We start from the raw sequence: 57671 nt of genomic DNA on the forward strand, positions 1-57671 counted from the left end.
GTCCGTGCCACCTCCCTGGAGCCGTACTCCGCCATGGACCGTCCGTCGAGGACGACCCTTCCGGCGCTGGGCTTCAGCAGCCGGGAAACGGCGCGCAACAGGGTCGACTTCCCGCAGGCGTTGGGGCCGATGACGACGGTGAACGACCGGTCCGGGATGCGCACGTCCAGGTGCTCCGAGATGGGCCGCCGGCCGTAGCCGATGGACGCGTCGAGCACCTCCAGCCGTGCCGGGACGGGGGTCGGGACGCGCTGGGTGGTGATGGTCACGGGTACTCCTCGCGGACGGGCGGCGGGGCGGCCGGAGCGGTGGGGGCGACGGGGCGGGGCCGGGGCGGCGGGGCCGGTGCGGTCATGCGCGCCGCCCCGTGTACCGGCGGGCGAGCAGCCAGGCCAGATAGGCCCCGCCGACGCACACCGTGACGACCCCCACGGGCAGGTCGACGCGCTGGGCGACGAAGTCGGCACCGACGAGGATCACGGCGCCGGTCAGCGCCGCCGGGACGATCCGCACCGTGGTGGAGGCGCGCGTCAGGCGCTGGGCGATCTGTGGTGCGGCGAGCGCGATGAACGAGATCGGGCCGACGGCCGCGGTCACCAGCGCGGTGAGCGCCACCCCGACGAGCGTGGCCGCGAGCCGTGCGCGCTGCGCGCGGATCCCGAGGGCCACGGCCGCGTCGTCGCCCAGCTCCAGATGGACCAGGGGCCGCACCACGGCCGCCGAGCAGATCAGCAGGACGACGAAGGCGACCGCCGTCGCCCGCAGTTGCTCGAAGCCGAGTCCGCTGAGGGAACCCGCTCCCCAGGTCGCCGCCAGCATCGCCTGCTGCGGGCTGACGGACAGGAGCATCATCGAGGTGAGGGAGCTGAGGAACGCGCCGACGGCGATCCCGACGATGATGAGGCGGAAGGGGGCCAGCCCGTTGCGGTAGGCCAGCAGATACACCAGGAACGCGGTGAGCGCCCCGCCGATCAGCGAACCCGAGGCGACCGCCAGGTAGTCGGCGGTGCCGAGCAGAAGCATCACGACGCTCGCGCCCGCGTACGAACCGGAGGCGAAGCCGATCACGTCGGGCGAACCCAGCGGGTTCTTGGTGAGCGACTGGAAGAGCGCGCCGCTGATGGCGAGCGCCGCTCCGCAGACGATCGCGAACAGCAGCCGGGGCAGCCGCCAGTTCACGACCACCAGCCGCGCCCGGGAGTCGGCGTCCGGGTCGAACAGGGCGGACAGCACCTGCGCCGGGGTGAACGAGAGGGATCCGGTGCCGAGGGTGAGGACGGCGAGGGCGGCCAGGACGACGGCCAGGGCGGCGCAGACGAGGACGGAGCGGCGGTCGACGCGCAGGGCCGTTCCGGCCCGCCGCCAGGTCCAGACGGTCCGGCCGAAGTCGACCCGGTCCGGCGCGGGCAGAAGCGTTGTTCGGCTGGTCACAGGGTGCTCACCTTCCGGCGCCGGCCGAGCGCGACGAGGACGGGCGCGCCGACGAGCGCGGTGACGAGCCCGACCCGCATCTCGCCGGAGGGCAGGACCACGCGTCCGATGATGTCGGCGGCCAGCAGGAAGGCGGGCGCGGCGATGATCGTGACGGGCAGGATCCAGCGCTGGTCGGGTCCCACGAACCAGCGCACGATGTGCGGCACCATCAGCCCGACGAACGCGATCGGACCGGCGACGGCGACGGAGGTCCCGGCCAGCAGGGTGACGGCGAGGACCAGGACCACCCGGGTCAGGGCGAGACGGGTGCCCAGGGACCGCGCGAGGTCGTCGCCCAGCGCCAGGGCGTTGAGCGAACCGGCGCTGCACAGCCCGAGCAGGAGTCCGGCGCCGATCAGGGGCAGGGCGACGGGAAGGATGTCGAGCGACCGTCCGCCGATGGAGCCGACGCCCCAGAACCGCATGACGTCGAACGTCGTCGTGTTCTTGAGCGCCATGGCGGAGGTGAACCCGCCGCACACGGCGGTGAACGCGACGCCCGCGAGGGTGAGTTTCGCCGGGCTGCCCCGGTCGGCGCCGACCGAGCCGAGCGTGTAGACGAGCACGGTGAGCCCGAAGGCCCCCGCCAGCGCGAACCAGATGAACTGGCCGGCGCCGGTGTACCCGAGTACGGCGACGGCGAACGTCACCGCGAGGCTCGCGCCCGCGTTCACACCGAGGATGCCGGGATCGGCCAGGGGGTTACGGGTGAAGGCCTGGATCAGCGCGCCGCTGAGGCCGAGGGCCGCGCCGACGAGCAGCCCGATCACGGTGCGCGGTACGCGCAGTTCGCGCACCATCACGTGTTCGTCGGAGCTGTCGAAGCGGAACAGCGCGTCCCACACCGTGCCGGGAGCGATGGGACGGGCGCCGACCATCACGCTGAGGACGGCGAGGACGAGCAGCAGCCCGGTCGCGGTCAGCAGGATCAGCAGGCGGGTCCGGGTGCGCCGGGCCGGGCCCGCGCCGCGGCGCGGGCCCGGTACATCGCGCGCCGTACCGGTGGTGAGGTCACCCGTGGGTGAGGCGGTGGTCATGGTTGTCCTAGGCAGGAGGTGTCACCTGTGGGGGCGGCGGACGGCGGTCAGGAGTCCGCGCCGATGCGGTCGCCCTTGCCCGCGACGGCGTCGGCGAGCATCGGGACGTAGCGCTCCAGCGCCCACGGGATGGAGAGCACCGACGGTCCGCTGGTGGCCATGCCCAGCGTCGCGTCCTGCACGAACGCGTAGTTCTTGCCCGCGATCGGCTTCCAGCGGGTGAACAGCGGGTCCTTGAGGGTGTAGGGGACCTCGTCGGCGCCGTTGGCCCAGCCGACGAAGACGTCGGCCTCGATCGTGTCGAGCTTCTCCAGGCTGATTCCGCCGTACCAGTTGGTGCCCTTCGCCGTGGACGCGATCGACTCCATCGAGGGGGTGTTCTTGAAGCCCATCTCGGTCAGCAGCCGGACGCGGGCGTCGTAGTTGAGGTACAGACCGACCTCCGTGGACCCCGGGGTGAGGGCGAGCCCGTAGGCGAAGGTCTTGTCCTTGAACTCCGGATGCTCCGCGGTCACCGCGGTCAGCCGGCCCTGGACGTCGGTGACGAGGCTCTCGGCCTTCTTCGTCTCGCCCATCGCCTTGCCGATCGTGCGGGTCATCTCCTGCCAGGTCCCGCCGTCCCAGGGCTTGTTCAGGTACGGGACGGTGGGAGCGATCTCGGAAAGGCGCTTGTAGTCGACATCGGTGATGCCGGAGTACAGGCCGACGATGAGGTCCGGCTCCAGCGAGAGGATCTGCTCGAAGTCGATCTCGCCCGCGTCCCCGTAGTTCAGGATCTCGGGCAGCGGCCCGCCGAGCTTCTCGACCGTGCCGCGGAACCACGGGGTGTAGCCCTGCTCGTCGCCGCCCCACTGCTCGTCGACGCCGACCGGAACCGTGCCCAGCGCCGCGACCACGTCCAGCGACATCCAGCTGACCGCCACGACGCGCTTCGGCTTCTCCTTGATCGTCGTGGTCCCGTGGCCGTGCTTGATGCTCACGGGGAATCCGCCCGAGGCGGCACCGGTCTTCGCCTTGGCCGTGTCCGGCTCGGCCCCGCCGCTGCCGCAGCCGGCCAGCACGACGACGGCCGCGAACACCAGCGCCATGAGGCGCACCACAGCGCCCGGCCCGCGTCCGGCCGGGATGGATATGGACATGCTTCTCCTCGGTTCTGCGCACGCCGCGGTGGTGCGACGGCGGATCGGGGGACGGTGACCTCGGCGGGGAGACGCGTATGCGATCGAACCCACGCCCTACTTAGGTAACCCTCACCTAAATGAACGCTAGAGGGCCGGGTCGTCGACGGGGGACGCGGACTGGCCACGATGTGTCGAGAATCGGCCATGTCCCGAATCGGCGGTGGTACCCGGGGTGAGGCGGTTCCGGTACGTGAAGGGCCCCGCTCAGTGGTCGGCTTGCGCCGGTACCGCCTGCTCGCGCAGATACTCGGTCGGGCTGACGCCCGTCACCCGGCGGAAGGCGGCGGAGAACGCGCTCGTCGTGGAGTAGCCGCAGCGGTGTGCGACCAGGTTGACCGGACGGCCCTCGGCCAGCAGCGTCGTCGCCGCGGACATCCGGACCAGCGAACGCCACCGTGCGAAGGACATGCCGACGTCGTGGCTGAACGCCCGGGTGACGGTACGTACGCTCAGCGCGTGCCGTGCCGCCCACGCCTCCAGCGAGAGGTCGCTCTCCGGATCGCGCATCACGTCGTAGGCCAGGGCGCGGATCCGCCCGTCCTCGGGGACGGGGACGTCGATGGCCGGATGCGGGTCCTCCTCCAGCAGGTCGATGACGACGCGCTGGGTCCGCAGCCGGAGGTCGTCCGGCATCGAGGTGGCGTCGAGGTGGAGCAGCATCTCCTGGAGGGCGCGCCGCACGCGCAGCGGGCGCGGAGTGAGCCAGTGCGGCGGGATCGCCGCCCGGGTCACGTACGTGTAGCAGCTCACGCTGCCCGCGTCGGTCGAGGCGTCGTGCGGGGTGCCGGGCGGCAGCCAGAACCCCTGGCCGGGTACGAGCCGGCGCACCGTGTTGCGGGTGTGCAGCGTCAGTGAACCGTGGTGCGGCCAGACCAGCAGACCGTCGGCGTGGGTGTGCACACCGGTGGTGACCGGTACCGCCGGCGGGGAGCCGTCGAAGACGGCGGTGGTGAGCAGGTAGGGGGCGGACACTTCGATGCCGCCCGCCGACGGCTCGGCCCATCGGAGCGCGACCGCCGGGGGCGCCTTGCCGCGCTCGCGGACCGGGACTGTAGCCAGCATGAACTTAGGCTACCCTAACTTATCGCTCGTCCCGGGCCCGGCACAGAGGCCCGGACGGCGCGGCATCCGTCGAGGGTCGGTTCCGGCGGCTCCGGCCGTCGCCATCGCGCCACCATCTGCTCGCGGGCCCCTGTGCGCGCCCGGGACCTGCCTCCACCGCCCTGGCGCGTGCGTACGAGAGGCAGGGGAGGTACGTCAGCGTGCGCGGCGCCTGGCTCCGGGCCCGCGCGCGCTCCGGGCGGAGTCCGGCCCGAAGCGCCGGGAGCGTCGCCGATGCCGCGCGGCGGATCGGTGCCCACGTCAGCCGGCCACCGCGTGCGACCCGGTGTGTCCCCGTGCCGGGCTTCAGCGCCGCGCCAGCGCCAGCACGCTCAGCCCGAACATCAGTACGCCCAGCGGGATATGGACCGACGGCACGTGCGCGATGCCGAGCACGACCTGGACCGAGGCGAGGACGAGGAAGCCGGACGCGTGCCAGACGGGCCGGGGCGAGCCGCCGCCCGGCTTCCACGCCAGTACCGCCGCCAGCACGTACAGCATCGACGCCCCGTACATCACACGGGCTCCGACACCGTGCAACGTCTCTCCGTAGGACGCGGTCAGCAGCAGTCCGGCGGATATCGCCTGAAGGAAGATGGTCAAGGTCTGCAAGGCGATCGCGATCCGCAGAAACGAGAAATCGCGCCGCGCCGTCACCTGGGTGGCCATGCCGGGTCCCCTTTCCCGCCCGGGGGCGGTGATGGATAAGGTCTCACCGGTCCGACGACGCGGGCCCGCGGAAGGTAAGGCGAGAAGGCGGGGCGGGAGCATGGGGGCGGCGGGGGCGGGCACCGAGGGGGAAGCCGGTGACAGGCGCCAACTGATCAACGTCGCCTACCGGTTGCTGGGCTCACTGGCCGAGGCCGAGGACGCCGTACAGGAGGCGTACGCGCGCTGGTACGCGCTGCCGCGACGGCGGCGCGAGGAGATCGTGTCCCGGGGAGCCTGGCTGACGACGGTGACCGGCCGCGTCTGCCTGGACGTGCTCGGCTCGGCGCGGGCCCGGCGTGAACGCTATGTCGGCGCGTGGCTGCCCGAGCCGCTGCCCGACCGCGCCGAGTGGGACCACGGCCATGGCGCCGACCCCGCCGACCGGATCGTCCTGGACGAATCGGTGACCATGGCCTTCCTCGTCGTCCTGGAGTCGATGACACCCGCCGAGCGGGTGGCGTTCGTCCTGCACGACGTCTTCCGGTACCCCTTCGCCGAGATCTCCGGTGTCCTCGGCCGGACCCCCGGGGCCTGCAAGCAGTTGGCGGCCTCCGCCCGACGGCGGGCGGAGGGGGCGCGTACCCCGGTGGCGGCGGACGGGCACGCCGACGTGGTGCGGCGGGTCAGAGCGGCGTGGGAGACCAAGGACATCGCGGCCCTCGTCGACCTCCTCGACCCGGCCGCCGTGATGACCGCGGACGGCGGCGGCGTGGCCGGGGCCGCCCCGCACCCGGTCGAGGGCGCCGCGCGCATCGCCCGGTACATGGTCGCCGTCGCCGACCAGGCTCCGGGGCTCGAACTCCTGGAGCGGTCGGTCAACGGTGTGCCTGGCCTGGTCGCCCGGCGTGCCGGCGTCGTCATGACCGTCGCCTCGTTCGATGTCGTCCACGGCCACGTCACCCGGATCTGGGTGGTCCGCAATCCGGACAAGCTGCGGCCGTGGGCACGGGACGGCCAGGGCTCCCGCGGCGGCGAGGAGTCCTGACCTCCATGTCCCGTCCGGGACGCCTGGGCCGCTCGCAGCGAGCGGTACGTGCTCGCGGCCGACGGCGGGGCCCTCGGTGCGAGACCGGCCGGGGAGAGACAGGGTGGGCCCAGGCCTCGCCCGCCGCCCCGACCGCTCAGAGGCCGGGTGCGAGCAGGGTGAGGCGCAGCAGGGCGGCGACGGCGAAGGCGACGGGGAGGGCGTACCACCACCTCCGAAGCCATTCGGCCCTGACGAAGAGCCACGTCAGCAGCGCCGTCACGGCGGACAGTGCCAGGCCGACGCCACCCGCGACACCGGAGTTGGTGACGGCCTGCGTGTCCCACGGACCATCGGGCTCGACCATGTAGGCGGTGAGCACGACATAGCCCGTCGCCAGTGCTCCCAGGGACAGAACGACGGCGCACACACCGGTGCCCAGCCGTCCCGGAGCCTGGGACCGGTGCTCGCGCGTCCTCGTGGACGAACCGGTGCCCGGGTTCACCTCAGCGCCTCCGTCGCGTCGTCGAGTTTCCGGTCGAAGCCCCGGCCGTACGCCTGTGCGTTCGGGTCCTCGTAGTAGGGGCCGCCGTTGTAGCGGGCGGCCAGTTCCTGCATCTGGGCGCGCGTCATCTGCTCCGGAGGTATGTCGGCGAACCCGCTCTCCGCCTTGAGCTGGGCGAGGTACTCCGAGGCGATGAAGATGTTCTGGGCCGGGTCCTTGACCGCGTCCACCACCACGCTTCGCTGCATGTCGGTGAGATGGTCCGGGTCGTAGCCGAGGACCTCGGCCGCGCGGCGGACCTGGATGGCCATGGGGCCCATGGACGTGCGGTCGGGATCCTCGGTGCCGGGAAGGATCTTCCGCCCCTCGTACGCCGCGTCGTCGAGCCACCCGGGGTCGCCCTCGACCTCCTGCCACGCGATGCCGGCGACCATCTCGGGCGGTAGCCCGGCATCGTGGGCGGCGGCCTTGATGAGTGCGCTGTTGCCGGAGATGTACTCCCGGCGGCCCTCGTCCGAGTTGGACCAGAGCCAGTAGTTGTTCCCCTGTCCCTCCGGCAGGCCGTCGACGCGGGTCCGGATCCGCATCAGCGTCTCGTTGACCACGACGGACCCGCCCGTGCTGGGGATGGAGTCGACTTTCGGGCCCGCGCCCGGCAACTGGGCGTAGGGGTTGTCGGCCGCCTGCCGGGCCTCTGCCCGCAGCGGTCCCAGGCTCCGCAGGAGCTGTCCGGCGTCCGCGACGGGGCTGTTGAACTCGGGGACGGAGCGACGGGCCGCGTCGAGTGCGGCGGTGCACGTCTCGCGTGCCTCGGACTCCACCCTCCGGGCGTCGCCGTAGTGACCCTTGGTCTGGTCGTAGTAGCGCTCGGCCTCCTCGCGGATCGCGTCGACGTCGACGGTCAGTTCCGCGAACCAGTCCAGGACACCCGTGGTGCCCCGCAGGTCCTCCCACTGCCTCAGCGGTTCCGCCGCGCGCGCGGTCGGGGTGACGGCGGTGGCTTCCCGGGCCATGACCGCGGCGAGGCCGCTCTCCGACGTCTTCCCGCTCGCGTAGTGGTTCTTGGCGGTGGTGACCGCCTCGGCGTAGGTCGTCAAGGCCTCCCCGGCTCTGCGGAAGGCGCTCGAAAGGGCGTCGGTGAGCGCCTTGGCCTCACGAAGACGCCTGACGTAGAGCACGCGTGCCTCGCTCTGCCAGTCCACCCCGACCGCCTTGCGGAAGGCGTCGTCGGTGGTCTCGATCAACTTGTGCAGCCGTGTGAACTCCGCCGCTCCGCGCTCGATGAGCACCGGGTTGGCGGACTCCAGGAACTCGACGTCCTTCCGGTAGGCCACGGCGCCTCACCCGCCCCGGGGTGCGACGTACTGACCGCAGACCAGCACGGCGTCCAGTTCCCGGCGAGCCCCGTCGTCGTAGTCCGCGTACGTGTTGTTCGCGGACGTCAGCTTGCTGGAGAGCGCCGCCAGCAGGACGACGGCGTCGGTGTACTGGTCCTTGGCGTGGCGGGCGAACGAGTCCACGGCGTCGGCCACGTCGGGATGCGACCGGGGTGCCCGTCCCGTGGTCGCGTTCTCCCCGTCCATCCGCCCCTCGTACAGGACACCCGCGATCTCGATCAGCAGATGTGAACTCCCGTCGATGGAATCCGCGTTGACCCGGACCTGGTCACCCGGACCGCCGGACCCGCCTGGGTCAGCGGGCAGTTGGTTCAACCGCATCTGCGTCGACTGCTGCTGCCGCGCGAGGGCGTCAGCTTTGAGCTGGGCCCATTCCTCTTCCCATGAGACCATTTCCAAGCCCCGTTCGGATACGTTCGGTAAGTGTGTGAACACCCTTGGTGTGCAAGGTGAGTCTGACACGGGGGAACCGGAAGCGACCGGACGCGGCCCAGGCAGGGGGATCGCGTCCGCGAACGGCACGGCCACCCCTCGGACCTTCCGCTGTTCTGAGCACCCCGGTCGGCCGGGGATTCCGCCTTGCTGTCTCCGACCGCCCCTGCCCGGGGGCCGGGAGGGAAGCGGTGGCCCGCGTCCGCGACGGCTCCCACGGGAACGGCCGGGCCACTGCGCGCGGAGTGCGGCTCCGTCAGGGCCATACCCCCTCCTCCCAGCCGTGAACCCCGGCCGGGGCCCCCGCCCGTCCCGCGACGAGCCGATCGGCACGCACGCGCTGCGGGACGGGCCTGCGAGGCGCACCCTCAAGCCCGCGGTGGCCGTGCGCACGCGGCGGACGCCTCGGTGACCGGCCGGTGTACGCGGGCACCGGCCGGGCTCGTCCGTACGGGTTCCTTTGGCCCACTCCTTCGGCACAGTCACACGCCATCCGGCCGTGAAGGCGGAGAAGGTGGGACCGCCGGAAGAAGACCGAGGTCGTTGCTGCGCGGTACGGCGGAGGGCCGAAGCTACAGCGGAGGGCGGGACTCCCATGCCGGGACCGAGACGACGGCGGCGTGTTCCCCCGAGCCCGGGCGGGCGGTCCGCGACGACGGACCAACTGCTGCGGACGCTGCTGCGGCGCCGGAAGAAGGCCCTGGCCGCCGAGGACGTGACGGTCACCGATCCGCCGAAGGTGCGCCGCGCCGTGACGGCGGCGGCGCTCGGCAACATGATGGAATGGTTCGACTTCGGTGTCTACGCCTACCTGGCCGGGACGCTCGGCAAGGTCTTCTTCCCGTCCAGCTCACCGGGCACGCAGGTCGTCTCGACCTTCGCGACCTTCGCCGCCGCCTTCCTCGTGCGGCCGCTCGGCGGGCTGGTCTTCGGACCGCTGGGGGACCGCGTGGGCCGCCAGAAGGTCCTGGCGGTCACCATGATCATGATGGCGGCGAGCACCTTCGCCGTCGGCTTCCTCCCCACGTACGCGACGATCGGCTTCGCCGCTCCTCTCCTGCTCCTGGTCTGCCGTCTCGTCCAGGGCTTCTCGACCGGCGGCGAGTACGCGGGCGCCACGACGTACATCGCGGAGTACGCGCCGGACAAGCGGCGCGGCTTCCTCGGCAGTTGGCTGGACTTCGGGACCTTCGTCGGCTATTCGCTGGGTTCCGGCCTGGTGACCGTCCTGACCGCGACGCTCGGTACGGACGGGCTGACGGACTGGGGGTGGCGCATCCCGTTCTTCGTGGCGGGGCCGCTCGGCCTCATCGGCCTGTACATGCGGCTGAAGCTGGAGGAGACCCCCGCCTTCCAGCGCGAGGAGGAGGCGCAGGCGGAGGCCCTGGCCGAGGGGGACCCCGTCGAAGAGGCACGCCAGTCCGGCAAGGGCCGGCTCAAGGAGATCTTCACGGGGCACTGGGAGGCCGTGCTCATCTGCATGGGCCTGGTGCTGCTCTACAACGTCACCAACTACATGGTGACCTCCTACCTGCCGACCTACATGTCCGAGACGCTCGGCGAGCCGGAGACGAGATCCCAGCTCCTGATCCTCGGCACGATGCTGCTCGTGGTGCTGACCATCACGGTGGTCGGCAGATCCTCGGACCGCTGGGGCCGCCGCCCGGTCTTCATGGCCGGGAGCGTGGCGCTCATCGTCCTCGCGATCCCGGCCTTCCTCCTCATCCGGCAAGGCGGCATCCTGATGCCGGCGGTCGGCTGCGCGGTCCTCGGGCTGTTGCTGGTCTGCTTCGCGGGTACCTCCGCCTCGACGCTTCCGGCGCTGTTCCCGACACGCATCCGCTACGGCGCCCTGTCGATCGCCTTCAACATCTCCGTGTCGCTGTTCGGCGGGACCACGCCACTGGTCGCCTCCGCCCTCGTGGAGGCCACGGGGAACGACATGGTCCCCGCCTACTACCTGATGGTGGCGGGTGCCATCGGGCTTGTCGCGACCTTCTTCCTGCACGAGACGGCGGGCAAGCCGCTGAAGGGCTCCGGGCCCATGGTGGAGAACCAGGAACAGGCGCGCACCCTCGTCGCGCGCAGCAGGACCCGCGCGGGCCGGCAGGCGCGCGACGTCTGGATCCGGCTGCGACATCCCGGAGGCGGGGGCCGGCCGAAGGGCTGAGAGCGGTTCAGCGTCCGGCGCCGGGATCACCGGGCTTGTCACCGGGCTGGAGGTTCGCGCTCCACTTCTCCTCGATACGGCCGAACCTCCACACGGCGAACGCGGCGATCCAGGTGGCGACGAACAGGCCGACGACGAGGTAGCCGATGATGTTCAGGTCGAGGCCCCCGACCCAGTCCCAGAACGGGCCGTGCAGGTCCAGCTTCTCGCCGACCAGCCCCAGCAGTTCGACCGTGCCGATGATGAGGGCCACGGCGACGGACAGCCCGGTGATGGTGAGGTTGTAGTACACCTTGCGGACCGGCCTGGAGAACGCCCAGCCGTAGGCGAAGTTCATGAACGAGCCGTCGATGGTGTCCAGCAGGGACATCCCGGCCGCGAAGAGGACCGGCAGGCAGAGGATCGCGTACCAGGGGAGCCCGGAGGCCGCTCCCGTACCGGCGAGCACGAGCAGGGCGATCTCCGTGGCCGTGTCGAAACCGAGCCCGAAGAGCAGGCCGAGCGGATACATCTGCCACGGTTTGGTGATGGACTTCATCAGCCGGCCCAGGATCCGGTTCATGAAGCCGCGGTTGTCGAGCTGCTCCTCCAGGGCGGCCTCGTCGAAGTCCCCGGAGCGCATGCGGCGGAACACCTTCCAGATCCCGGCCAGGATCAGCGAGTTGATGATCGCGATGGCGTAGAGGAAGACGCCGGAGACGGTGGTGCCGATCCAGCCGGTGATGTTGTGGAGCTGGGAGCCGCCGTGCCGGACCGGACCGGAGACCGCCCTGATGCCGAGGGAGAGCAGGACGGCGAGGGCGAAGACGATGGTGGAGTGGCCCAGCGAGAACCAGAAGCCGACCGACAGGGGGCGCCGGCCCTCGTGCATGAGCTTGCGGGTGGTGTTGTCGATGGCGGCGATGTGGTCGGCGTCGAAGGCGTGCCGCAGGCCGAGAGTGTACGCGGTGACGCCGATCCCGATGCCGAAGGTCTTCTCGCCCAGGCTGTAGTGCTCGGGCGTGACGATCGCGACCAGCGTGAACCAGCCGACCACGTGCAGGGCCACGATGAACGCGGCCATCCCCGCCACCCGCCGCCACTCCGAGCGGGTCATGGACCCGATGACGCGCTGCCGGCGGGAGAGGGAGCCCGGTCGTGGGGCGGGGGCCGAGGCGGGCATGGGCGTCTTCCTTCGTCGCGTGATGCGCACGATTCGTTCTTGCAATCTAAGGGCAAGAAGCCTCGGCGGTGACCTTCCGCGCCTCGTGGGGAGCGCGTGGCGCCCGCTCACGTCCCGGCCGGACGGTCATGTGGCCGCGCCCGCCAGGGACGCCGCCGGGTGCAGCGCGGCGTACTCCAGAGGGGCCGACGGGTCGATCGACAGGTCCAGCGGGGCGGGTGCGGCTCCGGCGCGTACGAGGAGGTCGCCGACGGCGGCGATCATCGCGCCGTTGTCCGTGCACAGCCCCGGCGGCGGCACCCGCAGGGCGATCCCGGCGGCCCGGCACCGCTCCTCGGCCAGCGCCCGCACCCGAGAGTTGGCGGCGACGCCGCCGACCACGATCAGGGTGCCGACTCCGTGCTCGACGCAGGCGGCCACCGCCTTGCGGGTCAGTACGTCGGCCACGGCCTCCTGGAGCGAGGCCGCACCGTCGGCCACCGGCAGGTCGCGGCCGGTGTGGCCTTCCGCCCAGCGCGCGGCGGCCGTCTTCAGGCCGGAGAAGGAGAAGTCGTACGAGCCGGGCAGCGGGCGCGGGAAGGCGACGGCGCGGGGGTTCCCCGTGCGGGCCGCCCGCTGGATCGCCGGGCCGCCCGGATACGGCAGCCCGAAGACCCGCGCCACCTTGTCGAAGCACTCCCCGGCGGCGTCGTCGAGGGTGTCCCCGAGGTGCGTGATCGGATCCCGGGCCAGATCGCGTACGAGGAGGAGGGAGGTGTGGCCGCCGGAGACGATCAGCACCATGCAGGGGTCCGGCAGCGGGCCGTGCTCCAGGGTGTCCGCGGCGACGTGCCCCGCCAGGTGGTGGACGCCGTGGAGCGGGACGCCGAGCGCGTACGCGACCGCCTTCGCCCCGGCCACGCCCACCTGGAGGGCCCCTGACAGGCCCGGTCCCGTGGTCACCGCGACGGCGCCGATGTCGGACATCCGCAGCCCGGCCGTGTCCAGCGCCCGCTGGATCACCGGGCGCAGGGCGTGCACATGCGCGCGGGCGGCGATCTCGGGGACGACGCCGCCGAAGCGGGCGTGCTCGTCCATGCTGGACGCCAGCCCGTGGCCGAGCAGCCGCCCGTCCCGGACCAGCCCCGCGCCGGTCTCGTCGCAGGACGACTCGATGCCCAGCACGATCCGCGAACCCATACCTCACCCATTTCTGCGATGTCTACGCTGTTGCGCACAGTGTGCAATAGGAGATGCGCTGATGCGTAGCCGGGCGCGGGGACTGCCGGAGAGCGGAGGTACCGGAGGGCCGGAGGTCCGCGCTCGTCCTGGCCCGGTCCGTCGTACCCGGGGGTCTACGGGCCGGAAGCGTGCCGTGGCACGCCCCTTCCCGGGGGGCGATTCCGCCGGGCGCCGAATGGCGACGGTCCGGCGGGGCACCCGATGATCCCAGTAGACCCCACACCGCTGGTCATCCTTGGAGGCAGCTTCATGAGTCTTCTCCGTATCCTCGGCCGCCCGATGCTCGCCTCGATGTTCGTCGCGGGAGGCCTGAGCTCCGTGCGCAGTCCCCATGCCGTGGCCCCGGTCGCCGAACCCGTCGTCCGGCCCGTGGCCGACCGTGTCTCCGTGCTGCCGGACCGCACCGAGCAACTCGTCCGGCTCAACGGGGCCGTGCAGGTGGCGGGCGGCGTCCTGCTCGGACTCGGCCGCTGCCCGCGGCTGTCCGCGCTGGCCCTCGCCGCGACGCTGGTCCCCACCACCCTGGCGGCACACCGCTTCTGGGAGGCGGGGGAGTCCTCCGACCGGGCCCAGCAGCGCATCCACTTCCTCAAGAACCTGTCCATGCTGGGCGGCCTGCTGATCACGGCCGACGACACCGGTGGCGCCCCGTCGCTCCTGTGGCGAAGCCGTCACGCCGCCCAAGGCCTGCGGCACGACGCGCACATGGTGCGCCGCTCGGTCCGGGCCACGGCAGGTCCCGCCGCGGCGGTCGGCGGCGCCCGGGCCAAGCTGGGCCTGTGAGCGGCCAAGCCGTTACCGGGGCCGGGGGGGGGCGCCGAGGTGGTCCGCCGGGCGACTAGGGGCCGCACCGACCGGACCGTCGCGCGACGCGGGGTGGCGCCGGGTGTGGGCGTACGGGGGCGGTATGCCGTCCGGCTCAGACCGTCATGTTTCAGACAATCCGGTAAGGGAAACCCAGTCCAGCATGATGCAGAACCTTGTGCGTGGTGGCATCGCGGGTGCCGCCGGAACGACCGTACTGAACACCGTGACCTACGCCGACATGGCGTGGCGGGGAAGGGGCTCCAGCGACGCCCCCGCCCAGGTCGTGGACAGGCTCGCCCGCGCCGTGGGGCACCCGGTCCCGGGCTCGGGTGACACCCGGGACAACCGGCTCACCGGCCTCGGCGCCCTGTCCGGCCTCGGCGTCGGCTGCGGCACCGGGGTGGCCGTCTCCGCGCTGCGTCGCGCGGGCGTCCGCATGCCCTGGTGGCTGGGCGGTGTGGTCACCGGCGCCCTGGCCATGGCCGCCACCGACCTCCCCATGGCGGGACTGCGGGTGAGCGACCCGAGGACCTGGGCGGCCAAGGACTGGGTGGCGGACGCCGTACCGCATCTCGCCTACGGTCTCGTCACCTACGCCATCGTGGTGGCCGGGGAGAAGCGGTCGTGAACCCGGCCGCGGAGGCCCTGACCAGGGCCGGGCTGATCGGCGCGGTCTCCGGCCTGCGCAGTCAGTGGGGGATGGCCGCGGTCGCCTGGAGCGCGCGGCCCACCGACGTGTCCGTGCCGGCGCGGCCGTGGGTGCGCGGTGCGACGCTCGTCTCCGCCACGGGAGAATTCGTCGCGGACAAGTCGCCGCGTACTCCGAGCCGTCTCACTCCGGGCGGGCTGGTCCCCCGTCTCGTCCTGGGAGCCCTGTCCGGCATGGCGCTGTCCCGGCGCTCGGAAGGGCCCGCCTCGCCCGTGGCCGCCGCGGCGGCCGGGGCCGTGGCAGCCGGCGCGTTCGCCTGTGCCGGAGCCGGTTGGCGTCGGGTGGCCGGTGCCCGCACCGGTGACGCCGTCGCCGCAGCCGTCGAAGACGTCGTGGCCGTGGCCCTGGCCTGGGTCGCCTGCTCCCCGGCCGGCGTACGCCCGCCATGCCCCCGCGCCGGACACGCGCGCCACGCCATCGAGTTCGAGGGCACCGGGACACCCGGCACCGACCGCGCCCCGGACGGCCCGCAGGAGTAGTGCTGCCGGGCCGGTCCCGCTCCTGGCCTCCTCACGCACCGACGTCCGTCACGGCTACGCGTCCTCGGTGACGCCCTGGGGCGGCGGTACCGAGGACGCGTCCGGTGGGGGAGCACCCGCCGGAGCGAGGAGAAGGGGGAGATAGACGTCGTCGACGATCTCCGTGACGACGTCCTCAGGGATCGGGGCCCCGTGGAGCAGGTAGTGGTTGCGGAGCAGGTCGACCGCCACGGTGGCGCGCCGTGAGGCGGGGACCCACGGGCCGATCTCACCACGGGCGACGGCGCGCCACAGGACGCCCTGTATCGGCCCCGGGCCCGCGGTGTGGACCCGTTCGCGCACCAGACGGGCGAACTCGGGGTCGTGCACGACCTCGGTGAGCAGACCGCGGAGGATGTCGCCGTGCGAGGTGGCCAGCTTGGCGGAGAGCTGCCGTAGCGCGGCGATGACATCGGTGCGCAGGGCGCCGGTGTCGGGCAGCTCGGCGTCGGACCAACGGTGGGACGCGCAGGCGTCCACGACGAGTTCGGCACGGCTCGGCCACCGGCGGTACAAGGTGCCCTTGCCCGTACGAGCCCGTACGGCCACACGCTCCATCGTCAGCCCGGCGTAGCCGACCTCGGCCAGCTCTTCGAGGGCCGCCGTCAGGATGGCCCTCTCCAGCTCCTCGCCTCTGCGGCGAGGGTTTCTCCGATGATCGCCGTCCGTCCGGTCCGGCGCGTCCCCGTGGGTTGGAGGCATGACTCCCAGCCATTTGTCGAGCACTCGTTGTGAGCGTCGAGTGAATCAGCCTAGCCTTCCGTTAGAGAACTGACCGTTCTTTAAGCGTCGAGTGCATCGAGGTACCGATGACCGAGACCGTTACGACGCCCCCAGACGGCGCCCCCGCCTTCCCCAGTGACCGCACCTGCCCCTACCACCTGCCCGATCAGTACAACGACCTCCGGGAACGCGAAGGGTCGCTGCAGCGGGTGACCCTGTACGACGGCCGACAGGCCTGGCTCGTGACCGGGTACGAGACCGCGCGGAAGCTGCTGGCCGACCCCCGGCTGTCCTCCGACCGGACACACGCCGACTTCCCCGCGACCTCGGGCCGGGTGGAGAGCTTCCGGGACCGCAGGCCGGCGTTCATCAGCCTGGACCCGCCCGAGCACGGGCCGAAGCGGCGCATGACCATCAGCGAGTTCACCGTCCGGCGCATCAAGGGCATGCGCGCCGACGTCGAGCAGATCGTGCACGGCTTCCTGGACGAGATGACCGCCACCGGTCCGCCCGCCGACCTCGTCAGCGGATTCGCGCTGCCCGTGCCGTCCCTGGTGATCTGCCGCCTGCTCGGAGTGCCGTACGCCGACCACGACTTCTTCCAGGAAGCCAGCCGGGGGCTGATCCAGTCCCCGGACGCGGCGGGGGCACGTGCCGCCCGGGACGAGCTGGAGGGCTATCTGGGCGGCCTGGTCGACAGCCTGCGGGCCGAACCCCGGCCGGGGCTGCTGAACACCCTCGTCAGGGAGCAGCTGGAGAAGGGCACGATCGACCGCGAGGAGCTGGTGTCCACCGCCATCCTGCTGCTGGTGGCGGGTCACGAGACGACGGCGTCGATGACCTCGCTCAGCGTCATCACCCTGCTCGAACACCCCGACCAGTGGGAGGCGTTACGCGCCGACCGGTCGCTGGTGCCGGGCGCGGTGGAGGAACTGCTGCGCTACCTGGCGATCGCGGACATCGCCGGCGGACGCATCGCGAAGGCCGACATCGAGATCGACGGGCAGCACATCCGGGCGGGGGAGGGCGTCATCGTCACCAACTCCATCGCCAACCGCGACCGTTCGGTCTTCACCGACCCGGACACCCTCGACGTGCGGCGCGAGGCGCGCCACCACCTGGCCTTCGGCTACGGGGTGCACCAGTGCCTCGGCCAGAACCTCGCCCGCCTCGAACTGGAGGTGATCCTGACCGCGTTGCTCGACCGCCTGCCCGGCCTGCGCCTGGCGGTGCCGGTGGACCAGCTGACCTTGCGTCCGGGGACCACGATCCAGGGCGTGAACGAACTCCCGGTCACCTGGTGACCGCGGCGGAAGGAGTGACCGTGCGGGTGACGGCGGACCGGGAGATCTGTGTGGGGGCGGGCCTGTGCGCGCTGACGGCGCCGGAGGTCTTCGACCAGGACGACGACGGGGTGGTGACGGTACTGGCCGCCGAACCCGGCGAGGAGGACGGCGCCGCGGCGCGTGAGGCGGGAGCGCTCTGCCCGTCGGGTGCGGTGCGCGTCGTCGGGTAGCGCCCCACGGGACAGCGCGGCCCGTCGGGGAGCGGCTTCCCGCTCCCCGGCGGGCCAGCCGGGGCGTACACCCCAGGGCCGGACCGGCCCCTGCCGGTGACCGGGTACGTGCAAGGGCCTGGGGGGCGTACACACCAGGCCGGACCGGTCCCCGCCCGCGACCGGCACGTTCAGGGGCCGGGCGGCCCGCCGTCCGGCGGACGTTCGCCCAGCGCGGCGAGTTGCAGCCGCAGGGCGAGGCGCACCCGGGGTGACTCCAGGTCCACCGGGGCCGCCTCGTCGAGCTTGCGCAACCGGTAGCGCAGCGTGTTGGGGTGGATCCGCAGGGCCTGTGCGGCACTTCGCGGGTCGCCGAAGTGGTCCAGCCACGCGGCGAGGGTCGCGAGATACGGCGTACCGTGGTCCGCGTCGTGTGCCCGCAGGACGCCGAGCGGCCCGCCGAGCAGGCCCGTGTCGATGCCGACGGCGTCCGCGGCCCGCTCGACCACGACGGCGTCCCAGGCCTCCTCCAGCAGCACGGTCCCCGTCTCCCGCCCCGACGGCAGCCGGCCCGTGCCGATCAGCCGGTGCAGTTCCACGGCTTCGGCCAGCGAGCGCGGCAACTGCTCGACCGAGAGGGCAGGACAGCCCGCCGCGGCGAACAGGCCGGGGTCGTGTGAGCGCACCTCGGTGAGCACGTACCGGAGCCAGTCCAGGGTGCCCGCCTCCGCACCGGCCGACGTACCGGCCGAGGGCCGCGCCCTGCCCGGGAGCCCCTCGGTGACCAGGCCGAAGAGCCGCCCGTCGAGGTCGGCGAGCAGCGGCTGGTGCCAGCCGAACCGGCGCGCGACCGACTCCCAGAGGTCCAGCTGACTGCGTACGTCGTCGGTACCCCCGGGCCCGCCGAAGGCCACCACCCGCCAGGGGCCGGGCGGCAGACCAGGGGCCTGGCCCGGTCCGGGGAACGGGGCGGAGCCCTCGCGCAGCGCCGTCCGCAGCTGACCGGCCGACACCCGCCGGGCGATGCCCGCCTCCGCGCGCAGCCGCAACAGGTGCAGGGCGACGACGGAGGCCACACCGCTGAGCCGCTGGATGCGCTCCGGAGCCACCGGCCCGCTGACCACCACCCAGATCGAGCCGAGCCACTCGCCGCCCGCCCGCACGGGCACGATCAGCCGGGGCAGCGTGCCGTCCGGGCCGGCGGGGGTCCAGACCGGGTCGCTGGAGCGTGCCAGCCTGCGGAAGACGCCACCGGCCCGGAAATGGGTGAGGGCGTCCGCCGGGACCCGCCGCCCCACGATGGTGGAGACCCGGGCCGGGTCGGTCGTGTCCTGCCGGGCGGAGTAGGCGAGGACCCGGGACTGCGCGTCCTCCACCGTCACGGGCGCGTCGATGATCTCCGCCGCGGCGTCGGCCAGCGCGAACAGGTCGCTGTGCGGACCGGGGGTGCCCAGATGACTGGTGTCGGGAGCGGAGGCCCGGTCGATGACGCCCCGCAGCAGCCAGATCACATGGGCCCACGAGGTGTGCGGCCGCAACTCGATCAGTGCCGGACCCGTCGTCCTGCGGGCCGCGCGCACCACCTGCGGATCGCTCGCCACGGGGTCCTTGAGCACAACGCCCGCGGCCGCCGCCTCGGCGGCCCGCTCCAGCAGGGCCAGGGCCCCCGCCCGGTCCGCCACACCCACCCCGAGGACGAGTTCGCCCGGCTGGCCCGGGGCGTCGCCGGGTTCCGCCAGGGCGACGTCGTGCACCTCGGCGTCCCGGGCCGCGACGACCGTACGCAGCAGTCCGGGCCCCAGGGACTCCACGAGATCGGTGACCGTGATCACGGGCGCCGTCCGGTGGCGGGGGCCGCAGTTCGGGGCCGGTCCGACGGGCGTCGTACGGCCGGACGCGCCGCCGGGCGGAGCGGGGCGGGAGGGCGCGTCGCGGTCCGGGGCCGGAGGGTGCTCATGCGCCCCATTGTGCTCCATGATGCTCGTGCCGGGCGCACCATCACGCGCTCCTTCATTGGCCGCCCCGCACAACGACAAAGCCGCCGGCCGGCCTCACTATCAGAGGTGCCACCACCCCTGAGAAGAGGTTCCCGCATGGCACGCCCTCCTTCGCCCGCACGTCCGGGCCCCAGCCGAGTCGCCGTCGTCGGCGCGGGCATGGTCGGACTGTCCACGGCCTGGTTCCTCCAGGAACGAGGCGTCAGCGTCACCGTGTACGAGCGCAAAGGTGTGGCCTCGGGTTCCTCCTGGGGCAACGCCGGCTGGCTGACCCCGGGCCTGGCGACGCCGCTGCCCGAACCGGCGGTCCTCACCTACGGGGTACGGGCGGTGCTCAGCCCGTCCTCGCCGGTCTACGTCCCGCCGAGCGCGAACCCGAGCCTGCTCAGGTTCCTCGCGGGGTTCGCCCGCAACAGCACCGCGCCCCGGTGGCTGCGGGCGATGCGCGCGCTCGTCCCCATCAACAGCCTGTCGCTGTCGAGCTTCGACACCCTGGCCGAAGGCGGCGTCGAGGCGGAGACGCTGGAGGCCAAGTCCTTCCTCGCGGCCTATCGCACGGCCGAGGAACGACGGGTGCTGCTGGAGGAGCTCGAACAGATCCACGCGGCGGGCCAGAGCATGGAGTTCGACGTCCTCGACGGTGACGAGGCGCGGGGGACCGAGCCGTCCCTGTCCGACGAGATCGGTGCGGCGATCCGGCTGCACGGCCAGCGCTACATCGACCCCGGACACTTCGTGCACGCCCTGGCCGACGCCGTCCGTGCCCGGGGCGGCGAGATCCGGGAGCGTACGGAGATCACCGAGGTGCGGGACGCGTCGGCCGGGGTCACCGTCCTCACCGGTGACGGCGGGTCCGGAAACTTCGACGCCGTGGTGCTGGCCACCGGAGCGTGGCTCGGCCGCCACGCCAGGAAGTTCGGGGTCCGCTCCGTTGTCCAGGCGGGCCGCGGATACAGCTTCAGCGTGCCCGTGGAGCAGGTACCCGTCGGCCCGGTCTATTTCCCCGCACAGCGTGTCGCCTGCACGCCGCTCGGCGACCGTCTGCGCGTCGCCGGGATGATGGAGTTCCGCAAGCCGGAGGCGCCGTTGGACGCCCGCCGGATCAAGGCCATCGCGGAGGCCGCGCGTCCCCTGCTGCGGGGGGCCGACCTGGACGCCCGCCAGGACGAGTGGGTCGGGTCGCGGCCGTGCACGACGGACGGACTGCCCCTGATCGGCGCCACCCGCTCCCCGCGCGTCTTCGCCGCGGGCGGCCACGGCATGTGGGGCATCACCCTCGGCCCCGCCACCGGACGTCTGCTGGCGGAGACGATCGTCACCGGCGAACGCCCCCCGCAGCTGGCGCCCTTCGACCCGCTGCGCTGACCGGCGGACGCCACCGGGCGGGACCGCCCCGGCCGGTGGCGGTCCGGGGCGGTCCGGGTGTGCCTCAGTGAGGGCCGGCGGCGGGCAGGTGGCCGGCCAGCTCGCCCGGCGCGTCACCCGCCACCCGTGCCCGGCACCAGAACAGCAGCGCGATGCCCAGAGCGCCCGGGTCGGGCGAGCCGATGGCGCGCTCTCCGACGTAGGAGGCGCGGCCCCGGCGGGCCCGGATGGCGGCGGTGGCCTGGGCGCCCCGCAGCGCCGCCTCGGCCACGCCCCTCGGGCCGGCGCCCGCGTCCAGGGCGTCCCGCGCCGGGGCGAGGGTGTCCACCAGCGTCCGGTCACCCGGCTCCGCCTCCCCGACACGCCGGATCGCGGCCAGTCCTTCCGCGACCCCCGTTCGCCAGGCCTCGTGATCGTCCTGGGGGTGGGCGGCGTGGGCGCGGGCCAGCTCCTGGAACAGCAGGCCTATGAGCGGTCCGCTGGTCCCGCCGACCTCGTCCAGGAAGACGGCCGCGGCCACCGCGAGAGGCGGTTCGGCGGGCCGGTCCTCCAGCGCCGAGACGACCCGGTCGAGCCCCTCACGCAGGTTGTCGCCGAAGTCGCCGTCGCCGGAGAGCTGGTCGAGCGCGGTGAGGGCCGGGTGCGCGGTACGGGCCGCCTGGGCGAAGGCGGTCAGGACGAGCCGGGCGTCGGTGGTCATCGGGGGGACTCCGTCAGGGGGAAGGCAGGGGTGCGGGCGGGGGCGTGCCAGTAGGGGCGCCAGTCGTCGTGGAGCGCGGTGAGGGTGAGCGAGAATCCGCTCATGTCCAGGGCGGGGACGAAGGTGCCGACGAGCCGGCCGGACACGTCCAGGCCGGACGTCTCCAGCAGCCCGGAGACCCGGGAGTGGACCGCCTGGAGCTCCAGCTGGGTGGTCGCGCCGAGACCGTTGACCAGCAGCAGTACGGCGCCGGTCCCCCGGGGCAGGGCGGCCAGGAGCTGCCGGGTCATACGGTCGACGAGCTGGTCGAATCCGGGGTGGTCGACGGTGGAGACGGCGCGCTCGCCGTGGATGCCCACGCCGTACTCCAGTGCCCCGTCGGGCAGTTCGAACGCGTCGCCGCCGCGCGCGAACGACGTCTGGGCCCGCGAGGCGACCGCCACACTGCGTGAGGCGGCGGCGAACCGCGTACCCAGCGAGGCGAGCGCGTCGAGTCCGAGGCCGTGGTCGGCGGCCCCGCCCAGGAGCTTCTCCACCAGCACGGCGGCGCCCGTGCCGCGCCGCCCCGTCGCGGTCTCGGCGCTGTCGGTGGCCAGGTCGTCGTCGACGAGCACCCGGCGTACGGGGATGCCGTCGGCGCGCAGCCGTTCGGCCGCGATGCCGAAGTTGATGCGGTCGCCCGTGTAGTTCTTGACGATGTGCAGCACGCCGGACTCTCCGGCGGCGTCGCGTGACGCTTCGAGGATCTGCCGGTTGTGCGGGGAGGCGAAGACGCGTCCCGGTACGGCGGCGTCCAGCATCCCGGAGCCGACGAAGCCTGTGTGCAGGGGCTCGTGGCCGGAGCCGCCGCCGGAGACGAGCCCCACACGCCGTGCGGGGTGCCGTTCCCGGGCGGCGACGTACAGCGGGTCCTCGTTGAGCCGGAGCAGACCGGGATGGGAGAGCACCAGGCCGCGCAGGGCGTGCTCGACGGCGTGGTCGGCGGGCAGGAACAGACGCTTCACGAGACCTGGGTCCTTTCGGTGTTCTCCGGGCTTACGGCGGGGTGCTCGGCGGTTACCGGGTCGGGCACGGCACCCACCTCGCCCTGCCGGAGGCGGGAGGCGGCCAGTCCGGAGACGACGGCCACGCCCACGCAGTAGACGATCAGCCAGGACCAGTGGCCGCCACCGACGGCCAGCAGCGCGGTGCCGATGAGCGGGGAGAGCCCTCCGCCGAGGGTGGCACCGATCTGCTGCGTGACGGAGAGTCCGGTGTAGCGGACGTTCACCGGGTAGAGGTTGGAGAACAGGGCGCCCTGGGCGCCGTACATCGCGGCGTGCCCGATGCCGAGGCCGAGGGTCATGCCCAGGGTGTACGCCCAGAACTGGCCGGTCTCGACGAGCAGGAAGAACGGCACGGCGAGGACGGCCTGGAAGAGGGCGCCCGCGACGTACACCTTGCGGCGGCCCACGCGGTCGGAGAGGGCCCCGAAGAAGGGCAGGGTGAGGCACTCGACGGCGCAGGCGATCAGCACGGCCAGCAGCACCGGGCCCTTGGGCAGGTCGAGTTCGGTGGTGACGTAGGTGATGGCCACCACGTAGTAGATGTTGAACAGGCCGCTCTCGGCGATCTTGGCGAGCACGGAGAGGACGACGGTGCGGGTACGGCGGGTGAGGACCTCGCGCACCGGCAGGCTCTGCACCTCGCGGTCCTGGCGCATCTTGACGAACTCGGGGCTCTCGGTGACGTGCAGCCGCATCCAGACGCCGACGCCGACGAGCAGGATGCTGGCCAGGAACGGCAGCCGCCAGGCCCAGGAGTCGTAGGAGCCGGAGGGGAGCACGTTGTCCAGGACGGTCACCAGGCCCACCGGGATCAGGACGCCGGCCGGGGTCCCGATGTGCACCAGCGAGGTGAAGAAGCCCTGGCGGGAGGGCGGGCTGTACTCCAGGGCCATGAGGACCCCGCCGCCGTACTCGCCGCCCATGCCGAGGCCCTGGATCAGCCGGATGAGGACGAGCAGCAGGGGAGCGGCGATACCGATGCTGTCGTAGGAGGGCAGCAGACCGATCGCGAAGGTGCCCAGTCCCATCATCAGCATGGTGGTGATGAGGACGTTCTTGCGTCCGATGCGGTCACCGAAGTGGCCGAAGATGATCCCTCCGAGCGGGCGTGCCGCGTAGCCGACGAAGTACGTGGCGAAGGCGGCGAGGGTGCCGACCAAGGGGGACGCGTCGGGGAAGAAGATCTTGTCGAAGACCAGTGCCGCGGTCGTCGCGTAGAGGGTGAAGTCGTAGTACTCGACGGTGGTGCCCAGCGCGCTTGCGGTGACGACTTTGCGCAGGGACGCCCGTGATGCGGGTGCGGTGGCCGGTTCGGGCATGATGCTCGCTCCATTGCGATGGCGGCTCGGGCGACGCGGCCGGCGCTCTCGGCGCCGCCGGCGCGATGCCGGACGCGTGTCCGGAAAGCGACGGTACCCCTCAGGGGACCGCGTGCTAACATCTGATGCATCAGACATTACATTCGTGGTCTGTGTGCGGCAATACCCTGGAGGACACGTGAAGGACATACAGCTCGGCGGGATGATCTCCACCGTGGTCACGCCGTTCGACGCGCGGGACGAGGTCGATCTGGATCTGCTGCGCGGTGAGGTGAAGTACCTCCTCGACCAGGGCGTCACGGCCATCTGCGCCTGTGGGAGCACCGGCGAGGGACAGACGCTCTCGCTGGAGGAGAGCGTGGCGATCTGCGAGGTCGTCGTCGACGAGGTCGCCGGCCGGGTCCCGGTGATCGGCGGCGTCATCCAGAACTCCACGGCCCAGGCCAAGCGTTACTCACTCGCGCTGAAGAAGGCCGGGGTCGACGCGCTCCAGGTCACCCCCGTCCACTACGTCTTCGCTCCGTCCCCCGAGGAGACGGTCGCGCACTACCGGGAGATCGGGGAGGCGGCGGACCTGCCGATCGTCCTCTACAACGTGGTCCCGTGGGCGCTCGTCCCGGTGGACACGATCGAGATGCTGCGCGACGTGCCGCAGGTCGTCGCCGTCAAGCAGTCGGGCGGCGACATCCACCTCCTCGCCGACCTGCTGCACCGGCTGCGCGACCGGTTCACCGTGCTCGCCGCCCTGGACGACCTGCACTACCCGGCGTTCGTCATGGGCGCGCACGGCGCGCTCGCCGCCATCCCGACCGTCACGCCCCGGCTCAGCGTCGAGCTCTGGGACGCCGTGCAGGCCGGCGACCACGCCAAGGCCCTCGAACTCCACGAGCGGATCCTCACGGTCTGGCGGGCCATCGACGCCCCCAACCTCCCCGCGACCCTGAAGGCGGCCCTGGAACTGCTGGGCCGCTCCCCGGGGCTGCCGCGCCGGCCGTTCGCGCCCGCCACCGAAACCGAGCGCGAGCGCATCAGGACGGCTCTGCGAGCGGCTAACCTGATCGACTGAACACCGTCCCCGCCGGGAACCGTCACCGCGGCGTGCGTCCGAGAGGGCACGTCGCAGAAGAGCAGAGAGAGGATCATGGCCACCACGTCCGCCCGCGGCCGTCGCGGGAGCAACCCCCTGGTCGTGGAGTCGATCTCCGAACAGCTCCATTCGATCCTCTGCGAGCGGATCACCACCGGCGTGTACGCGCCGGGCTCCCGGCTCGACCCGCAGGCCATCGCCGCCGAGTTCGGCGTGTCGCGCACCCCGGTGCGCGACACGCTGGTGCGCCTGGAGCACGACCGGCTCGTCGAGACCCGGCCCCGGTCGGGCACCTTCGTCACCCGGCCGTCGCGGCAGGACGTGCACGAGGTGTGCCAGCTGCGCAAGGCCCTCGAATGGCTCGCGACCGGCGTCGCCGCCGAGGCCATGCCGATCGAGCAGATCACCGATCTGCGCGAGGAGGCCGTAGAGGCGATGCGCGCCGCCGAACGGGGCGACTACGAGCCGTTCTTCGCGAGCGACACGCGCCTTCACCGCGAGATCATCGCGGCCACCGGCAACACCCGGCTGATCACCGCCCGCGAGTCGGTCGAGCCCTTCGTCTACTGGCTGCGCGTCCTCGGCGCCACCGGCCCGCACCGTCTCGCCGGGTCCACCCGGCGGCACCTGGAAATCCTGGACGCCATGGCCACCCGTGACGTCTCGGGCGCTCAGGAGGCCGCTGCCCTCCACCTTGTCGAAGTCGAGGAGTGGACGCTGGCCGACATGGCCTCCCACTCCATCGTCACCTGACCCCTTTCCCGAGGTCCACCATGAGCACCGACATACCCGGTGCCCTCCCGGCCGAAGGCCGTCCGGGCACCGTTCCCCCTTCCTCCGGCGCACCTCTTCCCCGGGGATCCGCCGCCACCCCGTCCACGCCGTCCACCGGCGGTCCCGGCGGCGCTCCCGCCGTCCCGTCGCTCGACACCGTCATGGACCGCGCCCGCGCCGCCGCCGACGAGGCCCGGAGCGCCGGGCCGGCCGTCCGCGCCCGGTGGCTCCTCGCGGTCGCGGACGCCCTCGACGCCGCGGCCGGCACACTCGTACCGGTCGCGCGCACCGAGACGCGCCTCCCGGAGGGCCGCCTCTCCGGCGAACTGCGCCGCACCACCTTCCAGTTGCGGCTGTTCGCCGAACGGCTCCACTCGGGCGCGCTGGACGACGTCCACATCGACCACGCCGACCCCGACTGGCCGATGGGGGCGCGGCCCGACATCCGCCGTACGACGGTGCCGCTGGGTCCCGTACTCGTCTTCGCCGCGAGCAACTTCCCCTTCGCCTTCAGTGTTCTGGGCGGGGACACGGCCAGTGCTCTGGCGGCCGGCTGCCCGGTGGTGGTCAAGGCGCACCCCGGCCATCCGGAGCTGTCACGGCTCACGGCGGCCGTGGGACGGGCGGCCCTGGCGGACGCGGGCGCGCCGGCGCACCTGCTCCAGATCATCGAGGGCGAACGCGCCGGCGCGGACGCCGTCCAGGACCGCCGGACCAAGGCGGTCGGCTTCACCGGGTCCACCCGCGGCGGGCGCCACCTCTTCGACCTGGCCGCCGCCCGCCCCGACCCCATCCCCTTCTACGGAGAGCTGGGCTCGACCAACCCGGTCGTCGTCACCCCGGCCGGATGGGCCGAACGGGGGGAGGAGATCGCCACCGGCTTCGCCGGGTCCTGCACGCTGGGCTCCGGGCAGTTCTGTACCCAGCCGGGCGTGGTCTTCGTCCCGGACGCCGACGCGTTCCTCGCCGCCCTGCCGTCCCTGTCCGCCGGACCGATGCTCAACGAGCGCATCGGCACCGCCTACACGGACGCCCTCGACGCCCTCGCGGCCCGGGACGGCGTCGAGGTCGCGCGGCGCGTCCCCGGTGAGGAGGGACAGCCGGACGTCGTCCTCCTGCGGACCACCGCCGACGCCGTCCGGAACGACCCCGCCCTCATCACCACCGAGGTCTTCGGCCCGGCGTCGCTCGTGGTCGCCTACCGGTCCCCCGAGGAGGTGGAGGAGGCGCTGGCGGAGTTCGAGGGAACGCTGACCGGCACGGTCCAGGCGGCCGGCGCGGACGACGCGGTCGGGCTGCGGATGCTCGACCTGCTCGCCCGGTACGCCGGACGCGTCATCTGGAACGAGTGGCCCACCGGGGTCACCGTCAGCGACGCCCAGCAGCACGGAGGTCCGTGGCCCGCCTCGACCGCGCCCACCACGACGTCGGTGGGCACAGCGGCGATCCGGCGCTTCCGCCGCCCGGTGGCCTTCCAGAACGTCCCCGGCGCCGCGCTGCCGCCCGAACTCAGGGACCGCTGAAGCAGGTCACGGACCGGCCCACGCGAAGCCTTCCCCCGGAGCCCGGAGCCCGGAGGAAGGCTTCAGGGGCCGTGTTCCTCGGATCTGACTCCCCGTGTCACTTCCGCCAGAACAGGTGGTGCGTCATGCCGCTCGGGCTGGGCACCACCTCCAGGTGGAAACGGTCGAGGAGTTCGTCGGGGGAGTCCCAGAGCCGCACCCCGTGCCCGAGCCTCACCGGCGAGACCGCCACGTGCAGGGTGTCCACGAGATCGGCGTCGAGGAACTGCCGGACGGTCGTGGCCCCGCCGCCGATCCGGACGTCCTTGCCCCGCGCCGCCTCACGCGCCCGCGCCAGGACCGTGGCCGGGTCGCCGTCCACGAAGTGGAACGTGGTGTCGGAGAGCGTGAAGGAGGGGCGCTTGTGGTGGGTCAGGACGAACACCGGGGTGTGGAAGGGGGGTTCGTCACCCCACCAGCCGCGCCACTCCTCGTTCTCCCAGGGCCCGCGTTGGGGCCCGAACTTGTTCCGGCCCATGATCTCGGCCCCGATGCCGCGCGCGTAGTCCCGCGTGAAGTAGTCGTCGAGGCCCCGGGTGCCTCCCGGGTCGGTGCGGTTGGGCCAGCTCGCCGTGGCGCCGGCCCAGGAGAACAGCCGCTCGGGGTCGGCGTGGCCGAAGGGCTGCTCGAAGGTCTGGTCCTCACCGGCGGCGATGCCGTCGCATGAGACGGTGAAATTCTGTACCCGCACGAGCTGAGCCATGTGTTCCTCCACAGGTGGTCGACAACGGAGGTAGGACTCTCCTCGCTGGGAGAACTCGTCGCCGCCCGCGAGCGGGCTGAGTCCGTGTGTACATGAGCGGAGCCCGGCCCGCCGACGTGAGCGCCGACGGGCCGGGCCACCACGGTCAGGGACGTCAGGCGGTCGTGATGTTCTCCGCCTGGGGGCCCTTCTGGCCCTGTGTGATGTCGAAGGTCACCGCCTGCCCCTCCAGGAGCTCACGGAAGCCGGTCGCGTTGATGTTCGAGTAGTGCGCGAACACGTCCGGACCGCCGCCGTCCTGGGCGATGAAGCCGAAGCCTTTTTCAGAGTTGAACCACTTGACGGTTCCACTGGCCATGAGGTGTTTCTCCAGTCGCTGTCAAGACCTGCACCGTGCGGGCCTCGGGATCGATCGCCCTGGTCCCGCACCGCACAGCAGAGCGCCCATGCCGAAGACATGGGCAGGTACTGCGAACCATGACATCTCTGCCCTTGACGTTACACGGAGGGACCGCATGTCACCAGGGAGCGACGATCATCGGCCTGTCCCGGGTGGATGCCGCGGAACGAGAGGGGACGGGCGGCGGGCGGCCGGAGGACACCTGCTACCCCTTCGTCATCTTCTTCACGTGGTAATAGGTGGCGACACACGAGGCGGGCCACGGGTGCTTGCCGAACGGTTCCGACATCTTGCTGACGACCAGCCGTTTGTAGGGCAGCACCGTCTCCCCCGCCGCGGCCCGTGCCCGGAGCATGCGGTCCTGGCTGTCCCAGGCCTTGGCCCGCGCACGCATGTCCCCGTCCAGATCCCGCAGGGACACCGCGAGCATGGCCATGACGCCCACGCACACCAGCACGGCGCCCGCCGCCACCGGCAGCATGCCACGGCGGTACCGGCGCACCGCCAGATTCCCGAGGAGGCCGCCCACGCCGACGAGCACGAGGAGCAGCGGGAACAGGAAGTCGTTCCACAGCCGGTTGGCGGTCGCGACCGACGGACCGAACGCCGGATAGGCGATCACCATGCACACGTATCCGGCGAGCAGCAGAGCCACCAGCACGGACACCACGAACAGGGGCGCCCTGCGGTCGGGCCGGGGAAGGCCGCCGTCCGTACGCCGGACGAGCACGCCGATCAGCACGCCCACGGCGATCACCCCGATGTACTGCCACGTCGTCACCAGCGTGTGGAGCACCTGCGCGTACCCCCGCAGCGAGGCGGAGAGCGACTCGGGCGCGAACATGGAGTCCGCGTGGTGGCGGGTACGCCGGTTGCGTGAGCCGGGCGAGGTGAGGAGTACGGCGGTGCCCACGAGGATGCCGAGGACCGCGGCCGCGCACCAGGTCCGTGCGAAGGCCAGCCGTTCCGCCCGGAAGAGCAGGCGGCCCAGCAACAGGGCCACGGCCAGGAGGGCCAGGGCGACCAGGGAGGTCTCCTCCGACAGGGTGCCCATGACGGCTCCCAGGACGAACGCCGACACGACCGCGACGGCCTTGCCCCGGCGCGAGACCACCAGCAGGGCCGGGATCGTGGCGGCGGCCGCGAGGACGGGCGGGAAGGTGTGGGACACGGACGAGGCAGGCCAGTAGAAGGTCTTGTACGTGTTCGTGGAGGCGAAGCAGAACACGGCCAGGACCGTGGCCGCCGAGAACAGCGGGATCCCCCGGGGCAACCGCCACCGGACGCTCCGCAGCAGCGCCGCCGTCCACCCCCACAGCAGGGCCAGCATCACGACCACGCTGATCCCCGCGTACCACTGCTGGCCCGCGACGCCGTACACGGAGTAGGAGGCGACCAGTACGCCGTTGGCGACCCGGCCGTTGTCCGCGGAGTAGAACCGGTCCACCAGGGCCATGAAGCCCTCGTCGCGTACGAGAGGCAGGAAGCACCACTCGTCACCGCTCGGACGCACCCAGCGAGCGAACCACGAGGCCCCGCCGAAGAGCAGCAGGGGCAGGAGCGGCAGCAGGGCCGTACCGGCCCGCAGGAGACGAAGACGGCCGGCGCCCGGCCTCGCCGTGCTGCCGTGCCCGTCCCCCTGGTCCGTACCGGCCGCTCCCTTGTCCGTGCCGGCCCCCTCCGCGTCCGTACCGGTCTCCGCGGCGTGCCACGCCGGATCCGGGCGGTCCCCGCTCTCCGAACGCACCGTGTCAGCCGAGGGCGGGGTCGTCCTGCTTCGCCTCCGCAGGAACGTCCGGAACCACGCCCGGGGCGCCCGCCGGCCGCCGGCCGGAATTGATGGCCCAGCGTGCGAGGAGGAAGGAGACCGGGGTGACGAGGACCCCGGCGACAACTGCGGCGACATTCTTGTCCATTCCGAATCGACTGACGGCCACATAGAGAAGCGCGCCGGAGGCCACGAGATTGAAGCCGCTGGACAGCGGATACCGGAGGAACCCGCGCCAGGTCGGACGGGTCCGGCAGGTGACGTAGGAATTGAGCAGGAAAGAACCGACGATGCTGACCGCGTATCCGAGGACATGGGCCGCGAGATACGGAATCCAGCGATTCAAGGTCGCGTAGACGGCCAGGTACACGGCGGTGTTGACGAATCCGATCGCCACGAAGGACGCGAACTGCCGTGACGTCCGGGGCCGGACCGCCGGACGGGCGGCCGACGCGTGCCGTGGGGGAGCGGGTGCCGGCGCGGGGCGGTCGTCCGTCTCCCGGATCACGAAGGAGGGCCGGCGTTTCACCTCGTGGTAGATGCGGCCGACGTACTCACCGATGATCCCCAGGGTGATCAGCTGGATGCCGCCCAGGCCCACCACCGCCATCAGCAGCGTGGCGTACCCGGGGACGGCCGCCCCGTGGAGCGCCACGTCGAAGGCCACCCACCCCGCGTAGACGAGCGCGGAGAGGAAGCACCAGAAGCCCGCGTAGATGGCCAGCCGCAGGGGCCGGTTGTTGAAGGACAGCAGGCCGTCGATGCCGTAGTTGAGCAGACGGCGGCTGCCCCACTTCGAGGTGCCGGCGAGCCGCTGGGCGTTCCGGTAGGTGAAGGTGGCCGTCGTGAAACCGATCCAGGAGAAGATGCCCTTGGAGAACCGGTTGGCCTCCGGGAGCGAGAGGACCGTGTCCACCGCCTGGCGTGACAGCAGCCTGAAGTCCCCGGCGCCGTCCAGTACGTCGACGTCCATGAGACGGCGCACCAGGGCGTAGTAGCCGCGGCTCAGCACGGTGCGCGCCGTGCCTTCCCCCTCGCGGTTCCGCCGGGGCACGACCTGGTCGTACCCGCGCCGGTGGAGTTCGAGCATCCGCGGGATGAGCGCCGGGGGGTGCTGGAGGTCCGCGTCCATGAGGATCACCGCCTGCCCCCGCGACATGCGCAGACCGGCGAGCATCGCCGCCTCCTTGCCGAAGTTCCGGCTGAGCACCGCGTACCTGACGCGCCGGTCCGCGACACCGAGTCCGCCGATGATGTCCCGTGTGCGGTCGGTGCTGCCGTCGTCCACGTAGCAGATCTCGTAGTCGAGACCGCACGGGCCGAGGACCTCGGCGACGGCCGAGTGGAACCTCTCGATGACGGCGGCCTCGTTGAAGCACGGTACGACCACGGAAAGCTGAGGAGTCGCCAAACCAGTCTCCTGACCGAGCACGCCAGAGCGGTGCGGTCCACCGCACGGTGGTGGGGTGGCTGTCCCTGGCGCTGGCAGGTGCCGAATCCCAGGGGCATTCGACCCGTATCGGCGGGCCGAGCGGTGGAATCACACATCTACGCGCCTGCGGATGACCCGTTTGGCCGTGTCGGACGCCCCTGCCGCATCCCCGGTGACACCCCGTCACCCGTCAGGTGAACAGAGCCCCGGCCAGGGCGAAGCCCGCGAAGGCCGCGCCGAGTCCGGCCGCGACGGAACCGGCCACATTGGCGACGGCGAAGGACGCCGCGCCGTCCTCCACCAGGCGCCGCGTCTCGTAGGAGAAGGTGGAGTAGGTGGTCAGCGCCCCGCACAGCCCGGTGCCCAGCAGCAGTTGTACGGTGTGGCCGGCCGCCCCGGACAGGGCGGCACCGGTCAGTACGCCCAGGATCAGGGAGCCGGCCACGTTGACGGTGAAGGTGCCCCAGGGGAAGACGCTGTCGTGCCGGGCCTGCACCGCCCGGTCCGTCAGGTAGCGCAGCGGGGCCCCGACCGCGCCGCCCGCGGCCACCAGCAGGTAGTCGTTCACCGAGGTCACTCCTCCGGGGCGGTGAAGCGGACGGCCCGCACCGGTTCCAGGGTGATCAGGCCCTGGATTCCCAGCTCCTCCAGCTGCGGGAGGAAGGCGTTGACGCGTGTCTCCTCGTCCACCACGACGACCGCCACCGGCAGGTCGTCGGTCATCGACAGCAGCCGGGTGGTGTGCACCGTCTGGCGTCCGCCGAAGCCCTCCACGCCGTGGAAGACGGACGCGCCGCTCAGCCCCGCGGCGTGCGCGCGGTGGACGATCTCGCTCGACAGCGGGCGGTGGTGCCACAGGTCCGTGTCGTCGACCAGCACGGTCAGCCGGAGCGCGGGCAGGGTCGTCCAGGTCATCGCTCACTCCACTTCGCCAGGAACCGGCGCGTGCTCCACGTGCCGATGCTCACCGCGGCCAGCGCGGCCACGAGGGTTGCCGCCAGGTAGACGAGCGCGGTCGCGGCCCGGCCGCCGTGGATCAGCCGCTCGATGTCCACGGTGTAGGTGGAAAAGGTGGTGAAGCCGCCGAGCACACCGGTCCCGAAGAACGGCCGCAGCAGCCGGTGCGCCGACCGGAACTCCGTCACCACGACCAGGAACACCCCGATCACCAGGCATCCGACGGCGTTGACGCACAACGTCGTCCAGGGGAACGTCCCGGTGGCGGTCGGCCACAGCCGGGCGGCCCCGAACCGGGCCAGCGCGCCCAGCGCGCCGCCCGCCGCGATCACACCCAGCACGGCGTGCTGGGAACCCAGGACCCGCTGACGCCGGGAGGGGCCGGAGAATTCCACATCGGGATCTGTGGGCTCGAAGACCATGGGCGGACCGCTCTGTTCTGACGGCACGGCTCTCCCTACGCGTGGATTCCGCTTCCGCGTAGGCGGAAACGCTCTGTCACGAGTAGGGACCGTTGGCGGCGTCCGCCGCGGTTCGGGTACGGCGGGCCCCACCGCCGCGCGGCACGCGTGGCGCCGCAGGACCTCAGTATAACGAGCGGTGCGCCGGGCTCGCGCGCCCGCGGGAACCGGGGGAGGGGGACGACGGGGGCCGGTGCCCGCACGGGCGGTCAGGGTGTGCGCAGCGCGACGATCGCGACGTCGTCGTACTGCTCGTCGTCACTCATCCGGATGAGCAGTTCGTCACGGAAGACCGACAGCGGTTCGCGGGCGAGCGCGGCCGCGTGCTGGCGCAGCCGTGTCAGACCGCGGCCGATGTCCTCACCGGGGCGCTCGATGAGCCCGTCGGTGTAGAGCAGCAGGGTCGAGCCCGAGGGCAGGGACACGCTGGCGTTCTCCCGCCTGATGTCGGGGTCCACACCCAGGACCGGGGCGAGCCCGCCGTCCAGCAGGAGGACCCGGCCGTTCTGCTGGGCGAGCAGGGGCGGCGGATGCCCCGCGTTGCTCCAGTGCAGGCGCCACGGCCTTCCCGGCGGCGTCTCGACGCGGGCGACGACGGCCGTGACGAGCTCGATACGCGTCAGCCCCTGCATCACCTTGTCCAGGCGGCTCATCACACCGGCCGGATGGTCCTCGCTGTCGTAGGCGAGGGCGCGCAGCATGTTGCGCAGCTGCCCCATACGGACCGCCGCCTCCAGGTCGTGACCGACGACGTCCCCGATGGCGAGGATCACCGACTGGTCGGGGAGCCGGAAGGCGTCGTACCAGTCACCACCGACCTCCGCCTCTTCCCGGGCGGGCACGTAGCGGGCGAGGAGCTGGAGGTGGCCGAGTCCGGCGAGGTCGGGCAGGAGCGAGCGCTGGAGCTGCTCGGACGTGTGCTGCTGCAACGCGTACAGACGCGCGTTGTCCAGCGCGAGACCGGCGCGGTGGCCGAGGTCGGCGGCGAGTACCCGCTCCTGTTCGTCGAAGGAGGCGTCCGGGTCACGGCGGATGAAGGTGAGCGCGCCGAGGGTCTGCCGGCGCATCCGCATCGGAACGATGAGCGCCGTCCGGGCGCTCAGCACGCGGTACAGGGCCCGCTGGGCGGCCAGCAGGGCGTCGTCCGGGTCGGACACACCGAAGTCCGTCATCACCATGGGCCCCGCGCCGCGCAGTACCTTCGCCAGAGTGGCGGCCGAGCTGTCCACCTCCGGCAGCAGTCCGCCCGGCAGGATCCGCGGCGACCTGCGCGAGTCCCGCTCGGTGACGGTGAGCCGGCGCAGACCGTCCCCCTCGACGAGATCGACGACGCAGGCGTCGGCCAGACTGGGCACGACCACGCGGGCCAGCCGGCGCAGCGACTCCTTCGCGTCCAGACTTGAGGCCAAGGCCTCACTCGCTTCCGCCAGAAGACGCAAACGGGTGGCGGCGTTCTCCGGTGTAATCTCCACGTTGCCCACCTGTGATCGTTCGGACGTCGTTCGTTCCGTGTGCGGGGGAGCCGTGGGCATTCTCTTCCTTTTGCGGGCTCTTTCCGGGAACCCACGGGGAATGTCCACCGGCATGTCCGCGCGAGGAGCGACACGGGACGTGGTCCCACGCGTCCCGGCGACACGACGCCTGCCCCCGAAGGACGGCCTCGGGGCGACGGCACGCGGGCCGCGCTGCACGATCGGCGCCGTCGCATGCGGTACGGCTTACTTCGCAAGGTCCGAAGTGAGCCGTACCGGCCGACGGGAGCGAGCACACCGATGCCGCTGGCACAGAAGAAGGCGCGCCCGCGGAACACGGCGCGCCGCGCCGCAGAGGAAACGGTGGACGCCGTCGACGCGAGGCTGCCCCTGTCCGAGGCCGGCCGGGCGCTCCTGCGGAAGGCCTTCCCCGACCACTGGTCGTTCCTCCTGGGGGAACTCGCCCTCTACGGCTTCGTCGTCCTGCTGGTGACCGGCGTCTACCTGACGCTGTTCTTCGAGCCGTCGATGACCGAATCGGTGTACCAGGGCTCGTACGAGCCGCTGCGCGGCGTCCGCACCACGCAGGCGTACGCCAGCACCCTGCGCATCAGCTTCGACGTGCGCGGCGGGCTGCTGGTCCGTCAGATCCACCACTGGGCGGCACTGGTGTTCGTGGCCTCGATCGGCGCGCACCTGCTGCGGGTCTTCTTCACCGGCGCGTTCCGCAGACCGCGTGAGGCCAACTGGGCGGTGGGTGTGACGATGTTCCTCCTCGCCCTCCTGGAGGGCTTCGCGGGCTACTCGCTCCCCGACGACCTGCTGTCCGGAACCGGTCTGCGCACGGCGCAGGGAATCATGCTCTCCCTGCCCGTCGTCGGCACCTACCTGAGCTTCTTCGTCTTCGGCGGTGCGTACCCCGGCGACGACATCGTCCCCCGGCTCTACCCGGCGCACATCCTGCTCGTCCCGGGGCTCCTCCTCGCCCTGATCAGCCTGCACCTGCTGCTCATCGTGCGTCTGAAGCACACCCAGTGGGCCAGGCCCGGGAGCACCGGCCGCAACGTGGTCGGCAAGCCGCTCTTCCCGCACTACACGGCGAAGTCGGCCGGTCTGTTCTTCATGGTCTTCGGTGTGCTCGCCGTGCTGGGCGCGCTCGCACAGATCAACCCGGTGTGGAACTACGGCCCCTACCGGACCGACCACGACTCCACCGCCTCCCAGCCGGACTGGTACGTCGGCTTCCTGGAGGGCGCGCTGCGGCTGATGCCCGGTGTGGAGACCAGGCTGTGGGGCCACACCCTGATGTGGAACCCGCTGGTGCCCGGCGTGCTGCTGCCCGGCGCGCTCTTCCTGGTGCTGTACGCCTATCCCTTCTTCGAACGCTGGGTCACCCGGGGCACGGGCGAGCACCATCTGTGCGACCGCCCACGCGACCGGCCGGTCCGCACCGGGCTGGGCGTCGCGGCGCTCACCGCGTACGGGGTGCTGCTGCTCGCCGGCGGCCAGGACGTGATCGCCTTCGTCTTCGACGTGCCCGTGCACGCGCTGACCTGGACGTTCCGTGTCGCGCTCCTCTTGCTGCCCGTGGTGGCCTTCTGGGTGACCAGCCGGCTCTGCCTGGCCCTGCAGGCGTACGAGAGGGACCTCGTGGAGAAGGGGAAGGCGACCGGTGAGGTGGACCAGTCGGTCGAGGGCGGCTACCACCCACTGCACGACCGGCTGCCCGTGGAGAAGCGGTACGTCCTGCTGGCCCGGGACCTGCCCCGGCCCCTGGAGGCGCCGGCCGGCCGGCGGAGCCCGGCCCGCCGACGCCTCACCGCGCGGCTGCGGTCCTCACTCAGCCACTGGTACTACGGCCACCGGGTGCTGCCTCCCGTGACCGAGGAAGAGCACCGGCGGATCGAAGCCGTCCTGGCCGGTCCCGAGCGGGCCTCCGATCCGGGGGACCACACGTCCTGAGACGGCATCCGGCCGCCGTCAGCCCGCGCGGCCGGTGTTCTGGAACACGAAGCCGTACACACCGGGGACCAGTACGCCGACGCCGATCAGGAAGAGCCAGAGCCCGTGGACGACGCCCAGGCCGATCAGGGCGGCGCCCGCCGCGCTGATGACGGGGTAGTAGCTGCGCGCGGGGAAGAACGAACGGGTGCCGCCCTTCTCCCGGACCCGCGCGTCCCTCCGGTCCTCCGGCCGCGGCCCGGTCCGCCCGTGACCCCACCAGAGGTAGGCGGCGATCAGCGCGGACATCAGGAAGGACACCGCGAGCGCCGAGAATCCGGCGGGATCGGACGAGAAGGCCGCGTACACGGCGCAGGTCACCGCGAAGAACCCCGCCACTCCGGTGAACAGCCACGCCTCGCCCTTCACCCCGTCACCTTCCGTCCGGACCCGGCGTCCTGGTCCGTGCGACGGCCGGACGACGCGCCGGGGAGTGAGTCCTCGACCGGCACGTCGGGGTGGTGCAGGTCGAAGGCGGGGGAGTCGCTGCGGATCCGGGGCAGCGCGTGGAAGTTGTGCCGGGGCGGCGGGCACCCGGTCGCCCACTCCAGGGAGCGCCCCCAGCCCCAGGGATCGTCGCAGTTCACCCTCGTGCCGTACCGGTGTGTCCTCCAGACGTTGTACAGGAACGGCAGCGTGGACAGGCCCAGCAGGAACGCTCCGGCCGAGGAGACGGTGTTGAGCGCGGTGAACCCGTCCGAGGCCAGGTAGTCCGCGTACCGCCGGGGCATGCCCTCCTCGCCGAGCCAGTGCTGGACGAGGAAGGTCAGCTGGAAGCCCGTGAACAGGGTCCAGAAGTGCACCTTCCCCAGCCGCTCGTCCAGCATCCGCCCGGTGAACTTGGGCCACCAGAAGTAGAACCCGGCGAATGTCGCGAACACGACCGTGCCGAACAGCACGTAGTGCAGGTGCGCCACGACGAAGTAGCTGTCCGTCAGGTGGAAGTCCAGCGGCGGCGAGGCCACCAGCACCCCGGTCAGCCCGCCGAGCAGGAAGGTGACCAGGAACCCGACGGACCACAGCATCGGCGTCTCGAACGACAGGGAGCCGTGCCACATGGTCCCGATCCAGTTGAAGAACTTCACACCCGTCGGCACCGCGATCAGGAACGACATCAGGGAGAAGAACGGCAGGAGCACCGCGCCGGTGGCGAACATGTGGTGGGCCCACACGGTGGCGGACAGACCGGTGATGGCCATGGTGGCGCCGACGAGACCGACGTACCCGAAGACCGGCTTCCGGCTGAACACCGGGAGGATCTCGCTGACGACCCCGAAGAACGGGAGCGCCACGATGTACACCTCGGGGTGCCCGAAGAACCAGAACAGGTGCTGCCACAGCAGCGCGCCGCCGTTGGCCGCGTCGAAGACGTGCGCCCCGAACTTCCGGTCGGCCTCGAGCGCCAGGAGTGCCGCGGTCAGCACCGGGAACGCCAGCAGCGCCAGGATCGACGTGAAGAGCACGTTCCAGGTGAAGATCGGCATCCGGAACAGGGTCATGCCGGGAGCCCGCAGACAGACGATCGTCGTGATGAAGTTGACCGACCCGAGAATGGTGCTCAGGCCGGAGACCACCAGGCCCATCACCCAGAGGTCCGCCCCGGCCCCCGGGGAGTACACGGCACCGTTCAGCGGCGCGTAGGCGAACCAGCCGAAGGAGGCGGCACCGTTCGAGGTCAGGAAGCCCGAGACGACCAGCAGGCCGCCGAACAGGTAGACCCAGTAGGTGAAGGCGTTCAGCCGGGGGAAGGCGACATCGGGAGCGCCGATCTGCAACGGCATGATCGCGTTGGCGAAACCCGTGAAGGTCGGGGTGGCGAACAGCAGCATCATGATCGTGCCGTGCACCGTGAACAGCTGGTTGTACTGCTCGTGCGAGACGAACTGCATGCCTGGCCGGGCGAGTTCGGCACGCATCGCCATCGCCAGCAGACCGGCGAAGAGGAAGAAGCCGAAGGCGGTGACCAGATACAGGTTGCCGATCACCTTGTGGTCGGTCGTGGACACCGGGTTCAGCAGCTTCAGACCGTGCCCGGCCCGCCGCTCGGTTCCCGCGTCCGCCTCTCCCGTCCCCTTCTCCCGCGTCACTGCCCCCGGTCGCTCGCCCGACGGCGTCATAGGCTCTCCCGATCTGAATCTGCCGCGATCCCTACGGCGGTCGCATTCCAGACCCAGACCCTCGCACCCCCGGTAACCGTCCCGGGGAATTGAGGACGCGTGTCGTCACGGCCGCCCCGCCCGCCCGAGGCGGTCTCAGGACAGGACGCGGCGGCGGAAGTTGCGCAGGCCCAGTCCGAGGAAGAGCACACAGAACCCGAGGAGGACCGGGTAGACCACGTAGAGCGGCAGATGGGACAGGTCGGTGAAACCGGCCCGCATGCCCTCCGTGATGTAGATCAGCGGATTCAGGAGCACGAGTGTCTGCAGCCAGTGGAAGCCGCCGACCTCCACCGGGGCGAGCTTGGTCCATTGGTAGTAGGTGCCGCCGAGGAAGACGAGGGGCAGGACGACGAAGCCGAACATGACCCCGATGTTCCTCGGCTCGAACGTGGTGCCCAGAAGGAGGCCGAGGGAGGTCATCGCGACGCAGGACAGCGGGATGAGCGTGACGACGACCCACCAGTGGACGCTGAACTGCGGATGGACGCCCGGCGCGTGGACCACGGCGGCGATCGGGAACACGATGACCGCGGAGATGAGTCCCTGGGCCGCCCCGGACAGGACCCGTGCCACGGCCACCAGCCAGATGGGGCAGGGTGCCTGGACGCGGTCCTCGATCTCCCGGGTGAAGCCGAACTCCTGGGACATCTGGATGGCGACGGACTGGATGCCCTGGAACATGATGGCGATGGACACGACCCCGGGCACCAGGACGGTGGCGAACGCGGACTCGCCCGCCGTGCCTCCGCCCGATCCGATGCCCTGACCGATGCTGGGGAAGACGTACAGGAAGACGAAGACGAGCAGGAAGGGCTGCATCACGGTGCGGCCGACGAACTCGCCGAAGTTCTTGCGCAGCACGGCCAGATCGCGCCGGATCAGTCCGGCCAGCGCGGACCGGCTGGAGGCGACGGCCGACCGGCCGGGGCGGACCTCGCCCCGGAGCGGGGTCCGGTCGTCACCACCGGGGTGCGGGCGGCCGCCGGCCCCCGTGCCGGCCGACGGGTCGTCGGCGGGAGACGCTCCTGACATGGCCATCAGTCCCGCAACTCCTTTCCGGTGAGGTTGATGAAGACGGTTTCCAGCGTGCTCTCGCTGAGGGACAGGTCGACCAGGTCGAAGTTCCCGGACTCGGCGCTCCGTACGACCTTGGGCAGGAGGCGGTCCGCGCCCTTCACCTGGAGCTCCACGCCGCCGCTGACCAGCCGGGTACGGACGACGCCTTCGATGTCACGCCGCAGCCGTTCGGCGAGTTCTTCCGGGTTCCCGTCGGTGGTGACCGTGACCACGGCGTCCGCGCCCAGGCTCCGCTTGAGCGCCGCGGGGCTGTCCAGCGCCAGGATCCTGCCGTGGTCGATGATCGCCACCCGGTCGCAGAGATGATCGGCCTCCTCCATGTTGTGGGTGGTCAGCAGAATGGTCTGACCGGCCCCGATCAGCTCGTCCAGCACATCCCAGAGGGCGAGCCGGCTCTGCGGGTCGAGTCCCGTGGTGGGTTCGTCCAGGAACAGGACGGCGGGCCGGTGGAAGATCGCCCGTGCCACCAGCAGCCGCTGGGCCATGCCGCCGGACAGCTCGTACACGGAGGAGTCACCCCACCGGCTCAGCTGGAACTGCTCCAGGAGTTCGTCGGCCCGCTCCCGCGACCGGCCCCGGGGGATCCCGAACAGCAGGCCGTGGAAGTACAGGTTCTCCCGGACCGTCAGCGAACGGTCCAGGGTGTTCTGCTGGGTGACCGCCGCGATGACCTGCTTGACCAGGGTCGGCTGGGCGACGACGTCGATCTCCCCGATGTGGGCGGAGCCCGAGGTGGGCACCACACGGGTGGTCAGCATGCCCACCGTGGTCGTCTTCCCGGCGCCGTTGGGACCCAGCAGCCCGAAGATCTCGCCCTTGCGCACCCGTAGATCGACACCGTCGACCGCCGCGATGTCCGTCTTCGCGTAGACCTTCCGCAGCGCGGACGTACGGATGACCACGTCGGCGGAGCCCTCCGGCGGCCCGCCGTCCTCACCGGCGGTGGCGGGGGGTGGTGCCGCGGGGCGGTGCGGGCCGTCAGCCGGCTCGTTCGACGTCATGTCCACCTCCGTCTGTGCCTTCCGCCGGCCGGTTCCGGCGGAGTCCGGCCGGTCGCCCCTCCGGCGCTGTGCCGGGGCGGCGGTTCATCACTTCCCCGCCTTCGCGGGCTCGCCGTGGATGTACCGGCCCCCGCGCAGCAGCGAGGCCAGCGCGGCCACCAGGCACGCCACGATGGCGAAGTCGAAGGCCACGGACAGCCCCTGCTCGAACGGTTCGGAGATCAGGGTCGGGAAGAACGCCCGCCCGGTGAGGTAGTCGGCGTGGCCGGCGGGCAGGTGGGCCAGGGCCTCCGGGCCGAGCAGGCTGCGGATCGGGTTGTATCCCAGGAGCGCCGCGAACAGGACGCCGACGGGCGGCAGGGCCGCGACGCGCGCGGCGTCCGCGGGCGCCACGCCCTGCTCGGTGAGGCCGTGGCCGAGCGTGCCCGGCAGTGAACTCGCCAGGCCGGCGATCATCAGCGAGAAGAAGATGCCGATCGACAGTACGGTGGCCGAGTTCTGGAACGTGGTGCTGATCCCCGCGCCCACACCGCGCTGGTCCGGAGGCAGGCTGTTCATGATCGCCGCACGGTTGGGTGAGGCGAACAGTCCCATGGCCAGCCCGTTGAAGAGCAGGATCAGGGCGAAGAGCGGGTAGGCGAAGTCGGCCGGCAGCTCTTTCAGGGCGACGAAGGTGGCGGCTGCCAGCAGCATGCCGCCGGTCGTGAAGAGCCGGGCGCCGAAGCGGTCGGAGGCCCACCCGGAGAGCGGGCCCGCGATCAGGAACCCGACCGTCAGCGGCAGCATGTAGATGCCGGCCCACAGCGGTGTCTGCTCGAAGTCGTAGCCGTGACGGGGCAGCCAGATCCCCTGGAGCCAGATGATGAGGATGAACATCAGCCCGCCGCGCCCCAGGGAGGCCAGGAGGCTCGCCACGTTCCCCGCCGAGAAGGCACGGATCCGGAACAGCCCGAGACGGAACATCGGCTGGGCGACCCGGTTCTCGATCAGGCAGAAGAGGACCAGCAGCGCCAGCCCGCCGCCGATCGCGGCGAGCACCCAGGGGTTGGTCCATCCCATGGTCCGGCCGCCGTAGGGCTGGATGCCGTACGTGATGCCGGACAGGACAGCGATCAGGCCGACCGCGAAGGTCAGGTTGCCCCACCAGTCGAGCCGGGCCGGGGTACGGACCCCGGTGTCGCGCAGCTTGAGATAGGCCCAGACGGTTCCGAACAGTCCGATCGGGACGGAGACCAGGAACACCAGGTGCCAGTCGAAGGGGCCGAGCAGTCCGCCCAGGACGAGCCCGACGAACGACCCGGCGATTCCCGCGACCTGGTTGAGCCCCAGGGCGAGACCGCGCTGCCGGGGCGGGAAGGCGTCGGTGAGGATGGCGTTCGAGTTCGCCATGAGCATCGCCCCGCCCACGCCCTGGAGCACGCGCATCCCGATCAGCCACAGGGCGCCCGCCGTGCCGTGCGTCCAGGTCACCGACAGCAGTACGGAGAACACCGTGAAGACCGCGAACCCCAGGTTGTACATCCGTACCCGGCCGTACATGTCGCCCAGCCGGCCGAAGCTCACCACGAGGACCGCGGTGACGACCATGTAGCTCATGATCAGCCAGAGGAGCAGACTCGTGTTGCCCGGCCGCAGGGGGTCCACCCCGATGCCGCGGAAGATGTCCGGCAGCGCGATCAGGATGATCGACAGGTTGATCGTCGCGATCAGCACACCCAGCGTGGTGTTCGACAGCGCGATCCACTTGTAGCGCGGGCGCAGGGGGTCCTCGGTGCGGTCGCGCGGTACGACTGCTCTGTGCATGGGACCTTCCCCGCCGCCGGTGGTACTCGACTGCGTACGGGAGCCAAGCTAAGCCCGAGTCCGGCGGTCGGCCAGTTCGAAGGGCGCGGCCGGCCCATGAGGGCGGGCGCGATTGCCGGGGCCCGGCAACGTGACGCCCTGTGAACTGGGGGGTCGCACCCCTGTGATTCCCCGTGGAGGCGGCCGTACGGTCGCCTCGCGAGTGGGGGAGACACGCACGGGCTTCCCCGGTGAACGAGAGAAGTGAGCTGCGCGTATGACGCTTCCGCCCCCCGACCAGGCCCAGCCCCAGCCTCCGGGGCAGCCCCAGCCGCAGGGGCAGCCTCAGCCTCCGGGGCAGCCGCAGGGGCCGCCGCCCTCCTACGGACCGCCCGCCTGGAGCGGGCCGCAGATGGTTCCGGCACCGCCGGTCAGCGGGTTCGCCATCGCCTCGCTCGTCCTCTCCCTCGTCTGTCTGGCGCCGCTGGGACTGGTCTTCGGGATCATCGCGCTGGTCCGGATTCCCCGTCGTGGCGAGCGCGGCAAGGGGCTCGCGGTGGCGGGTGTCGCCGTCTCCGGAACGGTGCTGCTTCTCGCCCTCCTGGCGATGGCCGGGGCACTGCGTTTCACGGTCTGGTCGGCCGGCTCACCGGGCGGGCCGGTCAGGGGCGGCGGCGGGACGAGCGTCTTCGCTCTGGAGACGGGGGACTGCTTCACCCCGGCCACCGAAGTGACGCGGGACAACCAGGGGCCGCTCAGGAACGGCACGGCGGAGCGGCTGCCGTGCGGGGAGCCGCACCGGGGCGAGGTCTACGGCAGCTTCGAGCTGACCGGTCAGGGGACGTTCCCCGGTACGGAAGAGGTCATGAAGACCTCTCGCGACCGGTGCGCGGCGCTTCTCACGGACTACGTGCTGGACTTCACGGCCTACGGCCACCTGCAGACGTACTTCTACTACCCGGACCGGGGCGGATGGGCGCGTGGCGGGCGCACCGTCCTGTGCTGGGCCGGCAGACCGCAGGGGAACCTGGAGGAGTCGATACGCAAGGACGAGAGCGATTTCGAACCGGCCCAGTTCGCGTACGTCTCGGCGTTCCAGCCGTTGATGGAGGCACAGCTACGAGCCCCTCAGCAGGGGCCCGACGAGGACCTGGCCGCGGCGAGCCGTTGGGCCGGGCAGATGGCCGCGGCGTACACGGAGGTGGTCGGGGCGCTCGGGGAAGCCCGGGACGGGCTGCCGGAGGACGTCCGGGCGCAGGCGGGGGAGATCGTGGTGATCTTCGAGGCGGCCGTTCCGGAGTGGGAGCGGGCCGCGCGGGCCGCGGACACCGGTGCGTTCCTGGCGGCGATCGAGCGGGCGGAGGCGGACAACGACGTGATCGCGGGCCTGGACGCCGAGGTACGGACGGGCCTGGGGCTCCCCGCTCCCGAGGACGCCGGGACCGGAGAGGGGGACGGGGCGGGGACGAGGGCGTCGTGAGGCCCGGTGTCCGGCGGCGGGGCGCGGCCCCGGCGCCCCGGCACCACTCGTCTCGGTCCGGGCGCGTACCGGCTGTGCGCCGTGCCGGACGGCGGTCAGACGGGGTTGTCCTCTCTGAACCGGGCGATCCACTCGGCGGTGGCCCGCAGGCCGCCGAACGTATAGAAGTGGATCTTCACCTCGCCGTGGCGGGCCGGGTCGTACCGTTCGGCCAGGGTGCGCAGGAAGGCGTCGGGGCCGGTGGTGCCCATGAGGTTGGTGAGGGACAGCCCGTACTTCTTCGCGATGGAGGCGCTCGTGCCGACGCCGAAGCGGGTGGCGTAGGAGAGCAGACGGCGGACTCCCGCGGGGCCCGGGACGCCTATGCGGACCGGGAGGGTGATGCCCTGGTCGCGGACGTGTTCGAGCCAGCTGAGGACCGGGTCGGGGTCGAAGCCGAACTGGGTGGTGACGTGGCCGGTCAGGCCGTGGGCGGTCAGTGAGGCGACCTTGTCCCGCAGGGCGGACCGGAGGGTGTCGTCGGTGAGGGCCGGGTGGCCTTCCGGGTAGCCGGCGATGCCGACGTGGCGGACGCCGTGTTCCTGGAGCAGGCCGGACTCGATCAGGGCGAGGGCGCTGTCGTAGGGGCCCTGGGGGAGGACGGGATCGCCGGCGACGGTGAAGACGTGGGTGGCGGTCCCGTCGTCCCGGAGCCCGGCGAGGAACTGTGCGAAGTCGGTCCGGGAGGTGAGCCGGCGGGCGGAGACGTGCGGGACGGGGAGGAGGCCGAGGCGTTTCACCGCGCGTGCGGCGTCCAGGCGCATGCGCGTGTCCTCGTTGCCGAGGAAGGTGACGTTGACACGGGTGCCCCGGGGGAGCGTGCCGTCGGCCGCTTCCAGTTCGGGTACGTCCTTGCCGGTCATCTCCAGCGAGAAGTCCTCCAGCAGCGACGTACCGACGGCCGCCGAAGCCGTGTCGAGGGGGTGCATCGTGCTCCTGGTCGAGGGTGGTGCGGTGCGGTCCGTCACGGGAGCCGCGCACCGGCACGGCCCCGCGCGGTCCCCGGGGTGCCCTGGGAGGGTACGCGGACCTCGGAGGCCGGGGCCACCCGCCCCGGCCCGGCGGGGCGGGTGGCCCCGGAAGGGGGGCGTTCCACGACAAACCGGGGAAGGCGCGTCCGGCGGTCCGGCGCCTGCCGTGACGGTGCGCCGGTATGTCGCGCCACGGCGCCAAGTCATGGACGGATGACCGACGTTCGGCCCGCTTTCACGTATTCAGGACCGATAGGTTAGGTTAGCCTTGCCTTGTTGAGGTCGCGGTGGGAGGGGGGAATCATGCCGGCTCGCGATGCGCGGGTCCTGGGCATGGCCGTCGCCACCGTAGGGGCGGCCGGGCGTGACGGCGTCGCGGTACCCAACGGCCCCTGGCGGCCGAAGCGTTCGCCGGCCCCTCCCGTGAGCACCCCGACCGGGCGCGGGCGATCCCGCCCCTCCCCGCGGCGCCGTGACCGCCCTCACCACCGACGTGCCGGCCGCGCCGTCGCGTCCCTTCCCGCAGGAGCCTTCCGATGAACCACACCCTGTCGCCCGAACGCGTCCGCGCCGATGTCGCGGAGCTGCTCGACTGCGACCCCGCGGACATCGCCGCCGACGAGAACCTGGTCGATCTCGGCCTGGACTCGGTGCGCATCATGGTCCTCATCGAGCGCTGGCGCGCCGCCGGGGCCGCCTCGCTGGAGTTCCCCGACCTGGCCGAGCAGCCCGAACTGGCCCACTGGACCGCTCTGCTGACGGACGGTGCGGCATGAGCAAGGTCGATCACCGGCACCGGCACCTGGACCGTATCGCCGAGGTCAGGGCGGGCCGTCACGCCGAGAAGGTGGGCTATCCGATCGGCATCCGCAGGGTCGAGGTCGTACGCACCGCCCCGGTCGGCTCCGGTCTGCTGCGCGTGACGCTGGGCGGGGAGGGCGCCGAGGGGTTCGAGGCGCACGCCCCGGATGAACACGTGAAGCTGATCTTCCCGGAGCCGGACGGCACCTTGCGGCTGCCCGAGCCGAACGGGGCGATGCTGCGCTGGCCGCGGCCGGTGCCCACCTCGCGGGAGTACACCGTGCGCCGGTACGACCCGGCCTCGGGCGAGATCGACATCGACATCGCCTGGCACGAGGGTGGGCTCGCCTCGGACTGGGCCGGCGCGGCGCGGCCGGGGGCCGTCGTGCACGTCGCCGGGCCGCCCGGCGGGCTGATCGTCCCGCCCACCTACGACCGTTACCTCCTCGCGGGGGACATCACGGCCCTGCCCGCGGTCGCGCGCTGGCTGGAGGAGATGCCGAGGACCGCCAGGGGCTGGGCGTTCGTCGAGGTCGCCGACGCCTCGCAGGAGATCGAGCTGTGGGCGCCGGAGGGTGTCGAGGTGCGGTGGCTGCACCGCGGGGACCTGCCGGCGGGCGCCGGTGACGCCCTGGAGCGGGCCGTGACCGCGGTGACCGTGCCCGAGGGGGAGCGGGTGTACGTGTGGGTCGCGGGCGAGGCCGGGCAGATCAAGCCGCTGCGCCGCTGGGTCCGCGACGAACTGCGCCTGGAGAAGGCCGACTACGACATCACCGGCTACTGGAAGCGCGGCGTCGCCGACTTCGACGAGGACGACCACTGACCGGTCGGTGACCGGGCGGACGGGGGCCGGTCCGCGGCTGTACCGCTGAAGATTTTTTGTACTAAGGTAAGCCTTACCTAACTAGCAAGGAGCACCACATGTCCATGCGTAGATCCTCCGGGCTGATCGGCGCCGTGTCGCTGGCACTTGTCCTGGCGGCGTGCGGGTCGTCCGACGAAGGCGGTTCGGGCGACTCCGCCAAGGCCCCCAAGACCCGGGTGTTCACGGCGGACAACGGCAAGATCACCATCCCGGCCGACCCCAAGCGCGTGGTGGCCACCGGCTACGCCGTGCCCGTCATGATCGAGGCCGACGCACCCCTGGTCGGGATCTCGTCGTGGAAGCGCGGCGAGCCGATGATGACGGACGAGGACCTGGCCACCTACAAGAAGCTCACCAAGGTGGCGGGTGAGCAGGCGGCGGAGACCAACTACGAGGCCGTCGCGGAGGCCGAGCCCGACCTCATCGTCATCGGTGTGCCCGCCCCCGTGCTCGGCGACATCGACGTCAAGCGGCTGGAGTCCATAGCCCCGGTCGTGGCGATCGGCCCGACCGTGCCCTCCGCCTGGCGTGAACTCTCCCGCAAGCAGGCCGACGCCGCGGGCGCGCTCGACAAGTTCGACGCCGCGCAGAAGACGTACGAGGCCAAGGCCGCGGAGCTGAAGGCGAAGTACGAGGACGTGCTGCCCCAGCTCAAGCTGGGCCACGTCGGCGCGTACGGCGAGGTCGCCAAGGGCACCTTCCAGCGCGAGTTCGGCGGCTCCTGGGGCACCAACATCGCCGAGGACCTCGGCGCCACGTACTACGGCAAGGTCAAGGAGGCCGGGGAAGGCTCGCGTGCGGTCAGCGAGTACCCCTCCATCGAGGAACTCCCGGCCGCGTTCGGTGAGGCCGACGTCCTGACCTACTCTGTCAACGCCGACGGCAGCGTCCCCGAGGCGGTGCAGTACGTCCTCGACTCGAAGCTGTGGAAGAACCTCCCCGCCGTCAAGGCCGGGAAGAGCTTCCCGCTCCGCTACACCGAGGCCGCGACCTACGGTCAGGCCATGAAGACCCTGGACGCGATCGACGAGTCGTTCGCTCCCCTGCTGAAGCGGTGACCGCCGCGGGCCGCGCGTCCGGACCGGAGGCGACCGGCGGACCGGCCAGGACCAGGCGGGCCTTCTCCCCGCAACTCGGTCTGCTCGTCGGGGGACTGGTGCTGCTCGCGGTCGTGGCCGTGCTCAGCATGGGCGTGGGCGCCCGCCCGGTCCCGCCGACCGAGGTCGTACGCGCACTGCTGGACTACCAGGGAACCGACGACCACGTGATCGTGCGTGACGTACGGCTGCCCCGCTCGCTGCTCGCCGTCGCGGTGGGCGCCGCGCTCGCCGTGGCGGGCGCGCTGATCCAGACGCTGGCCCGCAACCCGCTGGCCGAGCCCGGCATCCTCGGTGTCACCGCGGGTGCCGGATTCGCCATCACGGTCGGCTCGGCGCTCGGGCTCGCCGTCGGACAGGCCGGCGAACTCGGCTTCGCCGTCGTCGGATCCGTCCTCGCGGCGCTGCTGGTCGCCGCCGTCGGACGGCGCTCACCCCTGCGCCTGGTGCTCACCGGCGTGGCCCTGACCGCGGTGCTGAGCGGTGTCGCGCTGGGCATGCGGCTGATGCTCCCCGACGTCTTCGACACCTACCGGTTCTGGTCGGTCGGATCGCTGGCGGCCCGCGAGCAGGCGCCCCTGGCCCTGCCGTTGACCGCGATCGTGGTGTGCCTGCTCGGTGCGCTGCTGCTGAGCCGGGCGCTCAACGCCCTGACGCTGGGCGAGAACGTCGCCCACACGCTGGGCGCGGGCGTGGGCCGGGTGCGGGGCCTCGCGCTGGTACTGATCACGGTGCTCTGCGGGGCGGCGACGGCGGTGGCCGGGCCGATCCTGTTCGTCGGTCTGATCGTCCCCCACCTGGTCCGCAAGCCGGCGGCCGGCTCGGTGCCCTGGCTCATCCTCTACACGATGGTGCTGGGTCCCGTGCTGCTGCTGATCGCCGACATCGGGTCACGGGTGCTGCTGCCCACCGGTGAGGTACCCGTCGGCATCGTGACCGCGTTCCTCGGAGGCCCCATGCTCATCTGGGCCGTCCGCCGCTACGGAGCGGGGTCCCTGTGAACCACACACTCGGCCTCAGGGTCGAACGGCGCACCGCCGTACTGGTCGTCGTCATGGTCGCCCTGATGCTCTGCCTGGCCCTGCTCGGGCTCTGCTACGGGGCGTCCTGGGCCTCCCCGGGCAAGGTCTTCGCCGTACTGACCGGGGCGGAACGCTCCGTGGTGATCTCCGACTGGCGGCTGCCGCGCGTGCTGGCCGGGCTCGTCTTCGGCGCCGCGCTCGGCGTGGCGGGGGCGCTCTTCCAGAACCTCACCCGCAACCCCATGGGCAGCCCCGACGTCATCGGCCTCGACGCGGGCGCCTACACCGGCGCCCTGATCGCCATCACCGTGCTGTCCGGCACGTCCGCGCAACTGGCCACCGGCTCGGTGCTCGGGGGGCTGCTCGTCGCGGCGGCGATCTACCTGCTGGCGTTCGAACGGGGCTTCTCCGGCCTGCGGCTGGTGGTCATCGGTATCGCGGTCAACGCGATGGTGACCGCGATCAACTCGTGGATCGTGCTGCGCGCCGAACTGGAGGTGGCGATCGCCGCCGTCGGCTGGAGCGCGGGATCGCTCAACGGTGTGGGCTGGGGCGACCTGGGCATCCCGTTCGCGATCATCGCCCTGCTGCTGGTCCTCATGACGACACGGGCCCACGCCATGCACCAGGCGTCGCTCGGTGACGCCGTCGCCGCGACCACCGGGGTCGCGCTCAACCGGCTGCGGCTGCTGATGGTGCTGGTCGGCGTCGGCTGCACCGCCACGGTGACCGCGGTGGCCGGACCGATCGCGTTCATCGCCCTGGCGGCCCCCCAGATCGGCCGCAGGCTCGCCGGCGCCGCCGGTGTGCCGCTGCTCCCGGCCGCGCTGACCGGGGCCGTACTGCTCCAAGGCGCCGACCTGCTCGCCCAGATGCTGCTGGCGCCCGTCGCGCTGCCCGTGGGAGTGGTGAGTACCGCGATCGGCGGTTGCTATCTGATCTGGCTGCTGACCAAGGAGGTGAGGCGCGCGTGAGCGCACGCCTGACCGCGCGGGAGATCACCCTGCGCTACGGAGAGCGGGTCGTGTCCACACGGCTCAGCCTCGATGTCCCCGACGGCGCGTTCACCGCCATCGTGGGCCCCAACGCCTGCGGGAAATCCACCCTGCTGCGCGCGCTGGTCCGGCTGCTGCGCCCGGAGAGCGGGCAGGTGGAACTCGACGGCCGTGAGGTCGGCGGCTACGCGTCCAAGGCCCTGGCCAAGCAACTCGGCTTCCTGCCGCAGGATCCGCTGGCCCCCGACGACATCAAGGTCCGCCAGCTCGTCAGCCGGGGCCGCTTCCCCCACCAGTCGCTGCTGGCGCTGTGGTCGGCACAGGACGAGGAGGCCGTCACCGAGGCCATGGCCTCCGCCGGGGTCGCCGACCTGGGTGACCGGCCCGTGCAGGAGCTGTCCGGCGGACAGCGCCAGCGGGTGTGGATGGCCATGGTGCTCGCCCAGCGGACGCCCTACCTGCTGCTCGACGAACCGACGTCGTTCCTGGACATCACCCACCAGTACCAGTTGCTCGGTCTGCTGGCCAGGCTGCGAAACGAGGGCCGCACGGTGATTGCCGTCCTGCACGACATCAACCAGGCCTGCCGGTACGCCGACCACCTGGTCGCCATGCGGGACGGCAGGGTGGTCGCCGAGGGCGTGCCCGGAGACGTCGTGGACGCTGCCCTGATCAAGGACGTCTTCGAGCTGCCGAGCGTCATCGTCCCCGACCCGGTGACCGGCACACCGATGGTCGTCCCCACACTCCAAGGAGAGTAAGTTGAGCACCGCAAGCGTGTCCTCGACCGGCCTTCTCGCCCTGACCCGCGCCCAGTTGGGCATCTGGAACGCCCAACGCCTGGAGCCGGACTCGCCCTACTACCTGGTGGGCGACGTGGTGGAGATATCCGGCGGTGAACCGGTCGACACCGACGCACTGGCCGAGGCGGTCCGGGCCACCACCCAGGAGGCCGAGACGCTGCGCCTGCGGGTGTACGACACCCCCGAGGGGCCACGCCAGGCGGTCAGCGACGAGCCGGTCGCGCCGCCCGAGGTGCTCGACGTCAGCACGGCCCCCGATCCGGCGGCCGCCGCCCAGGCCCTCGTGGATGCCGAGCGGGCGCGGGCGGGCGAGGCGTGCCGGGGCATGGTGGACCGGCCGCTCTACTCACGTACCGTCATCCGGCTCTCCGACCGGGAGGTCTGGTACACCCAGCTCGGCCACCACCTGGTCTTCGACGGCTACACCGCCGCGATGCTCGCCCGCCGCACCGGCGCCCACTACACCGCCCTGGTGCGGGGGACCGAGCCCGCCCCGTCCACCTTCGGCGGCTTCGCCCGGCTCGTCGCCGCCGACCAGGCCTACCGGGACAGCGACCGGTTCACCGAGGACCGCGCCTACTGGGTCGAGCGGTTCACCCCGCTGCCCGACCTGGGGGAGACCGGCACCGCGGCCGGCCCACCCGACAGCACGCTCACCGCCCGTGCCGTCCTCACCCCCGAGGAGACGGCGCGGCTGCGCGCGTTCGCCGACGCCGAGGGCGTCACCTGGGGCGAGGCGCTGATCGCCGGGTACGCCGCCTTCCTGCACCGCGTGCTGGCCCGCACCGACGTGGTGTTCGCCCTGCCCCTGATGTGCCGGGCGGGCTCGGTCGAGCTGCGTACCCCCGCCATGGCGGTCAACGTGCTGCCCCTGCGGGTGACCGTGCGCGGCGGCGACCGGCTCGGCGAGCTGAGCCGGCGGGTGGCCACGGCCATGCGCGAGACGCGCGAGCACCAGCGCTACCGGGGCGAGGACCTGCCCCGGGACCTCGGGGTGCCCGGCGCGGGAGCGCTGCTGCACGGACGCGGCATCAACCTCAAGGCGTTCGACCTGGCCATCGACTTCGCCGGGTCCGGCGGCGTGATGCGCAACGTCGCCGGCGGCCCGCCGGAGGACATGGGCCTGAGCGTCCTGCCGACCCGCGACGGCGGCCTGCTGCTCGGCTTCGAGGTCGACGCGCGGACCAACGACCAGGCCGGGGTCGACGGACTGCTGTCCGGGCTGCGGACCCTGCTGGCCGCGCTCGTGGACGGACGGCCCGTCGGACGGATCGCCCTGACCGGCGACGTGGACCGGCTGATGGAGCCCTGGTGCCCGCCCGCGCTGCCCGGCACCCCCGTGGACGTGCCCACCGCCTTCGACGCGATGGCCGCCGCCGGCGCGGAACGTACCGCCCTGGTGTGCGGCCGGGAGCGGCTGTCGGCGGCGGAGCTGGCCGCCCGGGTGCACCGGCTCGCCCGTGCGCTGCGGGCCCGGGGGATCGGACCCGACGACGTCGTGGCGCTCGCCCTGCCGCGCTCGGCCGACTCGGTCGTCGCCCTCCTCGCGGTGCTCGACGCGGGCGCCGCCTTCCTGCCCCTGGACGCCGCCCACCCGCCCGAGCGGCTGCGCGAGCTGGTCGACGACACCCGCCCCGCCCTGGTGGTGAGCGCCGGGGCGCTCGACGGACTGCCGTGGAAGACCCTGCTCGACGAGGCCGCCGAGCTGTCCGGCGCGCCCCTGACGGCCGCCGAACTGGCCGCGCCCCGCCACCCCGAGCACCTCGCCTACGTCATCCACACCTCCGGATCCACCGGACGCCCCAAGGGCGTACTCGGCCGGGCCGGCGGCCTCGCCGCGCTGCTGCACCACCAGCGCGCCACCGTCGTCGCGGAGGCCGAACAGGCGGCGGGCCGACGGCTGCGCGCCGCCCACACCTACTCCTTCGCCTTCGACTCCGCCTTCGACCACCTGGTGTGGCTGCTGTGCGGGCACGAACTGCACGTCTACGACGCCGAGACCATCCGCGACGCCGACGCCCTGCTCACCGCGTACGCCCGTGACGGCATCGACATCGTGGACACCACGCCCTCGATGGCCGCGCCGCTGGTCGAGGGCGGCCTGCTGGACCTGCGCCCCACGCTGCTGGTCCTCGGCGGCGAGGCCACCCCGCCCGCGCTCTGGCGGCGCGTCGCCGAGTCCGGGACGACCGCGCGCAACATGTACGGGCCGACCGAGGCGACCGTGGACAGCACCACCGCACGCCTCGACGACGGCGAGCCCACGATCGGCCGGCCGCTCGCCGGCACCCGGACCTATGTGCTCGACAGCGCCCTGCAACCCGTACCGCACGGCACCACCGGCGAGCTGTACCTGGCCGGCCCGCACCTGGCGCGCGGCTACCTCGGCAGGCCGGGAGCCACGTCCGAACGCTTCGTCGCCGACCCGTTCGGCGCGCCGGGGGAGCGGATGTACCGCACCGGCGACCTCGCCCGCTGGGTGCCCGGCCGGGGACTGGAGTACGGCGGCCGGGGCGACGGCCAGATCAAGATCCGCGGACACCGGGTGGAGACCGGCGAGGTCGAGGCGGCCCTCTTCGCCGTGCCGGGGGTCACCGCGGCCGCCGCCCGGGTGCTGTCGTCCCGGCTGGTCGGCTACGTCGTGTCCGCCTCGGTCACCGGCGACGCGGTGCGCGCCCACCTCGCCGGGCGGCTGCCCGACCACCTGGTGCCCTCGGCGGTGGTGGTGCTGGCCGAACTGCCCCTCACCCCCAACGGCAAGCTCGACCGCGCCGCCCTGCCCGCGCCCGCGTCGTCCGGCGGGGGCCGGGAGCCGAGCACCGAGCGGGAGCGCCTGCTGTGCGGTGTGCTCGCAGAGGTGTTCGAGACCGAACGCGTCGGTGTGGACGACGACTTCTTCGGCCTCGGCGGGGACAGCATCACCGCGATCACCGTCAGCAGCAGGCTGCGGGCCGTCGGCCTCGGACTGCGGCCACGCGACCTTCTGGCCCGCCGGGGCTTCGCCGCGCTCGCCGCCTCCGCCGAACTGCTGGAGGACGTGCCCGGACCGGTGGACGACCCGACCGGGACCGTACCCGCCCCGCCCATCGTGCGCGGCCTGCTCGACCCGCACCCGGACGTGTACACCGTCGCCGGATACGCGCAGTGGACCGCCCTGAGCGTCGACGCACTCGGCCTCGGTGAGCTGACCACCGGTGTGCAGAGCGTGCTCGACCACCACGACGCCCTGCGGCTGCGGGTGGCCGACGGCCTGGAGGTGCTGCCCCGCGGCACGGTGCGGGCCGTCGTCGACGAGGTCCGCGGCGAGGACACGACCGGACTGGCCCGCCGGCTGGCGGGCCAACTCGACCCGGGGACCGGCGACCTGCTGCGAGCGGCCATACTCCGCACCGGCGACCACACGCCGGACCGGCTGGTCGTCGTCGTGCACCACCTCGCCATGGACGGCGTGTCCTGGCGCGTCCTGCTGCCCGACCTGCACACGGCCTGCGGGGGCGGCGCTCTCGACCCGGTCGGGACGTCCTGGCGTCGGCACGCCCTGCTGCTCGCCGAACAGGGCACCTCCGGTGCGCGACGCGGCGAACTCGACCACTGGCGTACCGCACTGGCCTCCGCCTCCCGGCTGGGCACCCGGCCACTGGACACGGCGCTCGACACGGTCTCGACCGCGCACCGCTCGGTCACCGTGGCCTCGCCCGAGGTCACCGAGGCGCTGCTGACCACGCTGCCCGCCGCCTACCGCGCCGGGGTGGACGAGGTGCTGCTGGCGGCGCTCGTGCTCACCCTGCGGCGCCGGGGCCTGTCCGGCGACGCGGTGACCGTGTCGATGGAGGGCCACGGCCGCGAACACCTCGACCTGTCCCGCACGGTCGGCTGGTTCACCAGTGAGTACCCGGTCCGCGTCCCCGCCGCCGACGATCCCGGGCGGGCCCTGCGCGCCGCCAAGGAGGCCCGGCGCGCCGTGCCCGACGGCGGCGTCGGATACGGGGTGCTGCGCCACCTCGACCCGGAGGCCGCCGCCGAACTCTCGGCCACCCCGCCCCCGGACGTGCTCCTCAACTACCTCGGGCGCTTCGCCCCGTTGGCCGCCACCGGATGGCGGCTGCCGGAGCGCGACGCCTTCTCGGTGATCGAACCGGACGCCAAGGCCCTGGAACAGGTGCTGGCCCTGAACTGCTTCGTCCACGAGGAGGGCGCGCCCCGGCTCGCCGTCGAGTGGACCGCCGCGACCGGGGTGCTCGGCACCGACGCCGTGGCCGCCCTCCAGGAGGCGTGGGCCGAAACCCTGGACACCCTGGCCGAGCACGCCCGGCACACCCAGGGCGGGCTCACCCCGTCCGACCTTCCGCTGGTCACCCTCGACCAGCCGGCCATCGACGCCCTCGAACGCACCGGCCGGGTGGCCGACGTCCTGCCCGCCACCCCGCTCCAGGTCGGGCTGTCCTTCCACACCCTGGTCCGCGACGACGAGACGACCGACGTCTACGTCGTCCAGGCCGTGACCACCCTGGCCGGTGAGCTGGACCCGGACCGGATGGCCGAGGCCGCCCGCGAACTGCTGCGCCGCCACCCCGCCCTGCGCGTGTACCTGGGCACGGCCGGGGACGAGGTGGTGCAGGTGATCCCCGCCGACATCGCCCTGGACTGGCGGGTGGACGACCGCTTCCCCGAAGCCGCGCGCGCCGAACTCGACCGCCCGTTCGACACCGGCCGGCCGCCGCTGATCCGCTTCCTGCTCTCCCGTGTCGGACCCGGCACCCACAAACTGGTCATCACCAACCACCACGCCCTGCTCGACGGCTGGTCGATGCCCCTGGTCGGCCGCACCCTGCTCGCCCTCTACGCCGAGCTGAGCGGCGGACCCGCCGCGCCCGCCTCCCCGCCCCTCTCGGAGTACTTCCGGTGGCTGGCGGACCGGGACCGGGACGTGTCGCTCGCCGCCTGGCGGGACGCGCTGGCCGGCGTGGACGAGGCGACGCGGCTGGCACCCGCGAGCACCGGCACCGCCGTCGAGCGGCCCGGCCGCGAAACCGTGGGCCTGGGACGCGCGTTCAGCGACCGGCTGCGCGCGTTCGCCCGCGACGAGGGCGTCACCCTGACCACGGTGCTCCAGACCGCGTGGGGCCTGCTGCTGGGCAGGCTCACCGGCCGCCTCGACGTCGTGTTCGGCTGCCCGGTCTCCGGGCGGCCCGCCGAGGTCGAGGGCGTGGAGTCGATGATCGGCCAGCTCGGCACCACCATCCCGGTACGCGTCCGGCACACCCGGGACATGACGGCACGTGACCTCATGGCGCAGGTGCACGACGAGAGCGTCGCCCTGGCCGAGCACCACCACGTCGGTCTGCCCGAGATCCAGCGCGCGACGGGCATCGGTGAACTCTTCGACACGATGCTGGTGATGGAGAACTTCCCGCTCTCCAGCCGCAGGCGCACCCCGCTCGCCCCCGGACTCGACCTGACCGGCGTGGACATCACCGACGCCACGCACTACGCGCTGACCGTCATCGTGATCCCCGACGACGAGATCACGATCGGCCTCGGCTACCAGCCGAGCGCCTTCACCGAGGCGACCGTGCGCGACTACGGCCGCTGGCTGCACAACCTCCTGCGGGAGATCGTGGACGACCCGGCGCGGCCCGCCGTCCGGCTGCCCGCGCTCGACGCCGACGAACGGGCGCGCGTCCTGCGCACCGGCACCGAGACCGTCGCCGCCGAACCCCGCGGCCCCTGGCTGGACGTGTTCGCCGGCTGGGTGGCCCGCAAGCCCGGTGCCGAGGCCCTGGTCTGCCGCGACCGCGCCCTGAGCTACGCCGAGCTGGACCGGCGGGCCAACCAGGTCGCGAACGCGCTGATCGCGCTCGGGGTCCGGCCCCAGGACCCGGTCGCGGTCCTGCTCGGCCGCGACATCGAGATGACCGTCGCCCTGTTCGGCGTGGTCAAGGCCGGCGCGGTGTACGTACCCATGGACACCGGCTACCCGCGTGAGCGACTCGCGTACATGTTCGATGACATCGCCCCGGCCGCCGCCGTGACGACCGGCGCCGACCTGCCCGTGGACCGTGCGGTCCCGGTCCTGCGCCTGGACGACCCGGCCGCCCTCGCCTCCGTCCCGGACACCGACCCCGCCGAGGCACGCGCCCGGCTCACCGACGACGCCCTCGCCTACGTCATCTACACCTCCGGCACCACCGGCCGCCCCAAGGGCGTCGGCGTCACCCACCGGGGCGTACCCGACCTGATCGCGCTTCAGGAAGAGGTCGTCGGCGTCACCGAGCACGACCGCTACCTGCACTTCGCGTCGACCGGCTTCGACGTCGCGTTCTGGCAGACCATGGTGCCCCTGCTGTCCGGCGGCACCTCCGTGATCGCGCCCGAGGAGGTGCGCGTCCCCGGCGACGAACTCCTCGACTACATCGCCGAGCACCGGGTGACCGGGGTGAACCTGCTCCCCTCGTTCCTGGCGGCGATGCCCGACGACCGCACCGTCGGCCCCGACGTGTTCTTCGTCGTCGGCGCCGAACGCCTCGACCCCGAGCTGGCACGGCGCTGGGGCCGGGGACGCAAGGCGCTGTTCAACGCCTACGGGCCCACCGAGGTCACGATCAACTCCACGACCTGGCGGTACGACCCGGACGACGCCGGACCGCTGCCGATCGGCCGCCCCGACCCCGACGTCCGCGCCTACGTCCTCGACGGCGGCCTCCAGCCGGTCGGCACCGGCGTGACCGGCGAGCTGTACCTCGGCGGACCGAGCCTGGCCCGCGGCTACCTCGGCCGCCCCGGCCTGACCGCCTCGACCTTCGTGGCCGACCCGTTCGGCCGGCCCGGGGAGCGCGTCTACCGCACGGGCGACCTGGTGCGCTGGCGCCCCGACGGGCAACTGGTGTTCCTCGGCCGCGCCGACCACCAGGTCAAGATCCGGGGCTTCC

50 protein-coding genes (2 of these 50 running past the window's edge) are annotated in these 57671 nt (G+C 72.3%); 20 read left to right on the plus strand and 30 right to left on the minus strand.

What is annotated here, in order from left to right; translation table 11 throughout:
• The 6 genes from B9S64_RS33135 to B9S64_RS33160 form a co-directional block, all read right to left on the minus strand.
• A protein-coding gene (locus B9S64_RS33135) for an ABC transporter ATP-binding protein (RefSeq protein ID WP_103489798.1) crosses the window boundary here: on the minus strand, positions 1-269 show its 5' portion. Its footprint begins 559 nt before the window's first position; the window shows 269 of its 828 coding nt (coding positions 1-269); its start codon is at positions 267-269; the stop codon falls past the left edge of the window.
• An 82-nt stretch (positions 270-351) separates the two neighbouring features.
• On the minus strand, positions 352-1431 hold the full coding sequence (locus B9S64_RS33140) for an iron chelate uptake ABC transporter family permease subunit (protein ID WP_051422469.1): 1080 nt from the start codon (positions 1429-1431) through the stop codon (positions 352-354).
• Positions 1428-2510, minus strand: a complete 1083-nt coding sequence (locus B9S64_RS33145; protein ID WP_103489799.1) for an iron ABC transporter permease — start codon at positions 2508-2510, stop codon at positions 1428-1430. The genes B9S64_RS33140 and B9S64_RS33145 overlap by 4 nt, the downstream gene beginning before the upstream one ends.
• A gap of 47 nt (positions 2511-2557) precedes the next feature.
• The gene (locus tag B9S64_RS33150; RefSeq protein ID WP_028443602.1) at positions 2558-3649 is read right to left on the minus strand and encodes an iron-siderophore ABC transporter substrate-binding protein; all 1092 of its coding nucleotides are present in this window, start codon (positions 3647-3649) and stop codon (positions 2558-2560) included.
• A gap of 246 nt (positions 3650-3895) precedes the next feature.
• Positions 3896-4753, minus strand: coding sequence for an AraC family transcriptional regulator (locus B9S64_RS33155; protein WP_103489800.1), 858 nt, complete (start codon positions 4751-4753; stop codon positions 3896-3898).
• 345 nt (positions 4754-5098) lie between these two features.
• Positions 5099-5461 (minus strand): hypothetical protein, encoded by a 363-nt coding sequence (locus tag B9S64_RS33160; RefSeq protein ID WP_103489801.1) that lies wholly within the window; start codon positions 5459-5461, stop codon positions 5099-5101.
• Between the two features lie 100 nt (positions 5462-5561).
• On the opposite strand from B9S64_RS33160, the gene sigJ reads away from it, so the two are divergent.
• The gene (sigJ, locus tag B9S64_RS33165) at positions 5562-6488 is read left to right on the plus strand and encodes an RNA polymerase sigma factor SigJ (RefSeq protein ID WP_103489802.1); all 927 of its coding nucleotides are present in this window, start codon (positions 5562-5564) and stop codon (positions 6486-6488) included.
• 136 nt (positions 6489-6624) lie between these two features.
• On the opposite strand, the gene B9S64_RS33170 is transcribed toward sigJ, so the two are convergent.
• The 3 genes from B9S64_RS33170 to B9S64_RS33180 are packed head-to-tail and all read right to left on the minus strand — an operon-like array spanning position 6625 to position 8762.
• Positions 6625-6972 carry a hypothetical protein gene (locus tag B9S64_RS33170; RefSeq protein ID WP_103489803.1) on the minus strand — a complete coding sequence of 116 codons (348 nt, stop codon included), beginning with the start codon at positions 6970-6972 and terminating at the stop codon, positions 6625-6627.
• Positions 6969-8306, minus strand: a complete 1338-nt coding sequence (locus B9S64_RS33175; protein WP_103489804.1) for a hypothetical protein — start codon at positions 8304-8306, stop codon at positions 6969-6971. Before B9S64_RS33175 ends, B9S64_RS33170 begins: the two co-directional genes overlap by 4 nt.
• A gap of 6 nt (positions 8307-8312) precedes the next feature.
• Positions 8313-8762 (minus strand): hypothetical protein, encoded by a 450-nt coding sequence (locus B9S64_RS33180; protein WP_258037739.1) that lies wholly within the window; start codon positions 8760-8762, stop codon positions 8313-8315.
• 703 nt (positions 8763-9465) lie between these two features.
• Here B9S64_RS33180 and proP point away from each other — a divergent pair.
• Positions 9466-10971 carry a glycine betaine/L-proline transporter ProP gene (gene proP, locus B9S64_RS33185; protein ID WP_103489809.1) on the plus strand — a complete coding sequence of 502 codons (1506 nt, stop codon included), beginning with the start codon at positions 9466-9468 and terminating at the stop codon, positions 10969-10971.
• A gap of 7 nt (positions 10972-10978) precedes the next feature.
• Here proP and B9S64_RS33190 read toward each other — a convergent pair whose 3' ends face one another.
• Both B9S64_RS33190 and tsaD read right to left on the minus strand, forming a co-directional pair.
• Positions 10979-12067 (minus strand): HoxN/HupN/NixA family nickel/cobalt transporter, encoded by a 1089-nt coding sequence (locus tag B9S64_RS33190; RefSeq protein ID WP_103489810.1) that lies wholly within the window; start codon positions 12065-12067, stop codon positions 10979-10981.
• 192 nt (positions 12068-12259) lie between these two features.
• Entirely contained in the window at positions 12260-13312 is a 1053-nt protein-coding gene (gene tsaD, locus B9S64_RS33195; protein WP_103489805.1) for a tRNA (adenosine(37)-N6)-threonylcarbamoyltransferase complex transferase subunit TsaD, read from the minus strand.
• Between the two features lie 291 nt (positions 13313-13603).
• On the opposite strand from tsaD, the gene B9S64_RS33200 reads away from it, so the two are divergent.
• The 3 genes from B9S64_RS33200 to B9S64_RS33210 all read left to right on the plus strand — a co-directional run bounded on the left by B9S64_RS33200 (position 13604) and on the right by B9S64_RS33210 (position 15349).
• A complete protein-coding gene (locus tag B9S64_RS33200; RefSeq protein WP_103489806.1) occupies positions 13604-14137 on the plus strand; it encodes a DoxX family protein in 534 nt (177 codons plus the stop codon).
• Between the two features lie 184 nt (positions 14138-14321).
• Entirely contained in the window at positions 14322-14789 is a 468-nt protein-coding gene (locus B9S64_RS33205; protein WP_103489807.1) for a hypothetical protein, read from the plus strand.
• Positions 14786-15349 (plus strand): DUF4126 family protein, encoded by a 564-nt coding sequence (locus B9S64_RS33210; RefSeq protein ID WP_109492192.1) that lies wholly within the window; start codon positions 14786-14788, stop codon positions 15347-15349. Before B9S64_RS33205 ends, B9S64_RS33210 begins: the two co-directional genes overlap by 4 nt.
• A gap of 54 nt (positions 15350-15403) precedes the next feature.
• Here B9S64_RS33210 and B9S64_RS33215 read toward each other — a convergent pair whose 3' ends face one another.
• Positions 15404-16090 carry a TetR/AcrR family transcriptional regulator gene (locus B9S64_RS33215; RefSeq protein WP_103489780.1) on the minus strand — a complete coding sequence of 229 codons (687 nt, stop codon included), beginning with the start codon at positions 16088-16090 and terminating at the stop codon, positions 15404-15406.
• Positions 16091-16197: 107 nt separating this feature from the next.
• Here B9S64_RS33215 and B9S64_RS33220 point away from each other — a divergent pair, with 107 nt between their 5' ends.
• Positions 16198-17415: a cytochrome P450 gene (locus B9S64_RS33220; RefSeq protein WP_103489777.1), complete on the plus strand. Its 1218-nt coding sequence runs from the start codon at positions 16198-16200 to the stop codon at positions 17413-17415.
• A gap of 20 nt (positions 17416-17435) precedes the next feature.
• Positions 17436-17627 (plus strand): ferredoxin, encoded by a 192-nt coding sequence (locus B9S64_RS33225; RefSeq protein ID WP_103489779.1) that lies wholly within the window; start codon positions 17436-17438, stop codon positions 17625-17627.
• A 170-nt stretch (positions 17628-17797) separates the two neighbouring features.
• Here B9S64_RS33225 and B9S64_RS33230 read toward each other — a convergent pair whose 3' ends face one another.
• Positions 17798-19438 carry a CdaR family transcriptional regulator gene (locus B9S64_RS33230; RefSeq protein WP_103489776.1) on the minus strand — a complete coding sequence of 547 codons (1641 nt, stop codon included), beginning with the start codon at positions 19436-19438 and terminating at the stop codon, positions 17798-17800.
• A gap of 261 nt (positions 19439-19699) precedes the next feature.
• Between B9S64_RS33230 and B9S64_RS33235 the strand changes: the two genes are divergently transcribed.
• On the plus strand, positions 19700-20968 hold the full coding sequence (locus tag B9S64_RS33235) for an FAD-binding oxidoreductase (protein ID WP_103489775.1): 1269 nt from the start codon (positions 19700-19702) through the stop codon (positions 20966-20968).
• A gap of 64 nt (positions 20969-21032) precedes the next feature.
• Here B9S64_RS33235 and B9S64_RS33240 read toward each other — a convergent pair whose 3' ends face one another.
• Genes B9S64_RS33240 through B9S64_RS33250 form a run of 3 tightly spaced genes read right to left on the minus strand, consistent with a single transcriptional unit; the run spans position 21033 to position 24033 of the window.
• Positions 21033-21668: a DAK2 domain-containing protein gene (locus B9S64_RS33240; RefSeq protein WP_109492193.1), complete on the minus strand. Its 636-nt coding sequence runs from the start codon at positions 21666-21668 to the stop codon at positions 21033-21035.
• On the minus strand, positions 21665-22672 hold the full coding sequence (locus B9S64_RS33245) for a dihydroxyacetone kinase subunit DhaK (RefSeq protein WP_103488698.1): 1008 nt from the start codon (positions 22670-22672) through the stop codon (positions 21665-21667). Before B9S64_RS33245 ends, B9S64_RS33240 begins: the two co-directional genes overlap by 4 nt.
• Positions 22669-24033 (minus strand): MFS transporter, encoded by a 1365-nt coding sequence (locus tag B9S64_RS33250; RefSeq protein ID WP_258037676.1) that lies wholly within the window; start codon positions 24031-24033, stop codon positions 22669-22671. The genes B9S64_RS33245 and B9S64_RS33250 overlap by 4 nt, the downstream gene beginning before the upstream one ends.
• A 178-nt stretch (positions 24034-24211) precedes the next feature.
• Between B9S64_RS33250 and B9S64_RS33255 the strand changes: the two genes are divergently transcribed.
• From B9S64_RS33255 to B9S64_RS33265, 3 genes are all read left to right on the plus strand, one after another.
• Complete coding sequence (locus B9S64_RS33255; RefSeq protein ID WP_093820298.1) at positions 24212-25099, plus strand: dihydrodipicolinate synthase family protein; 888 nt, start codon at positions 24212-24214, stop codon at positions 25097-25099.
• Positions 25100-25174: 75 nt separating this feature from the next.
• The gene (locus B9S64_RS33260) at positions 25175-25873 is read left to right on the plus strand and encodes a GntR family transcriptional regulator (RefSeq protein WP_203631827.1); all 699 of its coding nucleotides are present in this window, start codon (positions 25175-25177) and stop codon (positions 25871-25873) included.
• Between the two features lie 182 nt (positions 25874-26055).
• A complete protein-coding gene (locus tag B9S64_RS33265) occupies positions 26056-27417 on the plus strand; it encodes an aldehyde dehydrogenase (NADP(+)) (RefSeq protein ID WP_103505104.1) in 1362 nt (453 codons plus the stop codon).
• Between the two features lie 97 nt (positions 27418-27514).
• On the opposite strand, the gene B9S64_RS33270 is transcribed toward B9S64_RS33265, so the two are convergent.
• The 8 genes from B9S64_RS33270 to B9S64_RS33305 all read right to left on the minus strand — a co-directional run bounded on the left by B9S64_RS33270 (position 27515) and on the right by B9S64_RS33305 (position 34586).
• Positions 27515-28159 carry a dihydrofolate reductase family protein gene (locus B9S64_RS33270; RefSeq protein ID WP_103491560.1) on the minus strand — a complete coding sequence of 215 codons (645 nt, stop codon included), beginning with the start codon at positions 28157-28159 and terminating at the stop codon, positions 27515-27517.
• Between the two features lie 154 nt (positions 28160-28313).
• A complete protein-coding gene (locus tag B9S64_RS33275; RefSeq protein ID WP_028442200.1) occupies positions 28314-28517 on the minus strand; it encodes a cold-shock protein in 204 nt (67 codons plus the stop codon).
• A 247-nt stretch (positions 28518-28764) separates the two neighbouring features.
• The gene (locus tag B9S64_RS33280; RefSeq protein WP_258037876.1) at positions 28765-30306 is read right to left on the minus strand and encodes a DUF6056 family protein; all 1542 of its coding nucleotides are present in this window, start codon (positions 30304-30306) and stop codon (positions 28765-28767) included.
• 4 nt (positions 30307-30310) lie between these two features.
• Positions 30311-31738, minus strand: a complete 1428-nt coding sequence (locus B9S64_RS33285) for a glycosyltransferase (RefSeq protein ID WP_103491534.1) — start codon at positions 31736-31738, stop codon at positions 30311-30313.
• A 211-nt stretch (positions 31739-31949) separates the two neighbouring features.
• Positions 31950-32327, minus strand: coding sequence for a fluoride efflux transporter CrcB (gene crcB / locus B9S64_RS33290; protein WP_103491562.1), 378 nt, complete (start codon positions 32325-32327; stop codon positions 31950-31952).
• 5 nt (positions 32328-32332) lie between these two features.
• Positions 32333-32674, minus strand: a complete 342-nt coding sequence (locus tag B9S64_RS33295) for a DUF190 domain-containing protein (protein ID WP_103491535.1) — start codon at positions 32672-32674, stop codon at positions 32333-32335.
• Positions 32671-33138: a fluoride efflux transporter CrcB gene (crcB, locus tag B9S64_RS33300; protein WP_103491536.1), complete on the minus strand. Its 468-nt coding sequence runs from the start codon at positions 33136-33138 to the stop codon at positions 32671-32673. Before crcB (B9S64_RS33300) ends, B9S64_RS33295 begins: the two co-directional genes overlap by 4 nt.
• Positions 33139-33386: 248 nt before the next feature.
• Positions 33387-34586, minus strand: a complete 1200-nt coding sequence (locus tag B9S64_RS33305; protein WP_258317595.1) for a PP2C family protein-serine/threonine phosphatase — start codon at positions 34584-34586, stop codon at positions 33387-33389.
• 363 nt (positions 34587-34949) lie between these two features.
• Here B9S64_RS33305 and B9S64_RS33310 point away from each other — a divergent pair, with 363 nt between their 5' ends.
• A complete protein-coding gene (locus B9S64_RS33310; RefSeq protein WP_103491538.1) occupies positions 34950-36611 on the plus strand; it encodes a ubiquinol-cytochrome c reductase cytochrome b subunit in 1662 nt (553 codons plus the stop codon).
• Between the two features lie 18 nt (positions 36612-36629).
• Here the strand turns inward: B9S64_RS33310 and B9S64_RS33315 are convergent, their stop codons facing one another.
• The 5 genes from B9S64_RS33315 to B9S64_RS33335 all read right to left on the minus strand — a co-directional run bounded on the left by B9S64_RS33315 (position 36630) and on the right by B9S64_RS33335 (position 42690).
• Entirely contained in the window at positions 36630-37019 is a 390-nt protein-coding gene (locus B9S64_RS33315) for a cytochrome c oxidase subunit 4 (protein WP_103491539.1), read from the minus strand.
• Positions 37016-38767, minus strand: a complete 1752-nt coding sequence (gene ctaD / locus B9S64_RS33320) for a cytochrome c oxidase subunit I (RefSeq protein WP_258037878.1) — start codon at positions 38765-38767, stop codon at positions 37016-37018. The genes B9S64_RS33315 and ctaD overlap by 4 nt, the downstream gene beginning before the upstream one ends.
• Positions 38768-38902: 135 nt before the next feature.
• Positions 38903-39847 carry an ABC transporter permease gene (locus B9S64_RS33325; protein ID WP_258037879.1) on the minus strand — a complete coding sequence of 315 codons (945 nt, stop codon included), beginning with the start codon at positions 39845-39847 and terminating at the stop codon, positions 38903-38905.
• Positions 39847-40887 (minus strand): ATP-binding cassette domain-containing protein, encoded by a 1041-nt coding sequence (locus B9S64_RS33330; protein ID WP_103491540.1) that lies wholly within the window; start codon positions 40885-40887, stop codon positions 39847-39849. Before B9S64_RS33330 ends, B9S64_RS33325 begins: the two co-directional genes overlap by 1 nt.
• Positions 40888-40974: 87 nt before the next feature.
• The gene (locus B9S64_RS33335) at positions 40975-42690 is read right to left on the minus strand and encodes an MFS transporter (RefSeq protein ID WP_103491541.1); all 1716 of its coding nucleotides are present in this window, start codon (positions 42688-42690) and stop codon (positions 40975-40977) included.
• Between the two features lie 256 nt (positions 42691-42946).
• Between B9S64_RS33335 and B9S64_RS33340 the strand changes: the two genes are divergently transcribed.
• The gene (locus B9S64_RS33340) at positions 42947-44149 is read left to right on the plus strand and encodes a DUF4190 domain-containing protein (protein WP_103491542.1); all 1203 of its coding nucleotides are present in this window, start codon (positions 42947-42949) and stop codon (positions 44147-44149) included.
• Positions 44150-44244: 95 nt separating this feature from the next.
• Here B9S64_RS33340 and B9S64_RS33345 read toward each other — a convergent pair whose 3' ends face one another.
• The gene (locus B9S64_RS33345; RefSeq protein ID WP_103491543.1) at positions 44245-45117 is read right to left on the minus strand and encodes a methylenetetrahydrofolate reductase; all 873 of its coding nucleotides are present in this window, start codon (positions 45115-45117) and stop codon (positions 44245-44247) included.
• Positions 45118-45695: 578 nt separating this feature from the next.
• Between B9S64_RS33345 and B9S64_RS33350 the strand changes: the two genes are divergently transcribed.
• From B9S64_RS33350 to B9S64_RS33380, 7 genes are all read left to right on the plus strand, one after another.
• On the plus strand, positions 45696-45935 hold the full coding sequence (locus B9S64_RS33350) for a phosphopantetheine-binding protein (RefSeq protein ID WP_103491544.1): 240 nt from the start codon (positions 45696-45698) through the stop codon (positions 45933-45935).
• Positions 45932-46783 carry a siderophore-interacting protein gene (locus tag B9S64_RS33355; protein WP_103491545.1) on the plus strand — a complete coding sequence of 284 codons (852 nt, stop codon included), beginning with the start codon at positions 45932-45934 and terminating at the stop codon, positions 46781-46783. The genes B9S64_RS33350 and B9S64_RS33355 overlap by 4 nt, the downstream gene beginning before the upstream one ends.
• Before the next feature lie 98 nt (positions 46784-46881).
• Positions 46882-47883: an ABC transporter substrate-binding protein gene (locus B9S64_RS33360; protein ID WP_103491546.1), complete on the plus strand. Its 1002-nt coding sequence runs from the start codon at positions 46882-46884 to the stop codon at positions 47881-47883.
• Positions 47880-48923: an iron ABC transporter permease gene (locus B9S64_RS33365; protein WP_103491547.1), complete on the plus strand. Its 1044-nt coding sequence runs from the start codon at positions 47880-47882 to the stop codon at positions 48921-48923. Before B9S64_RS33360 ends, B9S64_RS33365 begins: the two co-directional genes overlap by 4 nt.
• A 53-nt stretch (positions 48924-48976) precedes the next feature.
• The gene (locus B9S64_RS33370; RefSeq protein WP_103491565.1) at positions 48977-49918 is read left to right on the plus strand and encodes an iron chelate uptake ABC transporter family permease subunit; all 942 of its coding nucleotides are present in this window, start codon (positions 48977-48979) and stop codon (positions 49916-49918) included.
• Positions 49915-50700, plus strand: a complete 786-nt coding sequence (locus B9S64_RS33375; protein ID WP_103491548.1) for an ABC transporter ATP-binding protein — start codon at positions 49915-49917, stop codon at positions 50698-50700. The genes B9S64_RS33370 and B9S64_RS33375 overlap by 4 nt, the downstream gene beginning before the upstream one ends.
• 1 nt (position 50701) lies before the next feature.
• On the plus strand, positions 50702-57671 hold the 5' portion of the coding sequence (locus B9S64_RS33380; RefSeq protein WP_103491549.1) for a non-ribosomal peptide synthetase. 2996 nt of this gene lie beyond the right edge of the window; the window shows 6970 of its 9966 coding nt (coding positions 1-6970); its start codon is at positions 50702-50704; its stop codon lies off the right edge, out of view.

Source organism: Streptomyces sp. SM18 (assembly GCF_002910775.2).
GTDB classification, from domain to species: domain Bacteria; phylum Actinomycetota; class Actinomycetes; order Streptomycetales; family Streptomycetaceae; genus Streptomyces; species Streptomyces halstedii.

Coding starts and splice junctions, on each gene's coding strand:
- B9S64_RS33270 (WP_103491560.1), bottom strand. CDS start 28,159: ATGGCTCAGCTCGTGCGGGTACAGAATTTCACCGTCTCATGCGACGGC.
- B9S64_RS33220 (WP_103489777.1), top strand. CDS start 16,198: ATGACCGAGACCGTTACGACGCCCCCAGACGGCGCCCCCGCCTTCCCC.
- B9S64_RS33275 (WP_028442200.1), bottom strand. CDS start 28,517: ATGGCCAGTGGAACCGTCAAGTGGTTCAACTCTGAAAAAGGCTTCGGC.
- B9S64_RS33215 (WP_103489780.1), bottom strand. CDS start 16,090: ATGCCTCCAACCCACGGGGACGCGCCGGACCGGACGGACGGCGATCAT.
- B9S64_RS33240 (WP_109492193.1), bottom strand. CDS start 21,668: ATGACCACCGACGCCCGGCTCGTCCTGACCGCCTTCGCCCAGGCGGCC.
- B9S64_RS33180 (WP_258037739.1), bottom strand. CDS start 8,762: ATGGTCTCATGGGAAGAGGAATGGGCCCAGCTCAAAGCTGACGCCCTC.
- B9S64_RS33340 (WP_103491542.1), top strand. CDS start 42,947: ATGACGCTTCCGCCCCCCGACCAGGCCCAGCCCCAGCCTCCGGGGCAG.
- B9S64_RS33155 (WP_103489800.1), bottom strand. CDS start 4,753: ATGCTGGCTACAGTCCCGGTCCGCGAGCGCGGCAAGGCGCCCCCGGCG.
- B9S64_RS33325 (WP_258037879.1), bottom strand. CDS start 39,847: ATGGCCATGTCAGGAGCGTCTCCCGCCGACGACCCGTCGGCCGGCACG.
- B9S64_RS33205 (WP_103489807.1), top strand. CDS start 14,322: ATGATGCAGAACCTTGTGCGTGGTGGCATCGCGGGTGCCGCCGGAACG.
- B9S64_RS33150 (WP_028443602.1), bottom strand. CDS start 3,649: ATGTCCATATCCATCCCGGCCGGACGCGGGCCGGGCGCTGTGGTGCGC.
- B9S64_RS33360 (WP_103491546.1), top strand. CDS start 46,882: ATGTCCATGCGTAGATCCTCCGGGCTGATCGGCGCCGTGTCGCTGGCA.
- ctaD (WP_258037878.1), bottom strand. CDS start 38,767: ATGACGCCGTCGGGCGAGCGACCGGGGGCAGTGACGCGGGAGAAGGGG.
- crcB (WP_103491536.1), bottom strand. CDS start 33,138: ATGGTCTTCGAGCCCACAGATCCCGATGTGGAATTCTCCGGCCCCTCC.
- B9S64_RS33355 (WP_103491545.1), top strand. CDS start 45,932: ATGAGCAAGGTCGATCACCGGCACCGGCACCTGGACCGTATCGCCGAG.
- B9S64_RS33160 (WP_103489801.1), bottom strand. CDS start 5,461: ATGGCCACCCAGGTGACGGCGCGGCGCGATTTCTCGTTTCTGCGGATC.
- B9S64_RS33265 (WP_103505104.1), top strand. CDS start 26,056: ATGGACCGCGCCCGCGCCGCCGCCGACGAGGCCCGGAGCGCCGGGCCG.
- B9S64_RS33190 (WP_103489810.1), bottom strand. CDS start 12,067: ATGACCCGCTCGGAGTGGCGGCGGGTGGCGGGGATGGCCGCGTTCATC.
- B9S64_RS33350 (WP_103491544.1), top strand. CDS start 45,696: ATGAACCACACCCTGTCGCCCGAACGCGTCCGCGCCGATGTCGCGGAG.
- sigJ (WP_103489802.1), top strand. CDS start 5,562: ATGGGGGCGGCGGGGGCGGGCACCGAGGGGGAAGCCGGTGACAGGCGC.
- B9S64_RS33260 (WP_203631827.1), top strand. CDS start 25,175: ATGGCCACCACGTCCGCCCGCGGCCGTCGCGGGAGCAACCCCCTGGTC.
- tsaD (WP_103489805.1), bottom strand. CDS start 13,312: ATGGGTTCGCGGATCGTGCTGGGCATCGAGTCGTCCTGCGACGAGACC.
- B9S64_RS33345 (WP_103491543.1), bottom strand. CDS start 45,117: ATGCACCCCCTCGACACGGCTTCGGCGGCCGTCGGTACGTCGCTGCTG.
- B9S64_RS33330 (WP_103491540.1), bottom strand. CDS start 40,887: ATGACGTCGAACGAGCCGGCTGACGGCCCGCACCGCCCCGCGGCACCA.
- B9S64_RS33370 (WP_103491565.1), top strand. CDS start 48,977: ATGGTCGCCCTGATGCTCTGCCTGGCCCTGCTCGGGCTCTGCTACGGG.
- B9S64_RS33145 (WP_103489799.1), bottom strand. CDS start 2,510: ATGACCACCGCCTCACCCACGGGTGACCTCACCACCGGTACGGCGCGC.
- B9S64_RS33235 (WP_103489775.1), top strand. CDS start 19,700: ATGGCACGCCCTCCTTCGCCCGCACGTCCGGGCCCCAGCCGAGTCGCC.
- B9S64_RS33250 (WP_258037676.1), bottom strand. CDS start 24,033: ATGCCCGAACCGGCCACCGCACCCGCATCACGGGCGTCCCTGCGCAAA.
- B9S64_RS33310 (WP_103491538.1), top strand. CDS start 34,950: ATGCCGCTGGCACAGAAGAAGGCGCGCCCGCGGAACACGGCGCGCCGC.
- B9S64_RS33295 (WP_103491535.1), bottom strand. CDS start 32,674: ATGACCTGGACGACCCTGCCCGCGCTCCGGCTGACCGTGCTGGTCGAC.
- B9S64_RS33200 (WP_103489806.1), top strand. CDS start 13,604: ATGAGTCTTCTCCGTATCCTCGGCCGCCCGATGCTCGCCTCGATGTTC.
- B9S64_RS33335 (WP_103491541.1), bottom strand. CDS start 42,690: ATGCACAGAGCAGTCGTACCGCGCGACCGCACCGAGGACCCCCTGCGC.